The sequence below is a fragment of the Gorillibacterium massiliense genome, from assembly GCF_000455485.1.
Lineage (GTDB): Bacteria > Bacillota > Bacilli > Paenibacillales > NBRC-103111 > Gorillibacterium > Gorillibacterium massiliense.
Genome location: NZ_CBQR020000167.1, coordinates 1 through 45,328 on the forward strand (window position 1 = coordinate 1; position 45,328 = coordinate 45,328).

Genomic DNA, 45,328 nt, shown 5'->3' on the forward strand with positions numbered 1-45,328 from the left:
GGTTTTCAAGGAATAAATCCTTGAAATGTTAAAAAAAACCAGTATATTTTTACTGGAGAAACTGCTATAATGTTCAAGTGTCGCTGAAAGACATGCTTAATATTCCCTGATAGCTCAGTTGGTAGAGCACTCGACTGTTAATCGAGTTGTCACAGGTTCGAGTCCTGTTCGGGGAGCCATATGGAGAGGTGTCCGAGTTGGCCGAAGGAGCACGATTGGAAATCGTGTAGGCGTCACAAGCGTCTCGAGGGTTCGAATCCCTCTCTCTCCGCCATAATGTTTCTTCAGTGATACAATTGAATGGCCCGTTGGTCAAGGGGTTAAGACACCTCCCTTTCACGGAGGTAACAGGGGTTCGAATCCCCTACGGGTCACCATTTGGAAGCTTAGCTCAGCCGGGAGAGCATCTGCCTTACAAGCAGAGGGTCGGGGGTTCGATCCCCTCAGCTTCCACCATAATATCGCGGGGTGGAGCAGTCCGGTAGCTCGTCGGGCTCATAACCCGAAGGCCGCAGGTTCAAATCCTGCCCCCGCAATTTATCCTTACATAGGATAAGGAATCACCTTTTTTACTGCGGAGCCGTGGTGTAGAGGCCTAACATGCCTGCCTGTCACGCAGGAGAACGCGGGTTCGAATCCCGTCGGCTCCGCCATTTTTATCAAAAAAACATTAAGGCTCGGTAGCTCAGTCGGTAGAGCAGAGGACTGAAAATCCTCGTGTCGGCGGTTCGATTCCGTCCCGAGCCACCATTTGAAACACATGCCGGTGTAGCTCAGTTGGTAGAGCAACTGACTTGTAATCAGTAGGTCGGGGGTTCAAATCCTCTCGCCGGCACCATTGTTCTTTGTGAAATCGTGGAGGGCTAGCGAAGTGGCCAAACGCAGCAGACTGTAAATCTGTTCTCTGACGAGTTCGGTGGTTCGAATCCATCGCCCTCCACCATCACACCTTATCTAGGGGCATAGTTTAAAGGTAGAACAAAGGTCTCCAAAACCTTTGGTGTGGGTTCAATTCCTGCTGCCCCTGCCAAGCTTATTTAAAACCTATTGAATATGGCGGTCGTGGCGAAGTGGTTAACGCACCGGTTTGTGGATCCGGCATTCGGGGGTTCAATTCCCCTCGACCGCCCCATTTATTCATTGGGGATTAGCCAAGCGGTAAGGCAACGGACTTTGACTCCGTCATGCCTAGGTTCGAATCCTAGATCCCCAGCCATTTTGAATTTCATAACATGCGGACGTGGCTCAGTGGTAGAGCATCGCCTTGCCAAGGCGAGGGTCGAGGGTTCGAATCCCTTCGTCCGCTCCATTTTATCTCGGCGCCATAGCCAAGAGGTAAGGCAGAGCTCTGCAAAAGCTTTACCCCCAGTTCGAATCTGGGTGGCGCCTCCAATTGTCTGCCCCGTGCCGGGGTGGCGGAATCGGCAGACGCACAGGACTTAAAATCCTGGGATGGGTGACCATCGTACGGGTTCAAGTCCCGTCCCCGGCACCATGCAATTTTATAATATGTGCCCATAGCTCAGCTGGATAGAGCGTTTGACTACGAATCAAAAGGCCGGGAGTTCGAATCTCTCTGGGCACGCCATTAAGTTTAAGGTTAGAATTGTGTCCGATAGGACACGCCAAAATTTCATATGCCGGTGTGGCGGAATGGCAGACGCGCGCGACTCAAAATCGTGAGGGAAACCGTGGAGGTTCGAGTCCTCTCACCGGCACCACTTTTAAATCGATAAAGCTCCTTGAGATCTTAAGAAATCTCAGGGGCTTTTTTGTAATAAACACGACAAATCCATCATGCGCCTATGACATTTAAGGAGGATTGCACAGATAAATGAGCACTTCTCAATTGACCACCGTAACGATACTAGAGACAAGCGATGTTCATGGTCACTTTTTCCCGACGGATTATCGCAGTTCTGCCGATTTGCCTCTTGGGCTGGCGAAGTTAGCTACTCTTATCGACAAGGAACGAAGCGTGAACCCGTCGCTGCTGCTCATTGATAATGGCGACTTTTTACAAGGGACACCGTTCATGTATCACTACGCAAAATATGATGGGGAAGGTATTCATCCAGCCGCACAGGCTCTTAACACGTTGCGTTATGACGCCGTTGTATTTGGCAATCATGAATTCAATTATGGACTTAAACTTTTACATAAAGCGGTAGACGATTCCGCATGTCCGTGGTTATCTGCGAATATTGTTGGGGCTACTGATGGGCAACCGGCTTTTGGCTCGCCATATCGGATATTCACGACTTCAGAGGGCGTTCGTATCGCCGTACTTGGTGTAACCACTCATTACATTCCTCATTGGGAGGAGCCGGCGAATATTGAAGGGCTTGTTTTCCAAGATGCGCTCAAAGCCGCTCAGCGTTGGGTAGATCATATTCGTGCAACGGAACAGCCGGACGCCGTCGTCGTTAGCTACCATGGGGGATTTGAACGGGATTTGATGACCGGAGAGCCTACGGAGCCGCTGACAGGCGAAAATCAAGGTTGGGAGATAGCTGCACGGCTCGTAGGCGTTGACGTGCTGCTTACCGGTCATCAGCACCGCCAGATTGCAGCCGACTTAAACGGTGTTGCCGTTGTGCAGCCGGGGTCTGCAGGACAAGCCATGGGCAAGGTGGAGCTTGCATTCCAGCGAAACGAAGTCGGAGACTGGCAGCTGTGTGGGAAGGCAGTGCAGCTTTTGCATGTTGATGAGTCGGTACAGGCGGATATCCAGCTCCTTGCTATGTTTACGCAGGCGGAGGAACGAACACAGACATGGCTGGATCAGCCGATTGGTACTACAGAAGGCGATATGTCCATACTGGATCCGCATCAAGCGCGTCAAGGAGACCATTCGTTTACCGAATTTGTGAACAAAGTCCAAATGGAAATGACGAATACGGATATTTCCTGCGCGGCCATTTTCACCAATGAAGCGAGAGGCTTCGGCGAAATGATTACAATGCGCGATGTGGTTTCCAACTACATTTATCCGAATACGTTGAAGGTTGTGCGCCTGACAGGACGTGACGTTCGTGAGGCACTGGAGCAGAATGCCCGCTATTTTACGCTGAATGATAGCAAGGATGGGGTGGAAGTATCAGCTGCTTACTTAGAGCCTAAGCCACAGCATTTCAATTATGATATGTGGGAAGGAATCGAGTATGAGCTGGATATTCGGCGGTCAGCCGGCAGCCGTGTTGTTAAGCTGCTAAGGAATGGAGAGCCTCTTGCTTCCGATGCGGTGTGCGATGTGGTGATGAATAGCTATCGAGCAGGGGGTGGCGGCAATTTCGACATGCTGAAGGATAAGCCGATTGTCCGTGAGATTCCGACAGATATGACGGAGATTCTGGCGAACTACATTTTAGACAAAAAAGTCATCCGCTCCACCTGCGATTATAACTGGAAGGTTCTGTTTTAGCTAAAAAGGAAAGGTAGCCTTATGGGCTACCTTTTATTAATTTTGTGCGCGATCAGTGGACATCCATTCGATCAAAGGTAAGCAGATCGCAGAAGTGGTAATTTTAACGAATCTGTTTACATGTGCGCACGAATGCATATAATAGAATTAGGGGGTGAGATTATGGGACTCAGTTATGATCCAAATAAATGTAAAAAATTGATTGAAGACAATATTGATATTGAATTTTTTAGAGCTGTTTTCGACCCCGTTCGAAGTGAACTGTTGATATTTCTCGCTGTTTATGGGGAAATGACGATTGGCGAAATTGCCGAACATTTCCCTCAAAATCGTTCAGTGATCTCACGTCATCTGGATTTTATGAATCGATTTAATATTGTACAGAGAAGGAAAGAAGGACGGGAGGTTTACTATAAAGCAAATAAAGAATTGATCGTCGATACGTTTGAAAAGACGACGATTAATATGAAAGCACTCATGAATCTGAAATAGTCGGGTGCTTTTCATTTTATTCTATATATGCATTTGTGTGCACAAAAACACGAAAAGGAGTTTTTACTTTGGAACAATCGATTAGAAAATGGTGGGTTCTACTCACAGTGAGTTTAGCAGTATTCATGGCAATGCTAGATATTACGATTGTGAATGTAGCATTACCAGATATTCAAAAAAGTTTTTCATCCAATTTTTCGAGTCTGCAATGGGTATTGAATGCTTATACTTTAGTGTATGCTGCGATGTTATTACCCGTCTCGAAATTAGGTGATATCATCGGACGAAAAAAAGTTTTTCTATTGGGATTAGGCATCTTTGTCATAGGTTCTCTTACAAGTGGTTTAGCAAATAGTGATCTTTGGTTGAACATTTTCCGAGGGTTCCAAGGAATTGGCGGAGCTGCCATGATGTCTTTATCACTAACGATTGTTACATCTTCGTTTCCTGAAAAACAACGAGGACTTGCGTTAGGGATTTGGAGTAGTGCGGTTGGTCTTGCTATTTCAGGTGGCCCACTTATCGGCGGTGCTTTAGTGGATAGTTTGGGTTGGCGATCCATCTTCCTGGTTAATATCCCTATTGGCATTTTGGCTATCGTATTAGGAATATTTTTTATTCAGGAAGGTGAAAGAAATAGTAATGGAAAAATTGATTTTTTAGGATTTGTTTTAAGCACTGCAATGATCTTTACTATGGTATTAGCCCTCATTCAAAAAGAGATGCATGAAAATTATTCGTGGACGGATTGGCACATTTTAGGTTTATTCGGTTTATCGATCCTTTTATTCATTGCTTTTATTATGACTGAGATAAATGTTAAGCAACCCATGATCGAATTATCCATTTTTAGAAGTTGGTCATTTAACGGCGCCAATATTGCGGCTTTTGTTTTAGGAGCCGGTTTGTATGGCGGATTCACCTACCTAACCATTCTTATGCAAAATTATATGGGCTACTCTGCGTTTGAAACTGGAGTTAAAATGCTACTCATCAGTGGGTTTACCATGATACTGGGTCCTTTGGCTGGGATTATTTCTGGAAAAGTCGGCAATCGTTGGTTGATTAGTGGAGCACTATTTATTGGAGCAATCGGGATCATTGCTATTCGTTATATGATCAAGGTTCCTTTTGAATGGAGTTATTTACTGCCTGGGTTTGTTCTCTTAGGAATTAGTAATGCTTTGGTGAATCCGCCAATATCCAATGCAGTAATGAGTTCTGTTGATAAAAAACAAGTCGGTATGGCTTCCGGTATTTTAAACGTCTTCCGGCAAGTCGGCATTTCATTTGGTGTGGTAATGTTAGGAATTAAGTTGACGGAAGGATATAACAATGCATTGGATAAACATATGATGGGGCTTCAAAATATGGATTCAGAATTTAAAAATCAAATGCTAAATGCTTTTCATAAAGCTGGAGCTTTTGCCGGCTCACAAATTTTTGATAGCAAACAAGCGGAAGCATTCAAACAAATGCCAGCTTTTGAAGACATGAAGAATATTGTTTTTAATGCTTTCACTGCGGGCATAAAAGATGTGGATTTGTTCATTGCCATCTTTTTGCTTATTGGATCATTTGCAAGTGCTGTTTTGATTAGCAAGAAAAGGAAATCGGAGTCATAATTCGGACGAAAGAAAAAGGGTAGCCTCGGCTACCCTTTTATTAGTTTAGTGCGTAATTTGGTGGATATCCATTCGATCAGCAGGATGAGCACGACAAGACCGATAAGGATAGAGCCTACTTGGTGCCACTTGTAGCTCTGCATTGCGTAAATAAGCGGCGCGCCGATGCCGCCCGCACCAACGAGACCTAGAATCGCTGCTTCACGCATGTTCATGTCGAAACGGTAGATGGTTACGGAAAGAAACACCGACAAGAGCTGCGGGAATATGCCGTACCGAATTTTTTCAAAGGTTGTACAACCAATGGAAGTCATGGATTCAAGCACTTTCGTATCCAGTTCTTCGATGGCATCGACATATAGCTTTGCCAGCATCCCGATGGACGTAATGGCAATGGTCATGACTCCGGCAAATGGGCCCATCCCCGTAACGCGAATGAACATGAGACCGTAGACTATCGCCGGAATGGTGCGGATGATAATGAGCAGCAGGCGCGTGAGCCACGACACAGGCTTCGGCACGATGTTGGAAGCCGCGAGAAAAGCAAGGGGAACGGACAATATCGCGCCAATGATTGTGCCGAGGAAGGCGATGGCGACCGTCTCCAATAACAAGTAAGGCACACTCTGCTTGGTGCCGTTAAATAGCAGCTGTAAGTCTGGATGAACGATGCCTTTTACAAAGTTGCCGGCGATTTTCAAGCTGGTTGCATTCATGCCTTTGAAGCTGACCGTAAGCAGCGACCAACCAAATAGGAGAACGACAATGATGGCGACGGTCCCTATATAACGGTATTTGCGCGGTGCGCTGAGCAATTGTTTTTCCACTGTCGTCATTGGATGAGCGCCCCCTTAAATAAGCCGTTTCCGGAAATGCTCGCTGACCGTTTCGATGAGGTACACCGTTACGACGAGTGAGAGAATAATGATGCCGACGCTTGGATAATCGCGCCAGCCAGTGCCTTCCTTGATGAGCAAACCGACACCGCCGGCACCGACATAACCAAGAATGGCGGCATAACGGACGTTACCCTCGAAGCAGAACAGAGAGGTAGACAAGTAACCCGGCAGCACTTGGGGTAAAATGGCATAACGGAACGCCTGAATGCGAGTCATTCCGAGGGATTCCATGGCTTCAAAGGGGCCCATATCCGCGTTTTCGATCTGTTCATACAGCAGCTTTCCGACATACGAGAGGGTAAATAGCAAAATCGCGACGACACCAGCGGTTGGTCCAAGACCGAATACGAAGGTAGCGATTAAAGCAGTTACCAGTGTTGGCAGCGTTCTTAGCAGACTGAGAATAACCTTGAATAGAGCGGCAACACCCTTACTACGAATAACGTTAGCCGATGCCCATAGAGCAAAGGGGACAGCTAACGCTGCTCCGAGCATGGAGCCAAGCAGAGACATTTGCAGCGTTGCCACAAGTGCCGGCCATACCTTGGAAAAATAGCTCCAGTCTGGCGGAATCATTTGTCCAAGGATGTCGAAAAATTTATCGATGCGTGTCACGAGTATTTTCATGCTGAAGCCGGTGAAATTTATCGACAGAACCGTCGCTGCGATTAAAAGCAGCAAAATAAGCGGGAGGCGGGTTCTTTTTTCCAGCACGACTTTTCCGCTGGGCAGCACAATTCTTTTCGGTGGAAAAATTTTATCGTACATAAACACTTTTCTCCTCAGACCGATCAGCGATTTCTTCGGTTTTGCCTCCATAGATCTCATCCAAAATGCCCTTCGTTACTTGGGATGAGCTTCCATCAAATACAACCGCCCCTTGGCGAATCCCGATAATGCGGTCTGCATATTCCAGCGCAATCTCCACATGGTGAATATTCATGATGACCGAGATGTTCATGTCCTGATTGATCCTCTTGAAATCGTCCATCACCATATGAGCCGTTACCGGATCGAGAGAAGCGATCGGCTCATCAGCTAAAATGATGTCCGGGCTTTGGGCGAGTGTTCGTGCCAGTGCCACGCGCTGCTGCTGGCCGCCTGATAGCTGATCCACGCGAATGAAGGCTTTATCGAGAATGCCTACTTTTTCCAGAGCCTCCAGTGCTTTCAGCTTCTGCTCGCGGGTGTAGAGACCCGTGATTTTTCGCCACATTGGAAGATCCGGTACGAAGGAGACAAGTACGTTCTTTATGACGGTGATGCGGGTAACCAAATTGAAGGATTGAAAAATCATCCCGATGCGGCGGCGAAAGCGGCGGATCTCTTTGCCCTTAAGCTGGGATACGTTAGTACCGTCGACGTTCAGCGTGCCGCTTGTAATGTCGTGCATGCGATTGATGCAGCGGATGAGCGTAGATTTGCCTGCACCAGACAGACCGATGACGGCGACAAATTCACCCTGCCCAATGGTCAAGTTGATATTTTGCAGAGCGACGGTGCCGTTTGGATATGTCTTTTCTACTTGAATAAACTCGATCATGAACTATCCCCGATCCTTATCGTATTGACTGGTAGTTAAAGGAAAAAAGAGAGCACCGTTGTTGCGATGCTCTCATTTCAACTTTTTCTTTTGTAGCCTGGTGTTGATTTATTTCTTCATCGACTTGATCAGAGCTTGCGCTTTGCGCTCGTTTTCGTAGTCGGAAGGTTGTGCGACTTTGTAGCCTTCGTGGCTGTAGATGGCAATGACTTTCTTGCCCTCTTCGGTACCCGCAATCGCGATGAACGCATCTTGCAGAGCTTTCTTAAGTTCAGGGGTCATGATTTTGCTATTCTTGCTAACGCTGACGGTGTCGTTGTAAATACCGTTTGTTACACCAATCACGTTGGTTTCATCCCAGATGGAAGCGGTACGGCTATATTCTTTGGTCCACTTATCCACGTTGTCGCGGCGAGCATCAGCATAAGCGACGATTACGTCAACTTGTCCGGCTGCCAGACGTGCGAAGGAGCTGCCATAGGAATCGGATGTGACAACATGGGCCAAATCCGTAATGCTCTTTTGATACTTGCTTTGCAGCCACAGCGTTGGGTAGATGTAGCCAGCAGACGAGGAGGTGGACATGACAGCCCAGTTTGCGCTGTTCAGATCGTCCCAAGTCAGTTCTTGACCGGCATTGACCTTGCTTGCCAGCTCTTTACCCTTCGCGGAAGGACCGGCAATAAACAGACCGCGGTAGTAAGTGACTTGGTCGGTTGTTGGAGCCGTTGGTTTCTTATCGTTCCAATCCTTCGGATTGTCGGAATCAATGGACAAGCCAGCGCGAGTAGCGGTCAAAATAACGTCTGCGCCGTCTTCGTACAGCACGTAGGTGCCGCCTGGGATGAGGCCGATGTCTGTCGTTCCGGCAGTCAGAGCTTCGCCGACTGCTTCATAAGTAGTACCGACGTCGATGTTAACCTTGCCTACATTGTAGCCTTCGGTTGCCAGTTGATTTTTCAACAGATCTTTCAGCGGCTCGGTTGCCGTAATAATTTGATCGGGATCTTTGGAAGGCACGAAACTCACTTTCAACTCAGGAATCTCGACAGCAGCCGGACTAGCCGGTGCAGATTCGGCAGGACTTACGGAAGCGGCAGCGCTCTCCGATGGACTTGCGGATGAATCATTGTTCGAGTCGCCGCAGCCTGCGATCAAACCGGTGAGTAGAACAGCCATAACGGTGGACAGCAAAAATTTCTTTTTCACTTACGATCTCCCCTACCTTTTCGATTAATATGAGTATGTTTCTCAAAGTTACTATAAATTTTTTATATTAATGGGTTGTCAAAGATTTGTTGTATTTTTGTAAAATGATGTATACTTTCGTAAACGTATGTACAGGACACTAGATTATTTAGGTTGAGAGCGATTTTATACAAGTGAAACAGCTGCAGCAAACGGACCTTGACGTCACCTTCATGCGGATGAAAGATGACGCCAAGAATTAAAAATCATTTTCGGCTACAAAATTCAGTAACGACCGACAGATCCGCGCTGTCCTTCTCATATAGAGAAAAATCTAGTCGCAGAATATGTCGAGAGAAATTTTTTTTTCGAGAGTCAAAATAAGTAAAATCGTTACGTTTATAGTTAGGAAAGCACCATTTTCTTCAATCTATCTTTCAAGCTGAAGATCGTAGCACCCATATAAGAGAGGGGGGCATTAATATGAGCCGTAACAGTGAAGTTCCGATCCCTGGCTCTCTTGTAAGACCGACCTCAACGATACATACATGGATTGAGAGGGAAATGGCTAAACAAAATATAACGATCACAGATCTGGCGCGGCGGAGCGGGATCGCACGGGCTCCATTAAGTGATCTCTTATCTAGGGATTCTTCGAGATCTTTTTCCGTTCAACACCTGGATTTAATCGGAGAGGCATTAGGGCAGCCGGAAGGTTGGCTGTATGAATACTACATCCAGATGAACTTCTTAGACGGCAAGGTCCACTGGCGACAGGTCAAGCTTTTTCTGAATCGCTGTATCGAGCTGGAGAAAGATGATTGCATCAAGATGGTTTTGGATATCGTTTCAGATGAGGCTGCTCATATTCAGGATGTTTTTCTTTTCGCTGAAAGTGTTTTTGCCCAGGGAAAATGGAAAGCGTCCATCCCTTTTTACAAGTTCGTTTGTGAGAACGAGATTCGTCAGCACTCGGAGCGGCTTGCGATTAGCCACTATAGATGGTTTCGGGCTGCATTAGGGCGTAATCTGAAGGAGAATCACGAAGCCGCCGTACAGTTTGCTCCTTACCGGCAGCGTCTTCCCGAAGATATACAGTTGGATAGTTTGCTGCAGCTGGCAAATGTTCATTTTAGTCTGCATCAATGGGACAAGGTTATCGAGTATGCGGATGAAATGAAGGCTCTGCTCTATATAATTCTCTATCAAAAGAAGACAGGATCAGGCACTGACAGTTCTGAAGCCAACTTATTCAAAACAGAGCGCCATCTGGTATTTTATTACGGGCAAAGCTTTCTGCTGAAAGGTAATGCGCTGGAATGGATGGGACAATACGAAGATTCGTTAAAATACATATCCGGATACGAGGACTTGAGTTGGTTTGATGATCTGGACGAGGTCGGATGGCAGGAAGTTCAGAAGTTCAAACGTTTCGCAACCGCGAATCGCTATAACTTGAATGTGTTGATGGGCGATTTCACTTATCTGCCGGATTATCTCGATTTTTTAGATCATTATCCGGAGGAGTGGTTGCCGAGTTTATTGACGATCATGAATGCGATAAACCGCTATGGATACGATGCCGACAGCTTATTGGATCGATTCAAGAGTCGGATTGATGAACTGGCTGAAACGGAGACATGGACCGACCATGCTTACTACCAGGGAGTATTCCAGCGAGACCGTTGCGCATGGCTCTGTTATGAACTTGCTCTTTATAGCTTTTCTAAGAGCCGGTTTCAGGAAGGGACGGAGCGGCTGCTAAACGCGATGTTCCACTCTATCGCATCGAACAACAAGAATCTTATCATAAATTGCACAGCTTATTTTGGGCGTTACCGGGATCAGGCTTCTGAAGAGCAAAGAACAAGGTATGAACATTTGATGAAAGGAGTGATCGAAGATGCGCAAATTGCTTTCGTCTCTGCTTCTGGTGAGTTTCCTTGTTAGCGGAATTCTCTTGATTCCCAGCTCACCGGCAAGCTCTCACACTGGTATTGTAGCGTATTCGAATGGTGAAGGTTCTTAAAAAGGTGTGTTAAAAATAACCTCCGCTTGTATAAGCGGGGGTTATTTTTTTTTGTATGTCCAGATGACAAAAGTCATCAGAGAATGAGTACCAAAGTGAATTTCATGGCATTGGGTTCGAATGCTAAGATGGGCATGACTTAGCAACCCGAGGATGAGGAGAAGAAGCGCTGTGCTTATGCTTATCGAGCTTACCAAAAAATATGGCATCTTAACCGCGGTTGACCATATCTCGCTTAGTATCGGAAAAGGGGAAATCGTCGGCTTACAACGGAGCCGGAAGCGACATCAGCGGCATGTCGTTTTTGACCGCTAGGGGTGCGCCCTCTTTTTGATTTTCTGACCCTAATAATGGGGATTGTCCGAGTTTAATATATCAAATAAATTTCAATTGCAATTTGATCTAACAAATGAAATAATAAGCCATATCAAATTTAGCTATTCTTTTAATAGGCTGGAGGTTATCATGCTAAACGACAAACAGATCGACCGCATGCTGAGCAAGTTGAAACGCTTTGAAACGTCGCTGGAATCGCTGTTGTTCGAAGCAATCGGCAATGTGCCCATGAGCAAGTTTCATACGGATCGGCAATGGCATACCATTCCGGATGCAAGCTTGTTTGAGGAGTGCCGTCCTGGCGACCGATACCAGGGAGAGGGAACCTACTGCTGGTTCAAAGGCAGTTATACGGTCCCAGAAAAGTATTCGGGCTCCACGCTCTATATTCGTCCCAAAGTCGAAGGCTATGAAGCGATGCTGTGGGTTAACGGCAAGCCCTTCGGCACCTTTTGCAGCAAAATCGTCGTTACCGGCCACGGCAATCATTATTGCGACCTGCTCAAGAAAAAAGCAAAGGCCGACGAGACCATCGAGATCGCGCTGGAGTATTATGCCGGGCACCATGTAAAGGGCTGCATGCCTTTCGAAGATCTCGGCATGGCGAGCTTCGATTACGAGTATAGCGGCGTCGAGATTTGCCTGATGAACGATGAAGTGTCCGATTTTCTCTTCGATCTGAAAACGCTTAACCAGCTTGCTGCTTCTTTGGACCCGAACAGCTTCCGCCGTGCTGCCGTCGTTAACGCCCTTACCGAGGTTCACAAGGCGCTGTATTACTCTCCCGATGATGTGGACGTCGAGACGTTCTATGCGGCATTGAGGAAAGCAAGCCCATATTTGAAACAGATGCTGGAGGTGAAAAACTCACCCTCCGCGCCTTTTGCCGGATTGATCGGCCATTCCCATATGGATACAGCGTGGCTGTGGCATCGGGACGAGACCATCAAGAAATGCGCCCGCACCTACTCCAATCAAATCAGCTTGATGGAGCGCTACCCGGAGTACAAATTCATCCAAAGCTCCGCCTATCATACGGAAATGATTCGCACCCACTATCCCGAGCTTTTCGAAGATATCCGTGAAAAGGTGAAGGAAGGCCGCTATGAGCCGAACGGAGCCGTTTGGGTGGAATGCGACTGCAACCTGACCTCCGGGGAGTCGATGATCCGCCAGTTCCTTTGGGGCCAGCGCTATACCCGGGAACATTTCGGTTACACCTCCAACTCTTTCTGGCTGCCGGATACCTTTGGGTACAGCGCCGCTATCCCGCAGATTATGAAAGGTTGTGGCGTGGATTACTTTTTGACGACGAAGATCGGTTGGAATGACACGACGGTATTTCCGTACCAGACGTTCTATTGGAAAGGGATTGACGGCACCCAGGTGCTCACCCACTTCAATCGGACGCACATTTGGCCCGATGCGGAAAGCCTGATCGATTTCGTCGTAGACGGCAAGCAGAATAAGGACCCGATCCCGGAAAAGAGCGTAACCGACATGCGGCTTCTCTCTTACGGTTTTGGCGACGGAGGCGGCGGTCCGCAGTTCGAGATGATCGAAATGGCCCGCAGGGTGCAGGATTTGGATGGGGTGCCGCGTTCCGCTCATGTGACCGTCGGAGAGTTTATGAAACAGCTGGAGCAATCTGTCGTTAATCCGTCGACTCATACGGGAGAGCTGTATTTACAACTGCACCGGGGCACGCTCACCAACCAGCACACGATCAAGCGCAATAACCGCAAAGCGGAAATCCTGCTTCGCGATCTGGAATTCATCACGGTGCTGGAAGCCGTGAAAGCCGGCCGCGTTGCAGCGGATGAAGGAATCCGACCGCTTATGGAGACGCTATTAGTCAATCAATTCCATGACACGCTGCCCGGAACAAGCATTCCGAAGGCTCACGATCAATGCATCGAAGAGATGACCGAATTGCTGCAAACGGGAACGAAGCTGCTTCATGAGCGCGTAACCGCCCGTCCTGCAGCGAATACGATTTCCGTCATCAACACTCTTTCTTTCGATAGAAAAGATGTCGTGTATCTTAGCGCCGATGAAGGCTGGCGTGTAGAAGGAGAGTATGCCCAACAGAGCTTTGAGGATCTCGAGGGCAACCATAAGCTGGCTGTGGCCGGGTTAGCGCTTCCTGCCTTCGGGTCTGTTTCTTTGAATCTGAAGGAGGGGGAAGCCGGAGCAGTCGGAACAGGAGCCGCTAAAATCTCACCGTTCACCTACAAAGGCACTTCCCTGGAAACGCCATTTGCCCGGGTAGCTTTCGATTCGGAGGGCTTCATCGCTTCTTTCATCGATCGGAGAAACGGTCGGGAGCTTCGTGGATCGGGCCAACCGCTCAACACCTTCCTCATGGCAGAAGACGTGCCGCATTTATGGGATAACTGGGATATCGATGCCGACATCGAGCTGAAGCTGGCTCCGGCGGCAACCCTGCTCTCCCGCTCCGTCGTCGGCAACGGCGCCGTGGAATTCCGCATCCGTAGCGAGTACCGCCTTTCCGCGAAGTCTAGCTTGAAGCAGGACATGGTCTTTTTCGCGGATAGTCCGGAGGTGCGGTTTGAAACGGTGATGAATTGGCAGGATGACCACCGCTTGCTGAAAACGGCATTCGGCACGACCATCCATACCGATTTCGTCCGTCAGGAGGTTCAGTTTGGCTATCTCCGCCGTCCAACGACGCGAAACACCAATGAAGAAAAAGCGATGTTCGAGGTGTTGAACCACAAATACAGCGATTTGTCGGAGAACCGCTATGGCGTTGCGCTGCTGAACGACTGCAAGTATGGGATATCTGTTTTGGACGGGGAGATGCGTTTGACCCTGCACAAAGGCGGGACGCGGCCCGATTACCGGGGAGACAAAGGCGTGCACGCCTGCACATATTCTTTTTATCCTCATGACGAAGGGTTTGGCGCGAATTCCGTCATCAAGCCGGCATACGAGCTGAACTGTCCGCCGCTGATTGTAGCGGGTGAAGCCGATATCCAAGCTTTGGCGCGGGTTGAGGCGGAAAATGTCATCATCGAAACGGTAAAACCTTGCGAGGACGCAGAGCGTGCGTTCATCCTCCGGTTGTATGAGGCGGAAGGTACCTATACCCGGACGAAGTTGTCTCTGGACAGCCGTATGCAATCCGCAGCTATCACTAATATGCTGGAGGAGCCGCAAGAGGAGCTTGGGGGATCGAGCGAAGCGGAACTGGTCTTCCGTCCCTTTGAAATCAAAACGGTGAGGATTGCATATTAACGTGCATGCCATGAAGGCGCATTCCTATGTCCTTGACAGATTGGGAGCAGGGTTTTGTAATAGAAACAACCAAAATGAAGGGATAGAAAAGCATGCCTGCTGGCCGATTACGAACATTAAGGATTGCATTGCTTTGCATCGTCTTCTTTATGCTCGCGGGTTGCCGGGAAAGCCCCGCAGGAACGTCAATCGACGCTCCTTCCCAAACGTCATGGAAAGGAAACGGCACCGGTACCGAAGAACGGGAAGTAACGCTGCAGTTCTATTTCGGCGGCGATAAAAAAGCGGCGACGGATGAGGTGTGGGCGGCCGTCAGCGATTATGTGAAAGCGAAAGGTCTCAACGTAAAATTCGCCGTCCATTTCATCCCCTGGCCAGAGATGCCGGAAAAGCTCTTGGTTATGGCGGCTTCCGGAGATAAATGGGATCTTAATTTCGACACGGATTCCTCTTTCCAACAGATGGCTTCCCGTGGTTCCTATATGGCACTTGATGATCTTTTGCCGGTTTATGCGCCGAACTTGTACGAAAAATACAAAAGCCTTGATAGCTTGTCCTGTGTGAAGATCGACGGCCAGATAGTCGCTCTTCCCTGGACGATCAAAATGAATCAGCGTCCCTTTGCCGGCTGGCGAGTCGATCTGGCGGAGAAGGCGGGAATCACTCGAGAGCCGGGTGAAGTCAAAACCGTTGAAGACGTGGATGTGCTGCTCCACCAGATGAAGAAGGCCTACCCCGATAGCAAGCTGTCGCGCATTTCAGCCCTTCCGTTTTACGAAGTGCGGGACGAATGGGTGGATTTGGGCTTCCACGGGCTGGGATTTTATCTGAACGACCCGGAAGTGAAGATTCAGGCGATGGAGCAGCAACCCTTTTACCGCGAAGCGGCTGTGATGAGCAAACGCTGGTTCGACGATAAAATTTTAAACCGCGACGCCATGATCGACACCGAAGATGGGGCGGAGTTATGGCGGAACGGGAGGATGCTGTTTACCATCACCTCCCACGAATGGGCGTACGTAGCTGACCCGGGATTCGTCGACCCGACCTTCCGCCAGCAGATGTCCCTTTTGTACCCGGATAAAAAGCAGATCAACCGCATCGCGACGGCCAATCTTGTGGCGATCAACCGGAATTCGGATCATGCTGTTCAGGTTTTGCGTTTTCTCGACATGCTGGAGACGGACCAAAAGTTGTTTGATTTGGTGATCTACGGGATCGAGGGCGAGACATATGAGCTTCGCGGAGAAGAGGCGGTGTATCCGTCCAACATGAATTTTTCCACCAGCAATTACATGGATTGGGGCGGGCAGTGGGCCTTCTGGAAGCCCCAGTTCATGCGGCCGACTGCTACCTATCCGGTAGGGTTTTGGCAGGAGGAAAAAAAGTTTGCGGAGCTCCCGGTCAATGTCGACTCTCCGCTTGCCGGTCTGCTTCTGAGCGACAGCGCCATTCGCAGCGAAGTGGAAAAGCGCGATCAAGGGTATGAGAAGTACGGAAAACCCATTGAGTACGGCGTGGTTTCGCAGGTGGATGAATCCGTCGACGCTTACCGCAAAATGCAAATAGCAAACGGTCTGCCACATATTCTCGCAGAGGTTCAACGCCAAGTGGATCGTTTTTTGAACAAGAATGTTCATGACTAAAGGATTTGGAGGCTTGCTTCATGCTGAAGGCACTCATCGTGGACGATGAATATGAGATCAGAGAAGGACTCCGTAAACGGATTCGTTGGGATGAGTACGGCATTAGTGAGGTGCTTGTCGCTGCGGATGGAGACGAAGCTCTGCAGATTGCGCTGGAGAACCGGCCCGATCTCATTTTAACGGATATAAAAATGAACCGGATGACCGGGCTGGAGTTTCTCGAAGAACTTGCTTCGGAGGGAGATTACAGTTGGAAGGCTGTTCTCATCAGCGGCTATGACGATTTCAGCCTAGTGAAGCAGGCGATTCAGCTTGGCGCCATCGATTACATTTTGAAGCCGATCAACACCGAGGAGCTGGGCCGGATTATCCGCAAAGCCATCGATATGATCGAAAAAGAAAACCTGGACAGGAAAAATAAAGCGCATATGCTCAGCCAGGTCCAATTTGCCGTACCGAAGCTGCGGGAAGAGCTGCTGCGAGAGATGATCGAGAACGACTACGATCCGTACCGGGAGTCGCGCATCTCCCACCGGCTTCGGTCTTTGAAGCTGGAGTGGATGGAAGTGAACCCGGCGATCATGATGATCGTCGAAGTGGATGATTTAAAAGCGGTTGCCGGAGGAAACGGTTTTCCCGATGAAAAGGAGCTGATCCTCTTCGGGATCGGCAATGTGGTCAGTCAAACGCTGGCGGAGGAGATGCTGACGCCTACTGTGCTGTTCAGGGATTCTAGCGACCGTTGGGTGGCGGTGTTCAGCTGTCCGGAACATCAAGTGATCGATCAGGCGGTAACGGTGGGTGAGATATGCCTTGCGCGGATCAATCAATTCGTGAAAATCAAAGCCTGCATCGGACTGAGCTCCACCCCTCGGGAGGTGAATCATCTGCGGCAGTCGTACCTGGAATGCGGGGAGTGGCTGGAGCAGAAGATTCTTTACGGCGGTAACCGGCTTTTTACCGAAGCGATGGATGCGGGGGAGAAGGAACATGGGGAGCTGTCCATCCGGGAGCCTCATGCAGTGCTGGACCTCTTGAAGTACGGATCAGATGAAGAAATATCCGAGGCGATGAACGGTTTTGAGGACATGGTCAAAAGCTGGGAGCAATGCTATCTAAAGGACATTCAGCAGCTGATATTCAAATGGCTGATGGACGTTTTCCGCGCCGCAGCCGCAGCCGGCTGGTCGGACCGCACCTGGGAGCGGGATCCTATCGCCATTTGGGAAAAGCTCGAGCAATATGATCATTTGGAATCCCTGAAGGAACAGGCGGAGATATGGCTCCTTGCAATGGCTGCCAATTTTCGGCAGATGCCTTCCTCCACGAACCAGATCGTACAGGAAGCGGAGAAAATCATCCGTTCCCGTTACGCGGAAAATCTTTCGCTGCAGCTTGTGGCGGATGAGGTTCACGTGACGCCGGTGTGGCTCAGCAAGCTGTTCAAGAAGGAAAAGGGAAAAACCTTTTTGGAAGTGTTGACGGATACCCGCATTTGTAAGGCAAAAGGGATGCTAGGCGATGTTAAATACAAAATCTATCAGATCTCTTATCAGGTTGGCTACAAGGACCCGGTGCATTTTACCAAGCTATTCAAAAAGCAAATGGGCGTAACGCCCAAAGAATTCCGCAGACAGCGGGGAATCCTGGATGATTAAAGCCTTCGTGAAGCTGGCTTCTTCTTTCCGCAACAAGATGATCCTGATTTTTTTTGCCATCACCATCGTTCCGTTCATCCTCTTCTCGGCCTATGCCTATACTCAATCGGCGAAAGGCATTCAACAGGCGAATACGACCTTTTCCATGAGTTATCTGGAGCAGGCCAAAATCAACATGGAATCGTATTTGGGCCAACTGAACGACCAGATCAACAGTCTGATCGGCGATGAAAAGCTGCAAGGGCTCTTGGAGCAGCCGCCGGCGAGCGCACAGGATGAAGAAGCCTTTGCCGTGGATATGCTCAGCATCGTTTATCAAAAAAAGAAGCAGATCGACGCCATGCAGCTGCAGGTCTATCCTCTTGACCCAAGTAAATATCCCACCTATATGCGAACTTTGGGAGAATCGGCTTCGATCAGGCAGGCGGATTGGTTTCAAAAAGGCGTAAACAGTGTCGTCCCCACTTGGAATTTGGAACTGAACAAAGGTCCGGGCAGAAGTCCGCTTCTGGTCTACGTCAAGACCTTTACAAGCCTCCATGACCGCATTCCGCGGGGAATGGTGGTGACCGATTTGGCGGACAGCCACTTTGTCCGGTTTTTCTCGCCTACTAAACGGTTGGACGGGCAGAAGTTTCTCATCGTCGACGAAGAAGGTCGCATTCTGTTCGATTCCTTTCGCAACGAGTGGACGGGGCAGCCGCTTTCATCCAATCGCCTTTTGGAGATGCGCAAAGTCCAGAGCGAAGGGGCGGAAACGCTGACCATCAACGGAGAAAAAGAACTGACTGCCTTTGTCCGCATGGACAGCGTTCCGTGGACGATCATCAGCCTGACACCCATGAGCGCCATGATCAAGCCCGTGACTGAGATGAATAAGCTGCTGTTTTTTTTCCTGGCTATCTATATGGTTTGTTCCGTCGGCGTGGTCATTTATTTGACCAAAAACTTCACCCAGCCCGTTTTCCGGCTCGTCCGGTTGATGCGCAAGCTGGAGGAGGGTGACTTCGAGCTGACCATTCCTTATCAGGAACGACGGGACGAAATTGGCTGGTTGTACCGCGGTTTTCATAACATCGTCCGCAAAATCGAGGACTTGATCGAGAAATCGACCCGGGCGGAGCGGAACAAGAAGGAGCTGGAGTTCCAGGTATTAAGCCATCAGATCAATCCCCATTTTCTGTACAACACATTGGAGTCCATCCGCTGGAAGGCGGAAAATCATGGACGCAACGACATCGGAGAGATGGTTTCCGCTCTCGGCAACCTGCTTCGGCTCAGTCTGAACCAAGGCAAGGACATCACCACCGTCCGCAGGGAAATCGAGCAGGTGAAGGCATATGTGCAAATTGAGCAAGCCCGGATCGGCATGCCTTTGCGACTCCTTTACTTTTTTGATGATGAGATGCTGGATTTGCCGTTCATGCGGCTATTGCTCCAACCTCTCGTGGAAAATGCGATTCAGCATAGCATCCGGGGCAATTTTGAAAAAGGCAAGGTGGTGCTGTCCGGCTACATCGAAGACCGGGATCTGGTGATCGTCATTTCCGACAACGGCAAAGGGATTCCGGAGGCGGTGCTGCAAGAGTTGAACGAAGAAACCGGAGACCGGCAGGGCCGTGGTCGCTCAGGGGTAGGGCTGCGCAACGTAAATGAACGGCTGAAAATCTATTTCGGCAATGATTATAAGCTTCATATTGAAACGGAAGAGGGAAAAGGGACGCGGATTACCATCCGCCACCCGATTCTGAACGTAGAGAAGGGGGAACCGCTATGAATCATCCATCCGATTATGCAAACCGTTCCAAGGAAAGAGCTGGCAATCCGATTATCACCTCGATCTTTACAGCCGATCCGTCCGCCCATGTTTGGGAAGACGGCAAAATCTACATTTACGCATCCCATGACATGGACCCGCCTCTGGGCTGCGATCTGATGGACCGCTATCATGTGTTTTCATCCGACGACATGGTGAACTGGACGGACGAAGGGGAGATTCTCCGTTCCGACGACGTCGAATGGGGAAGGCCGGAAGGCGGCTTCATGTGGGCACCGGACTGCGCCTACCGGAACGGCACGTACTATTTCTATTTTCCGCACCCGAGCGGATCGGACTGGAACAGTACGTGGAAAATCGGCGTCGCCACTTGCTCCGAACCGGCCGGAAAATTCGTCGATCAAGGGTATATCCAGGGCTTGGGCGGTTTTGCCATGATCGATCCCTGCGTGTTCGTGGATGACGACAACCGTCCTTATCTCTATTACGGCGGAGGTGGAAAGTGCGCGGGCGGCGAATTGAACGACGATATGATGTCGATGAAAACCGGGGCCGTGGAAATGCTGGGTTTGGAGGATTTCCATGAGGCGACCTGGGTGTTCAAACGGAACGGCGTCTATTACCTTATGTATTCAGATAATTTGCATGATAACAACTGTATGCGTTACGCCACCAGCGACAATCCGCTCGGTCCTTGGCAGTACCAGGGCATTTTCCTGGAGCCGACGGGCTGCTCGACAACTCATGGTTCTGTTGTGGAGTATAAGGGGCATTGGTACCTGTTTTACCACAACCAGGCGGTTTCTGATCACGGGAACCTGCGCAGTGTCTGCATCGACGAGCTGTATTTTGCGGAGGACGGACGTATTCGCATGGTAGAGCAGACGAAGGAAGGCGTTCACAGGTTAGAAGGAAGCGGGGAGCAACGCCTCCAGCCCGCAACCGTTTATCAGGCTGCGTCCGCTGCATGCAGCGGAGGGGCAGCTCGTGCTGAGGAAGAAGCAGCAGTCTGCCTGCCGGAAGCCGGTTCAGGCTGCTTGTTTGAGAAAGTGGACGGCGGCGATGGAGGCCGTGCCTACGTGCAGTTCCAGTATCGCACGGAAGAGTCATTGGCGAAGCTGCATCTGTATGTCAATGGCGCCGACTGGTCGCTGTTGAATGCTCCGGCAGTGGGATCGGATGGAACGGCTCCGGGTTTGACAGGCATAACCGTGGAATTGCAGCCGGGGACAAACAACCGGATTCAAGTTGTAAGCGAGCTGGGAGAGATCTGCATCGAGGCTCTTCTCGTGAGCGGATTTCAAGCTTAATTGAAGGCAAATCTTCAAAGGATCAAATGGCGGAGTCTCCAAATGGAGGCTCCGTTCGTTTGTCGAGTAGCCCTTGCTTTTTAATGGGGGAGAGACAGAGGGAATGCGAGACTACCGCCGTTATGCACTCAAGAGAAAATGTTGCATTTTATGTATCATTTGATCGCCATCCACTCTTTAAGCAAAGGAATGTTGGATTATTGGCATGATTTCGTGCTTGTGGCCGCCTTTGAGAAGGAGAATCTTGCACAAAATCCAAGATATTCACCGAAAACCCACTCGCATCATAGAAAATCCTGCATGAAATCCAGCATTTCTCCGTAAAGATCCGCACGAATAATAGCCTAAGCAAAATGAACTCATTAGTGGTCGAGACTATCTCGATAGCCAGGCGGAGCCTCCAACCGGGGCTTCGTTTTCTTTTTGCCGACCGCGCTGGAAGCTTCTGTGCATAGCGCTTTCATCAAGCCAAAACCCCCCTGCAAAAGACAGGATTGACTCATGGAATGGCTTCCCCCCGCGGCTTATCATGAAAGTATCACAAATGCGAAAGGGAATGCCAAATGAAACGAAACGGACTGATCCGCGACCTCATCCGCAACCGCCAACTGCTTGTCATGTTTATGCCCGTGGCGGTACTGCTCTTTCTGTTCTGCTACATGCCACTCTCGGGTCTGATCATCCCCTTTAAGAATTTCGAATTTAACAAAGGGATATTCGGAAGCGATTGGGCTCATCCGCTGCTCACCAATTTCAACTATCTACTCACCTCCGATGTCGCTTTCCGCGCCATCCGCAATACGATCTTGCTTAATATCCTGTTCATCACCGTCGGGCTCATCTTTGAAGTGGGTTTCGCCCTCATGCTGAACGAGCTCAGAAACAAATATTTCAAGCGCATCACCCAGAGCATAACCTTCCTGCCTTATTTCATCTCCTGGATCGTCGTCGGCGTGTTCACTTATAACCTGCTGAACTATGAGACAGGCGCGGTAAACCGCTTTCTGGAGATGATCGGCATCGGACATGTCGATTTTTACAGCCGGGCGGGGCTGTGGCCGATGATCCTGACCATCGCCCTTCGGTGGAAGCTGACCGGTTACGGAACCATCGTCTACTTGGCGGCGCTCACCTCCATCGACAGTTCGTATTACGAAGCGGCAGCCATAGACGGAGCAACCCGCTGGCAGCAGATCCGCTACATCAGTCTTCCCATGCTGCGGCCAACCATAATTATTCTGACCCTACTCGCCATTGGGCGCATCATGAACGCGGACTTCGGAATGTTTTACGCGATGATCGGCGATGCATACCTGCTCTTCCCGACAACGGACGTCATCGACACCTTGGTATATCGGAGCTTGCGCAAATCGGGGGATATCGGCATGGCCTCCGCAGCCGGCTTCGTGCAGTCGGTGGTCGCCTTTGTACTGGTCCTGTCCAGCAATTACGCCGCCCGCAAAATCGATAAAGACTCGGCCATATTCTAACATCAACCCTTAGGCAAGGAGGCAATCCCCATGTTATCCAAACGGTTTTCCTGGAGTCAGGCCGTCATCGGCGGTGTCATCCTATTGTTCAGCCTGGCCTGCCTGTTTCCTTTTCTTATGGTGATTTCCGGATCGCTCAGCACCGAAAAGGACATCGTCAACTACGGCTATGCCCTGATTCCCCGGCATATCACTTTAAGTTCGTATAAAATCTTGATCCTTGGCTCCAACCGAATCGTCGACGCCTATGGGATCAGCATCACCGTGACAGTCATCGGCACCGTTCTTTCGATCATTTTGAACGGGATGGGCGGTTACGTCATGGGACGGCGGTCATTCAAATACCGCAATGTGCTTTCCATCTACGTCATCATTACGATGTTGTTCAGCGGCGGCCTTGTTCCGTGGTATATCATCTGCGTGCGTTATCTGCACCTGAAGGACACCTTATGGGCGATGATTTTGCCGCCCCTGGCCAACGCCTTCAACATGTTCCTCATCCGCAATTTCATGCAGTCCATTCCAGAGGACTTGTACGAATCTGCAAAAATGGACGGAGCCAGCGAATACCGCATCTTTTTCCGGCTGATCGCCCCGCTTTCCGTGCCCGTCCTCGCCACCGTTGGCCTGTTCGTCGCTCTCGGCTATTGGAATGACTGGTTCCTCGGCCTCATGTTCGTGGATAAGCAAGAGCTTCAGCCCTTGCAACTGCTGCTGCGGACATTGGTCTCCAACGTGGAATTCTTGAAAAGCTCCAGCAACGCGGCGGCTATGCAGCGGATATCGGCGGCAATCCCGTCCGAATCCATCAAGATGGCGCTCACGGTCATTACCATCGGACCCATCGTGTTCCTGTATCCCTTCGTTCAGCGCTACTTCGTCAAAGGGCTCATGGTGGGAGCCGTCAAAGGATGACTATATCAGCTCTGGCTGTATAGTATAAATTTCATATCAGGGGAGAGGTTTCAATGTACAAAAAGCGGACAGCAGTCTTACTCCTGGCCATGACGCTGGTATTCAGCCTGGTGCTCGGAGCTTGCAGCAAGAAAAGCGACAGCAGCTCGACGGATAAAGCGAGCACGGCACCCGCAGCGGGAACTACCGCTCCAACCAAATCGGATAAGCCGCAAGAAGAAGTGACTCTCAAGTTCTATTTTGGCGGCGACAAAAAATCGGCAACGGATGAAGTATGGTCGCAAATCAGCGATTACGTGAAAAAGAAAGGCCTCAACGTCAAGTTTGATCTCAGCTTCATTCCGTTTAACGATTTCAAGGACAAAATGCTGGTCATGGCCGCCTCCGGCGACAAATGGGACATGAACTTTGACGGCGATTGGCTGTCCTACAAACAAATGGCTGCAAAAGGTTCCTACATGGCCTTGAATGACCTGCTGCCGCAGTATGCCCCGAACCTTTACAAGAAATATCAAGATCAAGGCACATTGGGCGCCGCTACGGTTGACGGCAAAATCGTCGGCCTGCCCTGGACGATGAAGATGAACCAGCGCCAGTTTGCCACATGGCGGGCGGATTTGGTGGATAAAGCGAATCTGAACATTCCCAAGGATTCCGTCAAGACCATTGATGACGTGGATAACCTGCTGCGTCAGTTGAGAGACGCTTATCCTAACGAGAAAATCAACCGCGGCGGCCCCCTGCCGATTTACATGATCCGCGATGAATGGGTTGACATGAACTTCCATGGTCTAGGTTTTTATCTGAATGATCCGAAAATCACGATTCAAGCGGTGGAACAGCAACCGTTCTATAAGGATACCGCAATCAAGGCGAAACAATGGTACGACGAAAAACTGATCAACCGCGATGCCATGATCGACAAGACCGACGGCGCGTCGGAATGGAGAAACGGCAAAACCATGTTCACTCTGACGTCCCATGAATGGATCAGTGCCGATCCTGGTTTCTCCGATCCTAGCTTCAAGCTGAATTCGTCCCTGATCTACCCCGACAAAAAGCAAATCAACCGCACGGCTCTTGCTAACGTTGTTGCCATCAACGCAAACTCGTCTCACCCGGATCTTGTGCTGCGTTTCCTCGACATGATCGAAACCGATCAAACGCTGTACGACTTGGTGCAATACGGCATCGAAGGCAAGACGTATAAACTGGATGGAGATACTGCCATTTATCCTGACGGTATGACCACCACGACTAGCAACTACATGGAATGGGGCGGCCAATGGGCGTTCTGGAAGCCGCAATACATGCGTCCGACGATGACCTATCCGAAGGATTTCTGGGTGCATGAAGCGGAGTTCGCTAGCCAGCCGATCAACGTAAATTCCCCGATCGACGGATTGTTTATCTCCGAAGACAACATGAAGAATGAATTGGCTAAACGCGACCAAGCTTCCGATGAAAACAGCAAGCCGATCGAATTCGGTAATGTTAAGGATCCCGAGAAAGCGGTAGCCGACTATATTGAGAAGCAAAAGAAAAACGGAATCGACAAGATCATCGCTGAAACCCAGCGTCAAGTCGACGCATACCTGGCTTCCCAAAAGAAATAAGAACGTGAAACGATGCCGCCCCGTCGGTCCAAGAGCATTTGCCCTTGGACAGCGGGGCGGTTTTCTGTCCCCGGCGCGATTGTGATTCGCCACATGAGCCTTTCACGGCTATGAGGAAAGGGCAGAACGGTTCAGAATATCGAGTAATAGGAAATCGACTGTTCAAACAGCTCGTCGAGGAAGCGATCGTCGCCGACCTGCTGTATTTTCGAATGATTGCATATGAGGGTCGAGGAAACGCTCCGCTTTTGAATCCCTCTGCTTCCCACGCCGACTGGGACTCTCTCTTGTAAACTTACAGATTGGGCCAACTCTGCCAGTGCAGCCCGCGCCATGCGCACCTGATCCGGTGTCCACCCATCCGCGTGGAGGATGGTTAATAAATGCGCTTCTTCCAGCGTGGCATTTCGGAATCCCTTCAGAAATGCTCCCCACCTGATCAAGTCTATTGGCTTGCCGGTATCGGGGAGGAGGCATTCGCCATATCCGGCTCTATCGCCGCAGGAAAGCCGCAACAGAATCGGCCTGCACGTTTTCCGGTCAGGCCCTTGTGTGGCAGGTTGTGCGGTAAAAGCAAACAATTCGACTCTCGATAGATTGCAGTTCTCCATATGTGTCGCCTCCTAGCAGATAGAATACGCTGCGAGCTTCCTTTTTGTAAAAAAAGGAATTGCAACCGCAGGGGCCGCTCGTGCCATATGGAGCCAAAAAAATGAAAATCGGCAGGGAAAACCGGTTATCTATCAACGAATAAGCCTTTTATCTGCCGGGTTCTCCCGCTTTTGAAAATCGGTTGTTGCTGCGGGAACACTCCGATGCTGGATAAAGACATGTCAGATGAAAATGTAAGAAAACAAGAGCATAAGGGAGAATGATGGAGATTCAATCGAAAGTAAGCGCTACCGGATTGTCCGCAAGACGGTTTTATCCATAATTCGAGGGGGCCAGTTGTTTTACACGCTGGAAGACTGGAAGTATGATAGATCCAGTTTCAACAACGGCGTCCGATTCCGGACCTAATGGAGAGGAGCTGACCCGTGATAATGAATTTTTTCATGGCAGCCGCGTTGGTCACAATATTCGCTTTGCTATACGGGGTTGAGCGATGGTGCGAATGGCTGGTCGAAAAGACCGGGGAAGAATAAGTTGGCTAGCAACATTTAACGCGCAGCAAAAAAAGCGGGCATTCGTCCCGCTTTTCTTTATCTTTTGATATATTCCGAATAATTTTCCGAAAAATACATCGAGTTGATGTCCGCGCGCAGATGGTGGTGTAGCAAATCTTCGATTTGTTCCAACTGATCTTGCGCTAGACAAGCGACGATACGCTCGTGCTCGCCAAGAATTTCCGTGAATTTGTCCTTTTTCATCATATGCAGCTTGCGGTAGCGGACGTAATGCACGTTGAACTGCTGGATGATCTCCCACAAAAATAGCCGCCCAGCCAAGTCGAACAGCGTTTTATGGAAGGCGTCATCGAGGTGGAGAAAATCTTCCAGGCCTGCGTTCTGGTCGATGCATTCTTTTTGGCTTGCTAGGATGGCCTTCAATTCGTGCAGTCCCCTCAAGGACAGCTTTCCAGACAAATCCTTCAAAATATTCTTCTCCAGAGCGCTTCGCAAGTAAATGATCTGCTCCACGGATTCCAGATCGATATAGGAGACGATATTGCCCTTCTTCGGGTAGATGTCGATATAGTTTTCGAGGGACAGCTGCTTCAAAATATCCCGGATGGGGGTGCGGGACAGCTGGAACCGCTCCGCCAGGCTGGTTTCGCTGATTATCGTTCCCGGCTTGCACTGGAGGGAGAGAATCTCCGTTTTCAGTTGTTCCAATATCGATTGCTTCGCGTTCATAGGGATCCAGCCTTCATCTTCATTATTCGGTTCTTGGGACCGGGGGAATTCCGCTCGTACACTAGTATACATGAAATTCGAACCCGTAACTATTCTTTGTCTACAAGCTTACCAAACTATGTGAAAAAAGCAACAAGAACAGTAGGGGAAATTGCGATTGACAACGCTTTTTTCTTGCCGTATTCTGAGATCAAACATGTATACAAGATTACTCATTCATCCGTTTGGATGCGAAAATGGCCGCGACTGCGCGAATCTTTTTGTATACAATCGGGAGTCGCTTGTAGCATCACGATCAAAAGGAGGAATCGGCGCATGAATATGACCTGGAGATGGTATGGCGAAGGCAATGATAACATCACCCTCGACCATATCCGTCAAATTCCCGGCGTCATGGGTATCGTCTGGTCGCTTCACGAGAAGACGGCAGGCGAAGTGTGGGAAATGGAACGCATTCAAGAGGTGGCCGACCAGATTACGAGCAAGGGCTTCAGCACCGCCGTCGTTGAAAGCGTTAACGTTCACGACGACATCAAAATCGGTCTGCCTACCCGGGATAAATACATTGATATTTACATCGACACCATCCGCAAGCTCTCCAAGGTTGGCGTCAAAGTCATCTGTTATAATTTCATGCCGATTTTCGACTGGACGCGCACGGACCTGTATCATGAGCTGCCCGATGGCTCCAACGCTCTTTTCTATGAGAAATCCGCCATTGCTTCCGATCCGAAGGAAATGGTCGCCAAAATTCTCAACGGAGCCAAAGGTTTCTCTATGCCTGGCTGGGAACCGGAACGTCTGGCCCGCCTGGATGAGCTGTTCAAAGCATATGAAAATGTCGACGAAGAAAAGCTCTTCGATAACCTGAAGTACTTTCTGGAACGGATTATCCCTGTCTGCGAAGAGTGCGATGTCAAAATGGCCATCCACCCGGACGATCCGCCGTGGCCGATCTTCGGGCTGCCCCGCATCATCCGCAGCGCCGACCATATCCGCCGCTTCCTCAAGCTGGTGGACAGCCCGTACAACGGACTCACCTTCTGCACCGGCTCCTTGGGCGCCAATCCGGAAAACGATCTGCCTGCGATGATCCGCGAGTTCCATGACCGCATTCATTTTGCTCATATCCGTAACGTCAAAGTATTCGAAAACGGCGACTTCATCGAAGTGTCCCACCGCGGCCGCGACGGCAGCGTCGACGTGCCGGAAGTAGTGAAGGCGTACTTTGAGAACGGATTTACCGGTTACGTCCGTCCTGACCACGGCCGCCATCTCTGGGGCGAGGAAAAGAACTGCCGTCCAGGTTACGGTCTCTATGACCGGGCACTGGGTATCATGTACCTGTTGGGCGTTTGGGACAGTCTGGAGAACGAAGCCAAGAAGGCAGCCGCCAAGGGGGCGAACTGATCATGCTGCGATTAGCGAGAAGCAGTATCGCCGACAAGGCTGCATGGACGGAGGCGGGAGTGGCCCTGCCGGAGTTCGATTTTGACCGGGTCGCCGCCAACACGAAGGCGAAGCCGGAATGGATTCACTTCGGCGCGGGGAACATCTTCCGCGGCTTTGTCGCCAACTGCCAGCAAAAGCTGCTGGACGCGGGACTGGCGGACACCGGCATCATCGCCGCTGAGTCCTTCGATTTTGAAATGATCGACAACGTATATAAACCCTTCGACAACTTGACCTTGCTGGTCATCATGAACGCAAACGGTGATTTTAATAAAAAAGTCGTCAGCAGCATCGTTGAAGGCATCAATACCGATAAATCCCGGCAAGCAGATTATGCGCGTCTATTGGAAGTGTTCGAGAACCCGACGCTGCAAATGGTCAGCTTCACCATCACGGAAAAAGGCTATGCCATCACAGCACCGACTGGGCAGCTTCTCGGCATCGTGGAGAAGGATATCGAGAACGGACCGGACAACACGATCCACGTGATGAGCACCATTACGGCCCTCACCTATCGCCGCTATGCAAAAGGCGGGTATCCGCTGACCCTGGTCAGCATGGACAATTGCTCGCACAACGGCGACAAGCTGAAGGCCTCTGTTCTGACCATTGCGAAGGAATGGCAGAAAAAAGGCTTTGTCGACGCCGGCTTCATCGCTTACCTGGAGGATGAAAGCAAGATCACCTTCCCGCTGACGATGATCGACAAGATCACGCCGCGGCCGTCTGAGGACGTAAAGGCTGCACTGTTGGCGCAAGGCATCACAGACATGGACGTCATCATCACGTCGAAAAACACCTACACGGCACCTTTCGTCAATGCGGAGGTATGCGAGTACCTCGTCGTTGAGGATAAGTTCACCAATGGCAGACCTGCGTTGGAGCAGGCCGGGGTCATTTTCACGGATCGGGAAACGGTCAACAAAATCGAAACGATGAAGGTAACCACCTGCCTCAATCCGCTGCATACGGCGCTGGCGGTGACCGGCTGCCTGCTCGGGTATACACTTATCGCCGACGAGATGAAGGATGCCACTTTGCGCAAGCTGGTGGAAACCATCGGCTATAAGGAAGGGTTGCCTGTTGTCGTTGATCCGAAAATCATCAGCCCGAAGCAGTTCCTGGATGAAGTCATCACGGAACGGTTCGCCAATCCGTACATCCCGGATACGCCGCAGCGCATCGCCACGGACACGTCGCAAAAAGTCGGCATCCGTTTCGGGGAAACGCTGAAGTCCTATCAAAAGCGGGACGATCTGGACCCGGCGACTCTTACGGCCATTCCTTTGGCTATTGCCGCTTGGTGCCGCTATTTGCTGGGCATCGATGATGAAGGCAAACCCTTCGCCATCAGCCCCGACCCGCTGCTGGAAACGCTCCAACCTGCTCTCGCCGACGTGAAACTGGGAGATGCGACATCCAATGTGAAGGAAATCTTGTCCCAAGAGTATATCTTTGGCATTGATCTCTATGCCATCGGTTTGGGCGAGAAAATCGAAGGCATGTTCCACGAAATGCTTGCCGGTCCCGGAGCCGTTCGCCGGACGCTGGAGAAGTATGTAGGGTAATGATAAGGGAAAAAAAGCCGCGGGAAAGATTCCCGCGGTTTTTTGGTCATCTTGGAGCTACTCATTGACAGCGTTAAGATGCACTTGGTCTATTGCATGTGTACGGAGCATGATTTTGATCCTTCAATGCAAGAAAATCATTTGTTCCGTTTGATTAGCGATTGTGATTATAATAGGCTAAGGATTAACCAATTTTAAGAGGTGGCCAATGAGAGAGCTTAAGAACATTGAGGAACGGATTTTGGACCGGGCTTTGTATTTGATGGGAATTAACAAGACCTGCGATATATCCATTCGGGCCATAGCCAAGGAAGCTAATGTAAATATCAGTGCCATTAATTATTATTTTCGTTCAAAGGAAGAGATGTTGAGGCTGGTGAAGGAGTTTTACTTCGAGAACACCATGACCGTTTCAGCCATACTGAACAGCGAAGAATATGACGATGAAGAAAAGCTGTTGTTGGCTGCTAATGAAATTATGGAATATTCGTTAAGGTTTCCCGGCAACTCGGTGATTTATAGGAATTCGAAAAAGTTAGCCGATTTGGATGAGACCTCCAGAAAAATTATCGATATATCTGTGGATGTAGGGAACCGGTTGAGCGATCTGTTGCGTAAACTGATTCCGGGCGATGAAGCAAGCATCAATTACAGGTGTTTAATATTCATGTCTTCCGTCAATTATCTCACAGAGTATGAAGGCATTGGAGACTTTGGGTCGACTCATTTCATCGAAAGAGAAGAAAGAATGGCGTATCTCAAGCTGCTGATAAGGGCTCTGAAATCAACCTAAATGCCGCTGATGCGGTGCTCAATAGGCTATTCCGGCATAGTCTATTTTTTTGCGAAAAAATTCAAACATTTTGTTTGAAACATATTGATTGGAAACATGGACTCCGATATATTTGAATTGCGAAACAAAAATAGGTAAGTTCATAAACTTGATTGTGAAATATGTCACATGGTAAAAGATTTGTACGGAATTCCGAGGAGGGAATGGATATGGCGTTCGATACTCTTTTTAGTCCAATTAAAATCAGAGGACTGGAATTGAAGAACAGGGTTATGTTTCCGGCAATGGGAACAAAGATGGCAACCGAGGACCGGTTCGTCACGCAGCAAGTGATTGATTATCATGTAGCCAGAGCGGAGGGGGGCTGCGGTGTTAACTTTACCGAAGTATGCTCCGTTTACAAGCTTGCTTCTCCGAAGAAATTTCTTGCGATTTCAGAGGATAAGTATATTCCCGGTTTGAAGAAACTTACGGACGCGATTCACGAAGCAGGAGGAAAGGCAGGAGTTCAGCTTTGGCTTGGAGGCATGGCAGTTGGAAGCGACCCTGAGCAAATGATCATTATTCCAAGTCCCGTACCGGTGCCGGGAACAGAGTACACCATCCCTGGAGCTACGATAGAGACCATTCAAGAAGCGGTCAAAGCTTTTGGTGAGGCTGCCAAAAGAGCAGTTGAAGCAGGTTTTGACACCATCGAATTTCACGCTGGCCACAATTATACGCCGCATTCCTTTCTCAGCCCCTTCTTTAACCGGAGAACGGATGAGTACGGCGGAGATTTGAATAATCGGGCAAAGTTCCTCATTGAATGCATTGAGGCTATCCGTCAAAATATACCTGCAGAGATGCCTTTGTTTATGCGTGTTGACGCGCATGACGATTATTTGGAAGGCGGCCTGACTATTGAAGAGGTTATCCAATTTTGCAAGATGGCCAAGGATGCGGGAGTAGACGTAGTGGATGTGTCCAGGGGGAACTTTTCCTCTTCGGCCATTATTTACGAGGTTCCGCCCATCGATCTGCCCAGAGGCTTCAACGTTGACAATGCGGCTAGGATCAGGAAGGAGACCGGCTTGACTACCGTGGCGGTGGGACGGATTAATGATCCCGCTCAGGCGGAGGAGATTCTGGCAAGCAGCAAAGCGGACATGGTCGTGATTGGCCGTGCTCAGCTTGCCGATCCTGAATTCTGCAAGAAGGCGCAAGCTGGAAAAGCGGAGAACATTGTCCGTTGTGTCGGATGCAATCAAGGCTGTTATGATGGGTTTGTTTCAACCGAAATGCCATTTATCACTTGTTTGAGGAACCCGGCATTGGGCAGAGAAGCTGAATATAAGCTTGCGCCTACCGATCATCCGAAGAAGGTTCTGATTGCAGGCGGCGGGATAGCAGGTCTTGAAGCGGCCATGGTCCTGAAGCGCAGAGGTCATCAACCGATTGTTTGCGAGGCTTCCGAATCGTTGGGCGGGCAGTTCGCTCTTGCCGGCGAAGCGCCGAGAAAAGAAGAAATGAAGGAAGCGGCTTTGGCTATGGGGAAGCAGGCTATCAGAGAAGGCATAGAGGTGAAGCTTGGAACACCTGTTACCGCATCGCTTATTGCGGAGCTCCAGCCTGACGAAGTGGTTATTGCCGTTGGCTCCGCCCCGATGGAATTGAAGGTTCCCGGCAGCCAATTGCCCATGGTAACCAACTCCCATGATGTCCTATCTGGCAAAAAGACAGTTTCCGGCAAGGTGGTCATTATAGGAGGCGGATTGGTGGGCTTGGAGGTAGCCGAATATTTACATGGTCAGGCTTCCGAAATAACCGTGGTAGAAATGCTTGATAAAGTAGCCAAGGATTTAGGCCAACTGCGTTCAATATGCGTCATGGAACAGCTTTATGCTTCCAAAGTAAAAACCTTAACGAATGCCAAATGTGTAGAAATTAAAGAGCACGCTGTTGTAATCGAAAGCAATGGTCAGCTTCAGGAGTGTCTGTGCGATTCGGTTGTGGTTGCCATTGGGGCTAGATCGCGGAATTTTGAGAGTATTGATACGTATTGCAAAGAGCATCATATTCCTTGCCATGTTATCGGGGACGCAGTCCGTGCCCGTAGAGCGCTGAATGCCGTGGCTGAGGCTAACGAAATTGCGCGGGCGATCTAGATGCGATTGATGGTCGGGGCATGAGCAAACTTGAGAAGCAGCGGGAATGGTTCCCGCTGCTTTTTTAGTTTGGCACAGTAGGACGTTTATCCTTGGCTGCTTGCGGTTAGGTGCTCGCGGATGATGCCGGACAAGATTGTTAATCCCTTTTCTAACTCTTGTAGCGAAGCGTAAGAGTAAGAAATCCGCAGGTAGTCGGCAGCAGAGCGGTCATAAAGCGGCCCTGGATTCAGCAGAATACCGGCCTTTTTTGCTTGTTCAAAAAGTGACCTCATCGACACGGGCTTCTCTAGGCGAAGCCAGATGTAGAAACCGCCGGAAGGCTTGCGCCAGCGAGCGATATCGCGGAAGTTTCGCTCCAGGATTTCGAGGGCGTGGTCCCTGCGGTTGCGCAGATTTTCTCGCAAACGAGCTAAATGCATGTCGTGTCGACCACCAGCTAGCCATTCCCCAGCAGCCCATTGGGAGAGAGCGCTTGAGCCGTAATCGGTTTGCATTTTCACATCCGCCAGCCGCTCAATGACCGGCTCCGGTCCGACCAGCCAGCCGATGCGCAGTCCGGGACTTACGGATTTGGACAAGCTGCCGATATAGAGTACGTTACCGTTTTGGTCGAAGCTCTTGAGCGGCAGGGGCGGTGGAGAATCCAGCCATAGCTCGCGGTAGACGTCATCCTCGATGATAGGAAGGCGTTCCTCGTTGCATAGGCGGATTAACTGTTGCCTCCGCTGCTCAGGCATGACGAGGCCGGTGGGATTGTGGAAGGTCGGGATGGTGTAGATGAGCGATGCTTTGTATTGTTTTTGATAGGTGGGTACCAGCCAGGTTTCCAGACCGTCATCATCCATAGGAAGGCTCTGCAGCTTCATGCCGGCCGATTGGAAGACGGGGACGGAGTGCAAGTAGGACGGATTTTCCGCTAGGATGGTCGACTCTTTTCCCAGCAGCCCGATGGAGATGAGCTGCAGAGCTTGCAGCGCTCCGGAAACGATCAGAATGGAGGAAGCCGCCGCTTGGATGCCGATGCTTTTGAGCCTCCCTGCGATCTGCTGCCGTAGAAACAAATTCCCTTTTGGCTCCTCGTAACCGAGGGCAAGCTTCCGCTCCGTCCTACTTTGAAAAAGCTGGAGAATGTCATCATCCGGCAGCAGCTCCGGTGCTAGCTCTCCGGTGCCGAGGCGAATGATGCCGGGTACGAACTCAGCCAGGTTGATCTCCTGAATGGTGGGCATATTGGGTTGAGAGATCCCGGCGCTGACGTACGATTGCCAGTCAGTTGGCGGCGATGAGGCCATGAGGCTCCAAGTGGTATTGACGATGCGCGTGCCGCCGCCGGTTTTTCCTTCAAGGAGTCCCAGTGAAGAAAGCTCGTTCAGCGCTTCTACGACGGTGCTCCGGTTTACTCCGAAGGTTTCGGCCAAGGTGCGTTGGGAAGGGATAACCGTTCCGACTGTCCACTCGCCGTGAAGGATTTTTGCGCGGATATACTCTTCGATTTGCTTGTGCAAGGGGATCGGAGATGCTCGGTCCGGGGTCCAATCGATGGTTTTCATAAGTCCTCCGCTCGAAAAAGTCTTCATCCATTATACTCGTTATTTGGTTGGTTCGAAAACCATCCATTTGGTTGGAGACAGAGCTCGATCCCGCCGCTAAAATAAACGGAGATTGTAAGGGAGAGATGGAGGGCTTTGGGTGATTCTTGTTATTCTACATGCGGTGTTGTTGGCATTTGGGTTGATTATGCCCCTTGGGGTGCAAAATATCTTTATTTTTCAGCAAGGCGCGAGCCATGGAACCTTACGCAGGGCGGTTCCCGCTGTAGTGACGGCTGCATTTTGCGATACGCTGCTTATTGTGCTTGCGGTATCGGGCGTTTCCGTGCTCATACTGGCCAATGTCTGGTTTAAAACCATATTGTTGGCCGTCGGGGTCGTCTTTTTGCTCTATATGGGGTGGGCGACCTGGAGCAGCAAACCGAGGGCCTTTGAGGAACAGATGGCTTATTCGCTGAAAAAGCAAATCACCTTCGCCGCATCTGTGTCCTTGATGAATCCCCACGCTATCATGGATACCATCGGTGTCATCGGGACAAGCTCCATCGCATACAGCGGGTATGAACGGCTTGCCTTTACGTTATCCTGCATCGCGGTATCCTGGTCTTGGTTTACGTTTCTTGCTTTGATTGGTCGGATGGTGGGTAGGCTCGATTCCTCTGTGAGGATTATGACTGTACTCAACAAGTGTTCGGCGGTTATCATTTGGGCTGTCGCCGTCATGCTGCTCCGTAGTCTTTTCACTTAATCGGTGTGTTTTGGTTATAGCGCCTAGTAGTCGAATGGTGTAGAATGTAAGAAATTCACACCGCCCCGGCTGACGGGGCATCGAGATCGGGATGGACGTTATGAACGGATTTATTGTCGGCATCGGGGGCATCCTCGGCGCCTTGGCTCGTTACGGCCTCGGTTTGGCTTTCGGTGCGCCTGACCCTTTTCCTATTGCTACGCTGATTACGAACTTGCTCGGATGTCTTGTACTGGGATGGCTTTTGGAGGCCTGGCGGCTGAAATGGCCGAACCGGCTGTGGATCAAAAACGGATTCGGCACCGGGGTGATCGGCGCATTCACCACTTTCTCTACTTTGAGTGTGGAAACTGTACATCTGATCCAGGACCAGCATGTGATGCTGGCTGCGCTTTATGTTATCGTTAGTGTGGCAGGAGGACTGCTGCTGGTTAGTATCGGCCGGGGAGTTGCACAGAAAATGTTCGCAACGGTTGAAATGCGGCAGGGGGAGCTGCGCTCATGAGTTCCTTTTTCCATGTCGTTCTTGTTGCGGCCGGCGGTTTTGTAGGGTCGGTCAGCCGGTATTATGTCTCGCAGTTTGCTGTTAAGCGCCGGGTCTCGAAAATCCCGTGGGGTACTTTGTTCGTGAACTTGACCGGTGCTTTTTTGTTGGGGCTGCTCTATGGCGCCCACTCTCCTTCATCCGTTCTCCTGTTAGCGGGGACCGGTTTTATGGGAGCTTATACGACCTTTTCTACCTTCATGCACGAAACTATGTCCTTTGCATTGAACAAACAAGGCTATCTGTCGATGCTTTATTTGTGTGGAAGCCTCCTGCTGGGGATTGCTCTCGCATACGTGGGGATGCAGACAGGCGAAGGGCTGTTTGGATGAACGGGAAAAGTAAATCTGAAGGACTAGACAACAGAAGATAGAGATGAGGATTGAACTTCGGAGGTTTGGAAGGATATGACGACATTCGGTATAATCCGGCACGGGGAAACAGACTGGAACCGGGAAAAGCGGGCGCAGGGAATCACGGATGTGCCCTTAAACGAGGAAGGCTTCGCCCAAGCGCGCAAGCTGGCGGTGCGGCTTTCTGAAGAAAAGTGGGACATGATTTATACCAGTGATTTGGTCCGGGCGAAGGCAACGGCGGAGCTGATCGCGGAAGCCCTCGGCATCGAAGTTCGGGTAGACGTCCGGCTGCGGGAGAAAACTCACGGCCGGCTCGACGGCACGACGGTGGAAGAACGGATCGAGCGCTGGGGGGAAGGCTGGCGGGAGCTTGACCATGAAGAAGAGTCCCGGGAGTCCATTGTCGCCCGCAGCATGGCTCTCTTGGATGAACTGACGGAGCGCTATCCGGACAAACGCATCCTGCTGGTCAGTCACGGGGCGTGGATCGTCGCGACGTTGGAAACTTTGCTAAATCCCGAGGAGCTGGTGTTTATCGGCAACACGTCCATCTGCGTTCTTGAGCATCAAAAGGGCGTCTGGACCAGTTCCCTTATCGGCTGTACGAAACATTTGGATGAAAAATAGGGCTGCCATTCGGCAGCCCTTTTCATATAAGACGATTTTCGTCATGGAACGAACTTGATCGAGGAATCCTTGGAGGCTTGGAGCAAAAGCCCTTCGTCAGATGGAAATACGCGCGAGATCGTATCGGTCACTTTCAACTGCGGGTTTCCCGAAGCATCAAACCGGATGACGCCGTAATCTTCTTTACTGCCAAACCGGCAGACCAGTTGACCGTGCAGCACTTGCACTTCTGCGACTGGCTTTGCCCATACGAGCGGATCTTCCCCGCTGGGATCGGCCCGGTACAGATCGAATTCCGTTGAATTTTTCTTGGTGGTGTAAAAGATGCTGCCGCCGATGCCATCAAACCAGGCTACGGTATGTTCGGACTGTTTCGATTCCCCCGTACCGTCAAGAGCCGATGAGTACAGCAGCTTATCGGCGGACTTGACGTAATAGAGCTTGTTGTCGAGAATGCGGAACCAGGCGACAGCCGAGTTGACTATTTTCTCTGTCTCATTTGTTTTCAAGTTGATTTTGTATATCCGATTGGCTTCGGATTCGTCTCGTGAAGCCAGTATATATATATCGTCTCCAACGACATCGAATGCGTCGTCGCTGCCTAACGTCCACGTTTTTCCGTCGGTTGTGACGCCGTACATGAGATGAATGTTGCCGACTTTCATAGCCTTGGTGTTATCTTGTTCCGATGGTGTCAATAATAAGTTGTCGCCTTCGAATGCCCAATCGTTGAAATGGAGGATCAACATGCCGTAGGGGGTATCCTTGAAATCCAAATATCCGTTGAACATCAGTTTCGCTTTGCCGTCGTCGCTGATTTTCACGAATGCGTCGGAGCCCATAATACCCTCACCACGATGATAGGTAAGCCAGAGGGTGTCATCGCGGATTTGAAAGGTTACCTTATCCGGCTGCCACTCATCTTTGACGAAAGTATACGAATAGATCTCTGTCTTAGCCGACGGTTGCTTCGCAGGTGCCCGATATACATGGTTCGTCGTACCTTTCGTCTCTGCATAATAATAGTATCCTTTGAAAAGGGCGACACCGTTTTTCCCGGCACTGGAGGGAAGACCGACAGTTTGCACTTGCGGATTATGAGACGTAATGCTGAGGCCGTTGGTGCCGTTCCATTTATAATCCCATCCGAATTCGTCATGGGCAAAGCGCCAAGTCAGTGGGATATAGGGGACATCTCGGAAGTTCAAAATCGGATAATTTTCTTTGGTATTGTCGATCTTCTTACCGTTGATCGTGTACGCCGATGAGGATATTTTCGCCGTTAAGCTGGCCGCATTGCGGTGCTCGGTCATATACGGCGCATAAGAGGAAGTCACGGGACCTTGTTTTATGGTCATGCCCTCTTTCGCCGACCAAGTGGTTTCCAAGCCAAACAGCCGGGTATCATACCACGTCAGCGGAATGTATGTGACATCGCGATAGACCAGCAGCGGATACTCCCGGTATTGATTTTCCACCGTATGGCCATTCAAGGTCACCGGGTAGCCCGGCAGCGTAACCTTGACGCTTCCGCTGGCGGCCTGACTGTGTCCCGCAGGACTGAGCAAGCTCATGCACAATGCGAAAGCGACCGTGATTGCGGTCCATTTTATTCTTATCATCATTTCATCTCCTTTTCTCCAAATAGTTAAACGCTGACAATTGGGAAAAGTTACCTGTCATTCTAAAGAAAACAAAAAGCCTGCAACCGCAGCACTTTTCGGTCTGCGTACAGGCTCATTTGGCTTAATATGTAATCTTCGAATAAACTACGGCACTACGCTTTCAGTACATCGTGGTCTACATAACGCTCGCCGTTCAGCTCGCTGATCACGTTGATGGCTACCCGTGCGCCGTCGCCGGCGGTGATGATCGTGTGCAGGCTTACTCCGGCGCAAGCGCCCGCAGCCCATACGTGGGGAAGGGACGTTTTGCCAGCTGCGTCGGTGCTAACGACCGACTTCACCCGGGGTTCGGTGCCCGGTTTCGTTTCGATGCCGGCGCTCTCTGCCAATTGCAGCACGAGGCCTGTTGCCAGAATCAGCTGGCCGCCTTCGTATTTGCCGTTTTCCGTCTCCACCGTGACGCTGCTTTCACTAGCGACCAAGCTTACGGCTTTGTCCGACACATATTCGGCTCCGAATTTCTTCGCCTGGTTTTTGCCGATTTCGAGCAAGTCCGGTCCGGAAATATCAGCAGCGCCGTAATGGTTCTCAATCCATGCACGTTTCGTGATGCTTTGATCGTTGTCGATGATCAATGTCTTCTTGCCTGCTTTTGCCGTAAACAATCCCGCGCTTGAGCCCGCTGGCCCCGCTCCGATAATGATGATGTCGTACATGGTAATCTCCCTTCCCGGCTTTCCAGCCCTTCCAAAATTTTAAAGGTCCCTTTAGGGATTCGCCCTGATTTCATGATAGAATTGCAAATGAGGCATGTCAAATATACCGGCCTCTTGTTTAAGATATCAGAAAGTATTAACTTCGAAGTAATGGCTTCCTGATATCGCAAGAAAAACGACCTATAAACGGGGTCTGTCTACATTGAATGTACATCGATAGACGTTTTTCTTATAGACAGATACATAACAACTGGAGGATGAGCAGACATGAGCGGGACGAAGATCGTATCTCTTCTTGTAGGAAAGCCAGCTGCGTTAAGCCATAGGGAGAAAACCGTGGAATCGGGCATTAACAAGAAATTGGCTGTGGGTCCCCTCTATTTGACGACAACCGGTTTTGCAGAGGACGGGCAAGCCGATCTTGTACACCACGGCGGTCCGGACAAGGCAGTCTGCGCTTATTGCCAGATCCATTATCCTTATTGGGAAAAAGAACTGGAACGGCCGATGCCCCACGGCTCCTTCGGTGAAAATACGACTTTGGCAGGACTGTCAGAGGATACAGTTTCCATCGGAGATGTATTCCGCATGGGCAACGCTCTGGTTCAGGTAAGCCAACCCCGGCAGCCTTGTTACAAGCTGGCTTGGAAACACGATCTCGTCGACCTCCCTTTGAAAATGGAAAGCACCGGCTGGACCGGTTTTTATTTTCGCGTATTGGAGGAGGGGATGGTCGGCCTTGACGATGCGGTTGAGCTGGTGCGCAGCCATCCGCTGAAGATGACCATAGCCCGGGCAAACGAGATCGCCTATCGATGTAAAGAAGATGCGGAAGCGATGCGCTCTCTTTTAGCTGTAGAGGAGCTTTCCGCCAGTTGGAAAACGATGTTGGAGCGCAGACTATCAGCCATTTGACTCTATTCAATATTTTTGAGTTAATAAGAATGAGTCTAATCTTCCAAATCGAGGGGTGATATTTTGTTTGGAATCATGTTGTTTCTGCACTTGGCAGGCTTGGCTATTTGGCTGGGATCGCTTGTTGCAATCAGCGTTATGCTGAGCATTTTCAAGAAAAATTTGGACAAACCGGGACATAACGCAATCGCCCGCAGCACGATTCGGGTGTTCAACGTACTTACCCACCCCAGCGCTTTTATCATCTTGGTAACGGGTCTCGTGATGGTGCTAACCGAGGATTACGGCGACAAGACGCCCTTCTGGCTGTTTTATATGCAGAATATCGGCGGGTTGATCATCATCGCGGTGATTGCGGTGCTGTCCATTTTCGGCAAAAAGGCGGCACGGAGTCTGCTCAGCGCCGATGCAGCGGGTGGCGGGAAAAAGTCGGTGGTTGGGGAAATCGCTGCAGCCGGCAAGAGTTTGTCCCTCATGGTGTCGTTAATGACGGTTTCTATCGTATTGATTCTTTCGGTTGTGCTCATTGTCAGTTATCGGTTCGGATGAGATACTCTGAGATACATACTCAACAAGTTAAGGCGCCGGAATCTGTTTGTGCGGATTTCGGCGTTTTCTTTTGTCAAACAAGGAGGCATAATGGAATAAACGATGAAAATGGGGTGTAGCGGTGAGCGGGCAGGAAATCAGGCAATTGCGGCAGGAAGAGCTGGAGGCGTTTTTTCGGCTGTCTGAATTTGCATTTCAGTTTGAACGGAGCGATGAAGAACGGCAAAAGGAAATAGCGGAAGCAGACCACCGCGATTTTTGGGCCTGCTTTGAAGATGGAAAACTGACGGCGAAGCTCAGGCTCATTCCCTTTCACACTTGGGTCGGCGGCAAGCTTTTCGCTTTGGGCGGCATCGCTTCAGTGTCCACCTGGCCGGAGTACCGCCGTCAAGGTTTTGTGGCGGATTTGCTCCGGAACAGTCTAAAGGTGATGAGGGAGAATGGTCAGATGCTTTCCGGCCTCAATCCTTTTGCTTTTGCCTTTTACCGGAAGTATGGCTGGGAGTCCTTTTGCGAGATCAAACAATACGAAATCCCGACGGCGCAACTGCCCAAGTATACGGAAACCTCCGGCCGCATGGAACGGACCGAGGACACGGGCTTGTTGAACCGGTTGTATGAAGCCGATGCGGTGCGTTACAACGGCATGCTGCAGCGTGACGAAACATGGTGGAAAAAGCTTCAACAGGAATGGCAAAAAGGAACGGCCGCGGTATGGACGAACGATGAAGGAGTACCACAGGGCTATATCCGTTATAAAATATCAGGCAGGGAAATGGAGCTTTACGAGCTTGTGGCTTTGGAGGAGGAAGCGCGCAGAGCTTTGTGGCGGTTTATCGGCAACCATGATTCCATGATCGAACGGGTGAAGTGGAAAGCTCCGGCAGACGATATTCTACCATTTCTGCTGCCCAATCCCCGGTTTAAGCAGGAGGTCATTCCCTATTTCATGGTCCGGATTGTGGACGCTCCTGCATTTCTCGCTGCCTATCCCTTTACGGGATTAGGGGTGGATACGGAAATACGGCTGACTCTGCGGGATGAACACGCCGAATGGAACAACGGCTCGTTTCTTATCGCCATCGATGGTACGGGTAAGGCGGAGGTAACGAGTTGCGAGAGCATCCAGGGTAGGGAGGCTATGAGCCTGTCTTGCGATATTCAGACGTTATCCGCTATGCTGATCAGCCGCCGCGGGCCGGATGTTCTCCATCAGATAGGCAATCTGCAGGGAGATGCAGATGCCGTTGCACGCTTGACGAGCTTGATCCCGGCAAAATTACCATTTTTAAACGATGGATATTGATGTTTTAGTGAGGTGAAAAGGATTGAATAAGGGAAAAGAAAAGGAAGTGCGCCTCCATTCCCACAGTCACGGAGAAGGCGAAGCCGAACTGATGAGGAATAAGGATGCTACGCGAGTACTGCTTCTGTCCCTTTTGGCGATGCTGCTGACGGCGGGCATTCAAGCGGTGATCGCCTATTTTTCCGGCAGCGTCGCGCTTATTGCCGACACGATACATAATTTTGGTGACGCGCTGACCTCGATCCCGCTGTGGATCGCTTTTCTGCTCAGCCGGCGGCCGCCTTCCCGCCGTTTTACCTACGGTCTGAAGCGCAGCGAGGATTTGGCGGGACTTTTTATCGTCGCGGTTATTCTCATTAGCGCAATTGTTGCCGGCTATCAATCGGTGTATCGACTCCTTCATCCGGTAGAGCAGACGCACCTGGGCATTACGGTGCTGGCTGCGGTTATTGGCTTCATCGGTAACGAACTGGTTGCCCTCTACCGCATTCGTACCGGCGAAAAAATGGGCAGCGCCGCTTTGGTCGCCGACGGCAAGCACGCCCGAATCGATGGGGTTACCTCCCTGGCCGTGCTGGTTGGCGTAGTGGGCACTTGGCTTGGCTATCCTCTGGCAGACCCTATCGTCGGGCTGCTTATCACCGTCATGATTCTTTTTATCGTCAAGGATTCCGCTCAGACGATCTTCACCCGTATGCTGGACGGCATCGAACCGGATACATTGGACCGGATCGAGCAAACAGCCCGAAAGGTTGCCGGGGTTGAAACCGTCAGCGAGGTAAAAGCCCGCTGGGCGGGGCATGAGATCAATACCGAGATCAGCGTTACGGTGAATTCTGCCCTCACCGTAGGAGCGGGGCATCATATCGCTCAGGCCGTCATTCACGAACTTTATCATGAAATTCCCCACATAGGCGATGTGTATGTGCACGTCGATCCATTTGAAGAGGCCGGGGCTCTGTACCACTCCCACGATTACTTGAATCAATCGGGCAGTGCCAAGCAACAAGGGTGAAGCGATTCATTCTGTGATGGCCAGTTCGTACATCGGACCGGTTTTCTTTGCTTCCTTCAATTGTGCTATCATACACCTATTACGATTTGGTTTCTGAAGGATCGCTTCCATCCATTTTTCATTGAAAGCGAGGGATATGGCAATGGCGCATATTTCAGATGTGGCAACACTGGCAAACGGAGTTAAAATGCCATGGATCGGACTTGGTGTTTATAAGTCGAAAGAAGGCACAGAAGTCATAAATGCGGTGACTTCCGCCTTGCGCTCTGGTTACCGGCACATTGACACGGCTGCGGCCTACGGCAACGAAGAAGGAGTCGGGCAGGCGATTCGGGAAAGCGGCATCTCCCGGGACAGTATTTTTGTCACAACGAAAGTATGGAATTCCCGTCAGGGCTTTGACAGCACCCTTGCCGCTTTCGACGAGAGCATGGAAAAGCTGGCTCTTGATGCGGTCGATCTCTATTTGGTGCACTGGCCGGTAAAGGGCAAGTACAAGGAAACGTGGAAAGCGCTCGAACGGATTTATAAGGAAGGCCGCGCCAAAGCCATCGGTGTCAGTAATTTTCAGGTTCATCATCTCAAAGATCTGATGGAGAGTGCAGAGGTGCTGCCGATCGTCAATCAGGTAGAATTGCACCCGCTGTTGGCTCAGGTTGAGTTGCGCTCCTTTTGCAAGGATAAAGGCATCCAGATCGAAGCTTGGAGCCCGCTGATGCAAGGTAACCAACTGGATCATCCCGTGCTGCAGGAGATTGCCGGCAAATACGGCAAATCGGCGGCGCAGGTCATCATCCGTTGGGATTTACAGCATGGCATCGTGACCATACCGAAACCCGTGAATACAGGTCGGATTCAGGAAAATGCAGATGTATTCGATTTTGAACTGACTGCCGAAGACATGGAGCGGATTGACGGAATGAATCAAAATCGCCGTTTCGGTTCCGATCCGGACAACTTCAACTTTTAATAGAACGGTTAGAAAAAGAGCGGCGATTTGCCGCTCTTTTTGCTTTTGATAGATTACCGCGGGACAAGGATGGGTTGCTGCCAATTGCATCGTTTTGCTAGAATAGAGTTGCTTTGCCACCCTGCATAAAGGAGGAGGTTCTTTTCGCTATGGCCTTTGACTTCAACCCGCGGATGTATCCCGAACAACCTGGCTGCTACCTGATGAAAAATGCCGAGGGCAAGATCATCTATATCGGCAAGGCGAAGAATCTCCGTAATCGGCTGCGCTCCTATTTTCGCAAGGAGCTCCCCACCCCTAAGCTGCAGCAGTTGTCTGCGGATATTGCGGATATCGAAGTTGTGTTGGTGGCAAACGAGACCGAGAGCCTGCTCTTGGAAAATAATCTGATAAAGCTGCACAAACCGAAATATAATAGCGCTTTGAAAAGAGACAATTCCGGATATGCTTACTTAGGGTTCACGGACGAGCCGATCCCCCGGCTTGCCATCCTTTTCCGGAACCGGAAGGCGATGAAATCCGACAGCGGCGGGGGGGCACCCGGTTCCATTCTATTGGGAGGAAAGGTGTCGGCTTCCCAACGTTTCGGTCCATATCCCAACGGGAAATTTCGCAACGCGCTGCAGGAATTCGTCAACGAGCATTACGGTCTGCGGTCCTGCCAGCACTTGCCCAGGCGGGTGTGCCTGTATTATCACTTGGGAAAATGCAGCGGGGTCTGCGAAGGCATGATCTCGAAGGAAGAGTATTTAGCAGATGTAGCTAGAGCTTCCGCGCTGCTGTCCAATCGGGATAATGAGCTGATCGCCGAGCTGGAAGACGAAATGACCCGGTTGGCGGAGCGCCTTGAATATGAAAAAGCGGCCAGACTTATGGCGCAAATCCGTTCGCTGCAAAAGCTTTTGGTGAAGCAAGTAGCGGATCGGGACACCGTGACCGATCAGGATGTGCTCTTCTTCGGAGAAGATCATGTCATGCTAACCTGCCTGCGTTCGGGTATGATTCGCAGTATGGAATTTTTTCCGCTGGATGAGACGGGGACGGATGCGGGATACGTCGATCGCTTTTTGATCAAGCGGTATTTGCAGGAGCGGCCCGACGAACTGATCGTCAATCGGATTCAGGATGTCGCTGCCGTTCGTAAAACCCTCCGCCGTGGAGGAGGCGGCAAGCCCGTGGGAATTACCGTTCCGAAGCGCGGTGCGAAATTCGAGCTGCTCGAAATATGCCGGCAGAATTACGAGTATCGGGCACGTCAGCTTTGCGAAAAAATATAGAGATATCCTCCATTACGTTGTTTCAAAAGACTTCCTTTTGGGTAATAATGAGCCATTCTCAAACCGAGGAGGCTGCGCCCATGAGCAAGCAATACAAGAACG

At 50.3% G+C, this 45,328-nt stretch carries 37 protein-coding genes and 17 tRNA genes; 44 read left to right on the forward strand and 10 right to left on the reverse strand.

The features are described 5' to 3' along the window. Positions 1 to 103: 103 nt before the first annotated feature. The 20 genes from TJ79_RS23600 to TJ79_RS23695 all read left to right on the forward strand — a co-directional run bounded on the left by TJ79_RS23600 (position 104) and on the right by TJ79_RS23695 (position 5,541). Positions 104 to 179: transfer RNA gene (locus TJ79_RS23600), tRNA-Asn, on the forward strand. A gap of 3 nt (positions 180 to 182) precedes the next feature. After that, positions 183 to 274: transfer RNA gene (locus TJ79_RS23605), tRNA-Ser, on the forward strand. Positions 275 to 302: 28 nt separating this feature from the next. Next, a tRNA-Glu gene (locus tag TJ79_RS23610) sits at positions 303 to 377 on the forward strand. Between the two features lie 3 nt (positions 378 to 380). Further along, a tRNA-Val gene (locus TJ79_RS23615) sits at positions 381 to 456 on the forward strand. Positions 457 to 462: 6 nt separating this feature from the next. Then, positions 463 to 536 (forward strand) — tRNA-Met (locus TJ79_RS23620). A gap of 40 nt (positions 537 to 576) precedes the next feature. Then, positions 577 to 653, forward strand: a tRNA-Asp gene (locus tag TJ79_RS23625). Positions 654 to 674: 21 nt separating this feature from the next. After that, positions 675 to 750 (forward strand) — tRNA-Phe (locus TJ79_RS23630). Positions 751 to 762: 12 nt separating this feature from the next. Beyond that, positions 763 to 838: transfer RNA gene (locus tag TJ79_RS23635), tRNA-Thr, on the forward strand. A gap of 19 nt (positions 839 to 857) precedes the next feature. Further along, positions 858 to 943, forward strand: a tRNA-Tyr gene (locus TJ79_RS23640). Positions 944 to 956: 13 nt separating this feature from the next. Further along, positions 957 to 1,030 (forward strand) — tRNA-Trp (locus TJ79_RS23645). Positions 1,031 to 1,056: 26 nt separating this feature from the next. Then, positions 1,057 to 1,132 (forward strand) — tRNA-His (locus TJ79_RS23650). Positions 1,133 to 1,141: 9 nt separating this feature from the next. After that, a tRNA-Gln gene (locus TJ79_RS23655) sits at positions 1,142 to 1,216 on the forward strand. 18 nt (positions 1,217 to 1,234) lie between these two features. Then, positions 1,235 to 1,309 (forward strand) — tRNA-Gly (locus tag TJ79_RS23660). A gap of 9 nt (positions 1,310 to 1,318) precedes the next feature. Continuing rightward, positions 1,319 to 1,392, forward strand: a tRNA-Cys gene (locus TJ79_RS23665). A 14-nt stretch (positions 1,393 to 1,406) separates the two neighbouring features. Further along, positions 1,407 to 1,495, forward strand: a tRNA-Leu gene (locus TJ79_RS23670). Between the two features lie 16 nt (positions 1,496 to 1,511). Beyond that, positions 1,512 to 1,588: transfer RNA gene (locus tag TJ79_RS23675), tRNA-Arg, on the forward strand. 51 nt (positions 1,589 to 1,639) lie between these two features. Next, positions 1,640 to 1,721, forward strand: a tRNA-Leu gene (locus TJ79_RS23680). 113 nt (positions 1,722 to 1,834) lie between these two features. After that, positions 1,835 to 3,424: a bifunctional metallophosphatase/5'-nucleotidase gene (locus TJ79_RS23685; RefSeq protein WP_040952817.1), complete on the forward strand. Its 1,590-nt coding sequence runs from the start codon at positions 1,835 to 1,837 to the stop codon at positions 3,422 to 3,424. A 162-nt stretch (positions 3,425 to 3,586) separates the two neighbouring features. Next, positions 3,587 to 3,916, forward strand: coding sequence for an ArsR/SmtB family transcription factor (locus TJ79_RS23690; protein ID WP_040952818.1), 330 nt, complete (start codon positions 3,587 to 3,589; stop codon positions 3,914 to 3,916). Positions 3,917 to 3,984: 68 nt separating this feature from the next. Next, positions 3,985 to 5,541: an MFS transporter gene (locus TJ79_RS23695; protein WP_040952819.1), complete on the forward strand. Its 1,557-nt coding sequence runs from the start codon at positions 3,985 to 3,987 to the stop codon at positions 5,539 to 5,541. Positions 5,542 to 5,570: 29 nt separating this feature from the next. Here the strand turns inward: TJ79_RS23695 and phnE (TJ79_RS23700) are convergent, their stop codons facing one another. The 4 genes from phnE (TJ79_RS23700) to TJ79_RS23715 all read right to left on the reverse strand — a co-directional run bounded on the left by phnE (TJ79_RS23700) (position 5,571) and on the right by TJ79_RS23715 (position 9,192). Beyond that, positions 5,571 to 6,377, reverse strand: a complete 807-nt coding sequence (gene phnE, locus TJ79_RS23700) for a phosphonate ABC transporter, permease protein PhnE (protein WP_040952820.1) — start codon at positions 6,375 to 6,377, stop codon at positions 5,571 to 5,573. Positions 6,378 to 6,392: 15 nt separating this feature from the next. Next, the gene (phnE, locus tag TJ79_RS23705; RefSeq protein ID WP_040952821.1) at positions 6,393 to 7,208 is read right to left on the reverse strand and encodes a phosphonate ABC transporter, permease protein PhnE; all 816 of its coding nucleotides are present in this window, start codon (positions 7,206 to 7,208) and stop codon (positions 6,393 to 6,395) included. Then, a complete protein-coding gene (gene phnC / locus TJ79_RS23710) occupies positions 7,198 to 7,983 on the reverse strand; it encodes a phosphonate ABC transporter ATP-binding protein (RefSeq protein WP_040952822.1) in 786 nt (261 codons plus the stop codon). Before phnC ends, phnE (TJ79_RS23705) begins: the two co-directional genes overlap by 11 nt. A gap of 108 nt (positions 7,984 to 8,091) precedes the next feature. Further along, the gene (locus TJ79_RS23715; RefSeq protein WP_040952823.1) at positions 8,092 to 9,192 is read right to left on the reverse strand and encodes a phosphate/phosphite/phosphonate ABC transporter substrate-binding protein; all 1,101 of its coding nucleotides are present in this window, start codon (positions 9,190 to 9,192) and stop codon (positions 8,092 to 8,094) included. 462 nt (positions 9,193 to 9,654) lie between these two features. On the opposite strand from TJ79_RS23715, the gene TJ79_RS23720 reads away from it, so the two are divergent. The 7 genes from TJ79_RS23720 to TJ79_RS26365 all read left to right on the forward strand — a co-directional run bounded on the left by TJ79_RS23720 (position 9,655) and on the right by TJ79_RS26365 (position 21,188). Further along, a complete protein-coding gene (locus TJ79_RS23720; protein ID WP_052339930.1) occupies positions 9,655 to 11,121 on the forward strand; it encodes a helix-turn-helix domain-containing protein in 1,467 nt (488 codons plus the stop codon). Between the two features lie 250 nt (positions 11,122 to 11,371). Continuing rightward, a complete protein-coding gene (locus TJ79_RS27630) occupies positions 11,372 to 11,515 on the forward strand; it encodes a hypothetical protein (protein ID WP_162162985.1) in 144 nt (47 codons plus the stop codon). A gap of 150 nt (positions 11,516 to 11,665) precedes the next feature. Continuing rightward, positions 11,666 to 14,797, forward strand: a complete 3,132-nt coding sequence (locus TJ79_RS23725) for an alpha-mannosidase (protein ID WP_040952824.1) — start codon at positions 11,666 to 11,668, stop codon at positions 14,795 to 14,797. Positions 14,798 to 14,946: 149 nt separating this feature from the next. After that, a complete protein-coding gene (locus TJ79_RS23730) occupies positions 14,947 to 16,443 on the forward strand; it encodes an extracellular solute-binding protein (RefSeq protein ID WP_238323126.1) in 1,497 nt (498 codons plus the stop codon). 20 nt (positions 16,444 to 16,463) lie between these two features. Continuing rightward, positions 16,464 to 18,101: a response regulator transcription factor gene (locus TJ79_RS23735; protein ID WP_040952826.1), complete on the forward strand. Its 1,638-nt coding sequence runs from the start codon at positions 16,464 to 16,466 to the stop codon at positions 18,099 to 18,101. After that, a complete protein-coding gene (locus TJ79_RS23740; RefSeq protein WP_040952827.1) occupies positions 18,094 to 19,878 on the forward strand; it encodes a sensor histidine kinase in 1,785 nt (594 codons plus the stop codon). Before TJ79_RS23735 ends, TJ79_RS23740 begins: the two co-directional genes overlap by 8 nt. Further along, complete coding sequence (locus TJ79_RS26365) at positions 19,875 to 21,188, forward strand: family 43 glycosylhydrolase (RefSeq protein WP_052339932.1); 1,314 nt, start codon at positions 19,875 to 19,877, stop codon at positions 21,186 to 21,188. The genes TJ79_RS23740 and TJ79_RS26365 overlap by 4 nt, the downstream gene beginning before the upstream one ends. A 362-nt stretch (positions 21,189 to 21,550) precedes the next feature. Here the strand turns inward: TJ79_RS26365 and TJ79_RS27435 are convergent, their stop codons facing one another. Continuing rightward, entirely contained in the window at positions 21,551 to 21,691 is a 141-nt protein-coding gene (locus tag TJ79_RS27435; protein ID WP_155988016.1) for a hypothetical protein, read from the reverse strand. Between the two features lie 60 nt (positions 21,692 to 21,751). Between TJ79_RS27435 and TJ79_RS23755 the strand changes: the two genes are divergently transcribed. From TJ79_RS23755 to TJ79_RS23765, 3 genes are read left to right on the forward strand one after another with little or no spacing between them, the layout of a single operon-like run. Next, entirely contained in the window at positions 21,752 to 22,678 is a 927-nt protein-coding gene (locus TJ79_RS23755; protein ID WP_040952829.1) for an ABC transporter permease, read from the forward strand. 30 nt (positions 22,679 to 22,708) lie between these two features. After that, positions 22,709 to 23,593 (forward strand): carbohydrate ABC transporter permease, encoded by an 885-nt coding sequence (locus tag TJ79_RS23760; RefSeq protein WP_040952830.1) that lies wholly within the window; start codon positions 22,709 to 22,711, stop codon positions 23,591 to 23,593. Between the two features lie 53 nt (positions 23,594 to 23,646). Next, the gene (locus TJ79_RS23765) at positions 23,647 to 25,209 is read left to right on the forward strand and encodes an extracellular solute-binding protein (RefSeq protein WP_040952831.1); all 1,563 of its coding nucleotides are present in this window, start codon (positions 23,647 to 23,649) and stop codon (positions 25,207 to 25,209) included. Positions 25,210 to 25,340: 131 nt separating this feature from the next. Here TJ79_RS23765 and TJ79_RS23770 read toward each other — a convergent pair whose 3' ends face one another. Then, positions 25,341 to 25,820: a hypothetical protein gene (locus TJ79_RS23770; RefSeq protein ID WP_040952832.1), complete on the reverse strand. Its 480-nt coding sequence runs from the start codon at positions 25,818 to 25,820 to the stop codon at positions 25,341 to 25,343. Positions 25,821 to 26,411: 591 nt separating this feature from the next. Next, positions 26,412 to 27,137, reverse strand: a complete 726-nt coding sequence (locus TJ79_RS23775; protein WP_238323127.1) for a GntR family transcriptional regulator — start codon at positions 27,135 to 27,137, stop codon at positions 26,412 to 26,414. A 243-nt stretch (positions 27,138 to 27,380) separates the two neighbouring features. Between TJ79_RS23775 and uxuA the strand changes: the two genes are divergently transcribed. From uxuA to baiCD, 4 genes are all read left to right on the forward strand, one after another. Beyond that, positions 27,381 to 28,475 carry a mannonate dehydratase gene (gene uxuA, locus TJ79_RS23780; RefSeq protein WP_040952834.1) on the forward strand — a complete coding sequence of 365 codons (1,095 nt, stop codon included), beginning with the start codon at positions 27,381 to 27,383 and terminating at the stop codon, positions 28,473 to 28,475. 2 nt (positions 28,476 to 28,477) lie between these two features. Beyond that, positions 28,478 to 30,085, forward strand: a complete 1,608-nt coding sequence (locus tag TJ79_RS23785; protein ID WP_040952835.1) for a mannitol dehydrogenase family protein — start codon at positions 28,478 to 28,480, stop codon at positions 30,083 to 30,085. A gap of 208 nt (positions 30,086 to 30,293) precedes the next feature. Beyond that, positions 30,294 to 30,878, forward strand: coding sequence for a TetR/AcrR family transcriptional regulator (locus TJ79_RS23790; protein ID WP_040952836.1), 585 nt, complete (start codon positions 30,294 to 30,296; stop codon positions 30,876 to 30,878). Between the two features lie 209 nt (positions 30,879 to 31,087). Beyond that, positions 31,088 to 33,025 (forward strand): bile acid Fe-S flavoenzyme BaiCD, encoded by a 1,938-nt coding sequence (gene baiCD / locus TJ79_RS23795; protein ID WP_040952837.1) that lies wholly within the window; start codon positions 31,088 to 31,090, stop codon positions 33,023 to 33,025. 86 nt (positions 33,026 to 33,111) lie between these two features. Here the strand turns inward: baiCD and TJ79_RS23800 are convergent, their stop codons facing one another. Continuing rightward, entirely contained in the window at positions 33,112 to 34,578 is a 1,467-nt protein-coding gene (locus TJ79_RS23800; RefSeq protein ID WP_040952838.1) for an aminotransferase-like domain-containing protein, read from the reverse strand. Positions 34,579 to 34,717: 139 nt separating this feature from the next. On the opposite strand from TJ79_RS23800, the gene TJ79_RS23805 reads away from it, so the two are divergent. The 4 genes from TJ79_RS23805 to TJ79_RS23820 all read left to right on the forward strand — a co-directional run bounded on the left by TJ79_RS23805 (position 34,718) and on the right by TJ79_RS23820 (position 36,853). After that, positions 34,718 to 35,326, forward strand: a complete 609-nt coding sequence (locus tag TJ79_RS23805) for a LysE/ArgO family amino acid transporter (protein ID WP_337588964.1) — start codon at positions 34,718 to 34,720, stop codon at positions 35,324 to 35,326. Between the two features lie 100 nt (positions 35,327 to 35,426). After that, complete coding sequence (gene crcB / locus TJ79_RS23810; RefSeq protein WP_040952839.1) at positions 35,427 to 35,831, forward strand: fluoride efflux transporter CrcB; 405 nt, start codon at positions 35,427 to 35,429, stop codon at positions 35,829 to 35,831. Further along, positions 35,828 to 36,202, forward strand: coding sequence for a fluoride efflux transporter FluC (locus TJ79_RS23815; protein WP_040952840.1), 375 nt, complete (start codon positions 35,828 to 35,830; stop codon positions 36,200 to 36,202). The genes crcB and TJ79_RS23815 overlap by 4 nt, the downstream gene beginning before the upstream one ends. Before the next feature lie 75 nt (positions 36,203 to 36,277). Further along, a complete protein-coding gene (locus tag TJ79_RS23820) occupies positions 36,278 to 36,853 on the forward strand; it encodes a histidine phosphatase family protein (protein ID WP_040952841.1) in 576 nt (191 codons plus the stop codon). 41 nt (positions 36,854 to 36,894) lie between these two features. On the opposite strand, the gene TJ79_RS23825 is transcribed toward TJ79_RS23820, so the two are convergent. After that, on the reverse strand, positions 36,895 to 38,475 hold the full coding sequence (locus tag TJ79_RS23825; RefSeq protein ID WP_040952842.1) for a DUF5050 domain-containing protein: 1,581 nt from the start codon (positions 38,473 to 38,475) through the stop codon (positions 36,895 to 36,897). Positions 38,476 to 38,630: 155 nt separating this feature from the next. Next, positions 38,631 to 39,194 carry an NAD(P)/FAD-dependent oxidoreductase gene (locus TJ79_RS23830; RefSeq protein ID WP_040952843.1) on the reverse strand — a complete coding sequence of 188 codons (564 nt, stop codon included), beginning with the start codon at positions 39,192 to 39,194 and terminating at the stop codon, positions 38,631 to 38,633. 267 nt (positions 39,195 to 39,461) lie between these two features. Here TJ79_RS23830 and TJ79_RS23835 point away from each other — a divergent pair, with 267 nt between their 5' ends. The 6 genes from TJ79_RS23835 to TJ79_RS23860 all read left to right on the forward strand — a co-directional run bounded on the left by TJ79_RS23835 (position 39,462) and on the right by TJ79_RS23860 (position 45,226). Further along, a complete protein-coding gene (locus TJ79_RS23835; RefSeq protein WP_040952844.1) occupies positions 39,462 to 40,109 on the forward strand; it encodes an MOSC domain-containing protein in 648 nt (215 codons plus the stop codon). A 63-nt stretch (positions 40,110 to 40,172) separates the two neighbouring features. After that, positions 40,173 to 40,658, forward strand: a complete 486-nt coding sequence (locus tag TJ79_RS23840) for a hypothetical protein (RefSeq protein ID WP_040952845.1) — start codon at positions 40,173 to 40,175, stop codon at positions 40,656 to 40,658. Positions 40,659 to 40,779: 121 nt separating this feature from the next. Then, entirely contained in the window at positions 40,780 to 41,964 is a 1,185-nt protein-coding gene (locus TJ79_RS23845) for a GNAT family N-acetyltransferase (protein WP_040952846.1), read from the forward strand. Between the two features lie 22 nt (positions 41,965 to 41,986). Beyond that, complete coding sequence (locus TJ79_RS23850; RefSeq protein WP_052339935.1) at positions 41,987 to 42,979, forward strand: cation diffusion facilitator family transporter; 993 nt, start codon at positions 41,987 to 41,989, stop codon at positions 42,977 to 42,979. A 142-nt stretch (positions 42,980 to 43,121) separates the two neighbouring features. Beyond that, positions 43,122 to 43,949 (forward strand): aldo/keto reductase, encoded by an 828-nt coding sequence (locus TJ79_RS23855; RefSeq protein WP_040952847.1) that lies wholly within the window; start codon positions 43,122 to 43,124, stop codon positions 43,947 to 43,949. A 149-nt stretch (positions 43,950 to 44,098) separates the two neighbouring features. Then, positions 44,099 to 45,226 carry a GIY-YIG nuclease family protein gene (locus TJ79_RS23860; protein WP_040952848.1) on the forward strand — a complete coding sequence of 376 codons (1,128 nt, stop codon included), beginning with the start codon at positions 44,099 to 44,101 and terminating at the stop codon, positions 45,224 to 45,226. Positions 45,227 to 45,328: the final 102 nt, after the last annotated feature.

Bases quoted from the DNA above. Each gene is read 5' to 3' on its own strand.
- TJ79_RS23685 (WP_040952817.1), top strand. From the start codon at position 1,835: ATGAGCACTTCTCAATTGACCACCGTAACGATACTAGAGACAAGCGAT.
- TJ79_RS23690 (WP_040952818.1), top strand. From the start codon at position 3,587: ATGGGACTCAGTTATGATCCAAATAAATGTAAAAAATTGATTGAAGAC.
- phnE (WP_040952820.1), bottom strand. From the start codon at position 6,377: ATGACGACAGTGGAAAAACAATTGCTCAGCGCACCGCGCAAATACCGT.
- phnE (WP_040952821.1), bottom strand. From the start codon at position 7,208: ATGTACGATAAAATTTTTCCACCGAAAAGAATTGTGCTGCCCAGCGGA.
- phnC (WP_040952822.1), bottom strand. From the start codon at position 7,983: ATGATCGAGTTTATTCAAGTAGAAAAGACATATCCAAACGGCACCGTC.
- TJ79_RS23720 (WP_052339930.1), top strand. From the start codon at position 9,655: ATGAGCCGTAACAGTGAAGTTCCGATCCCTGGCTCTCTTGTAAGACCG.
- TJ79_RS23725 (WP_040952824.1), top strand. From the start codon at position 11,666: ATGCTAAACGACAAACAGATCGACCGCATGCTGAGCAAGTTGAAACGC.
- TJ79_RS23730 (WP_238323126.1), top strand. From the start codon at position 14,947: ATGCTCGCGGGTTGCCGGGAAAGCCCCGCAGGAACGTCAATCGACGCT.
- TJ79_RS23735 (WP_040952826.1), top strand. From the start codon at position 16,464: ATGCTGAAGGCACTCATCGTGGACGATGAATATGAGATCAGAGAAGGA.
- TJ79_RS23740 (WP_040952827.1), top strand. From the start codon at position 18,094: ATGATTAAAGCCTTCGTGAAGCTGGCTTCTTCTTTCCGCAACAAGATG.
- TJ79_RS26365 (WP_052339932.1), top strand. From the start codon at position 19,875: ATGAATCATCCATCCGATTATGCAAACCGTTCCAAGGAAAGAGCTGGC.
- TJ79_RS27435 (WP_155988016.1), bottom strand. From the start codon at position 21,691: ATGAGTCAATCCTGTCTTTTGCAGGGGGGTTTTGGCTTGATGAAAGCG.
- TJ79_RS23755 (WP_040952829.1), top strand. From the start codon at position 21,752: ATGAAACGAAACGGACTGATCCGCGACCTCATCCGCAACCGCCAACTG.
- TJ79_RS23760 (WP_040952830.1), top strand. From the start codon at position 22,709: ATGTTATCCAAACGGTTTTCCTGGAGTCAGGCCGTCATCGGCGGTGTC.
- TJ79_RS23765 (WP_040952831.1), top strand. From the start codon at position 23,647: ATGTACAAAAAGCGGACAGCAGTCTTACTCCTGGCCATGACGCTGGTA.
- TJ79_RS23770 (WP_040952832.1), bottom strand. From the start codon at position 25,820: ATGGAGAACTGCAATCTATCGAGAGTCGAATTGTTTGCTTTTACCGCA.
- TJ79_RS23775 (WP_238323127.1), bottom strand. From the start codon at position 27,137: ATGTATACTAGTGTACGAGCGGAATTCCCCCGGTCCCAAGAACCGAAT.
- uxuA (WP_040952834.1), top strand. From the start codon at position 27,381: ATGAATATGACCTGGAGATGGTATGGCGAAGGCAATGATAACATCACC.
- TJ79_RS23785 (WP_040952835.1), top strand. From the start codon at position 28,478: ATGCTGCGATTAGCGAGAAGCAGTATCGCCGACAAGGCTGCATGGACG.
- TJ79_RS23790 (WP_040952836.1), top strand. From the start codon at position 30,294: ATGAGAGAGCTTAAGAACATTGAGGAACGGATTTTGGACCGGGCTTTG.
- baiCD (WP_040952837.1), top strand. From the start codon at position 31,088: ATGGCGTTCGATACTCTTTTTAGTCCAATTAAAATCAGAGGACTGGAA.
- TJ79_RS23800 (WP_040952838.1), bottom strand. From the start codon at position 34,578: ATGAAAACCATCGATTGGACCCCGGACCGAGCATCTCCGATCCCCTTG.
- crcB (WP_040952839.1), top strand. From the start codon at position 35,427: ATGAACGGATTTATTGTCGGCATCGGGGGCATCCTCGGCGCCTTGGCT.
- TJ79_RS23815 (WP_040952840.1), top strand. From the start codon at position 35,828: ATGAGTTCCTTTTTCCATGTCGTTCTTGTTGCGGCCGGCGGTTTTGTA.
- TJ79_RS23820 (WP_040952841.1), top strand. From the start codon at position 36,278: ATGACGACATTCGGTATAATCCGGCACGGGGAAACAGACTGGAACCGG.
- TJ79_RS23825 (WP_040952842.1), bottom strand. From the start codon at position 38,475: ATGATAAGAATAAAATGGACCGCAATCACGGTCGCTTTCGCATTGTGC.
- TJ79_RS23830 (WP_040952843.1), bottom strand. From the start codon at position 39,194: ATGTACGACATCATCATTATCGGAGCGGGGCCAGCGGGCTCAAGCGCG.
- TJ79_RS23835 (WP_040952844.1), top strand. From the start codon at position 39,462: ATGAGCGGGACGAAGATCGTATCTCTTCTTGTAGGAAAGCCAGCTGCG.
- TJ79_RS23855 (WP_040952847.1), top strand. From the start codon at position 43,122: ATGGCGCATATTTCAGATGTGGCAACACTGGCAAACGGAGTTAAAATG.
- TJ79_RS23860 (WP_040952848.1), top strand. From the start codon at position 44,099: ATGGCCTTTGACTTCAACCCGCGGATGTATCCCGAACAACCTGGCTGC.